The following is a 53,564-nucleotide window of genomic DNA, read 5'->3' as shown; positions in this document are numbered from 1 at the left end:
TCGGACGGAACGGCCGCGTCACCGGCGTCGAGGTGGAAGAAGTGGAGTGGCTGCCCGCGCCCGACGGCGGACGCCCCGTGATGAAACCCACCGGACGGAAGGAGGTCATCCAGGCCGACCTCGTGCTGCTCGCCATGGGCTTCCTGAAGCCGCAACTGCCCCAGCTGCCGCAGAACGCCGTCGTGGCGGGCGACGCTGCTACAGGCCCCAGCCTCGTGGTGAAGTGCATCGCCGCCGGCCGTCGCGCCGCCGCAGACATCGACCGGATGCTGAACGCAAAATGAGCCGCCGGCAGCGGGCAACACCGGTGAGGCACATCGCCGAAGCCCTGCGAAACCCAGCCTCACCGGTGAGGCACACCGCCGAAGCCCTGCGGAAACCAGCCTCACCGGTGAGGCTCGTCGCCGAAGCCCTGCGGAAACCTGCCACACCGGTGAGGCACGCCGCCGAAGCCCTGCGGAAACCCGCCACACCGGTGAGGCACACCGCCGAAGCCCTGCGGAAACCTGCCACACCGGTGAGGCCGACTGCCGAAGCCCTGCGGAGACTCGCCAACGATCGTTGGCAAACCTGAAAAACAATAAGTTACACCCGAAGCTCGCTCTCCTCATCCCCGGAAAGGAAATCGGAGCAGGAGCTTCCTTATAAACCATCAAGACATTATGTGTGGAATAGCCTGCATCTTCAACATCAAAGAGCAAACCCCTGAACTGAGGCAGAAAGCCCTCACCATGGCCAAACGCATCCGCCACCGCGGCCCCGACTGGAGCGGCATCTACTGTGGCGGCTCCGCCATCCTGGCCCACGAACGCCTGTCCATCGTCGACCCGCAAAGCGGCGGCCAGCCCCTCTACTCGCCCGACCGCCGGCAGGTGCTGGCCGTCAACGGCGAAATCTACAACCACCGCGACCTGCGCGCCGACTTCGCCGGCGAATACCAGTTCCAGACGGGCAGCGACTGCGAGGTCATCCTCGCCCTCTACCGTCGCTACGGCACGGACTTCATCGAACGCCTGAGCGGCATCTTCGCCTTCGCCCTCTACGACGAGGAGCGCGACGAGTTCCTCATCGCCCGCGACCCCATCGGCGTCATACCCCTTTATATAGGGCGCGACGCCGACGGCACCCTCTACTGCGCCAGCGAGCTGAAAGCCCTCGAAGGCCTGTGCGACGAGTACGAGCCCTTCCTGCCCGGCCACTACTACTGGAGCCGCGAGGGCAAGATGCGCCGCTGGTACCGCCGCGACTGGACGGACTACGACGCCGTGCGCGACCGCTACGCCTCGCTGCCCGCCGACGAAGCCTGGCAGGCACAGGTGGCCGACGTGCGCACCGCCCTCGAAGCCGCCGTGCGCCGCCAGCTGATGAGCGACGTGCCCTACGGCGTGCTGCTCTCCGGCGGGCTGGACTCGTCCGTCATCTCCGCCGTGGCCAAGCTTTACGCCGACCGCCGCATTGAGACCGACGGACAGCAGGCCGCCTGGTGGCCCCAGCTCCACTCCTTCGCCGTGGGCCTGAAGGGCGCGCCCGACCTGGAAAAAGCCCGCCTCGTTGCCGAGCACATCGGCACCGTCCACCACGAAATCCACTACACCATCCAGGAGGGGCTGGACGCCATCCGCGACGTCATCTACTACATCGAGACCTACGACGTCACCACCGTGCGCGCCTCCACGCCGATGTACCTGCTGGCACGCGTCATCAAGTCGATGGGCATCAAGATGGTGCTCAGCGGTGAAGGGGCGGACGAGGTGTTCGGCGGCTACCTCTACTTCCATAAAGCCCCCAATGCACAGGCTTTCCACGAAGAGACCGTCCGCAAGCTCTCCAAGCTCCACCTCTACGACTGCCTGCGCGCCAACAAGAGCCTTTCGGCCTGGGGCGTCGAAGGCCGCGTCCCCTTCCTCGACAAGGAATTCCTCGACGTCGCCATGCGCCTGAACCCGGCGGCCAAGATGTGTCCCGGACATACCATCGAAAAGAAAATCGTCCGCGAAGCCTTCGCCCCGCTGCTGCCCGAGGCCGTGGCGTGGCGCCAGAAGGAACAGTTCTCCGACGGCGTGGGCTACTCGTGGATCGACACGCTGAAGGCCGTGACCGCTGCCGCCGTCAGCGACGAACAAATGGCCCATGCCGCCGAGCGCTTCCCCATCAACCCGCCGCAGAACAAGGAAGAATACTACTACCGCAGCATCTTCGAAGAACACTTCCCCAGCGCGTCGGCCGCCCGGAGCGTGCCCAGCGTGCCCAGCGTGGCCTGCTCCACCGCCGAAGCCCTGGCCTGGGACGCCTCGTTCCGCAACCTGAACGACCCCAGCGGCCGCGCCGTGGCAGGCGTGCACGAACAAGCCTATTGAACAGGGCCGAAAGGGAGGTCTCCATCGCCGGAGCCTCCCTTTCTTTTGAAGCCATTTCTGACAAAACCGCCCTACTGCTTCCAAAACACGTTACAGATTGAAAGATTTACGGCCTCTGTAATTTCAAATCGTAAGTTATGCATACTATTTATACATAAAGCCATCCAAAACAATACAACATATTACATAAATTCATAATTTTGCATCAAACAAAAGCAAATAGAAAAGATAAACAGATTAAAGACAAACATAATGACACAAAAGATACGCTTTACGAAGATGCACGGAGCCGGCAACGACTACATCTATGTAGACGCCACCCGCAACCCGCTCCAGAACCCCGGCGAACTCTCCGTGGCATGGAGCCGCCCACACACGGGCATCGGCAGCGACGGGCTGGTGCTGATAGGCCGCTCGGACGTGGCCGACTTCAGCATGCGCATCTTCAACGCCGACGGCTCCGAGGCCCGCATGTGCGGCAACGCCTCCCGTTGCATCGGCAAGTACGTCTACGACGAGGGCCTGACGAACCGGACCACCGTCACCCTGGACACTCTCTCCGGCATCAAGACCCTCGTCCTCCATCCGGGCCCCGACGGACGCATCGCCACGGTGACCGTAGACATGGGCGCTCCCCGCGACCTGCGGACGGTAGACTTGGGCGACGGCTACGGTTTCCGCCACGGACAGTTCGTGTCGATGGGCAATCCGCACCTGGTGCTCTTCGTGCCCGACGTGGAGGCCGTCGACCTGGCAGCCATCGGCCCCCGCCTCGAACGGCATCCCCAGTTTCCCGGCGGCATCAACGTGGAGTTTGCCCAAATCCTCTCCGGCGGACGCATACGGATGCGCGTCTGGGAGCGCGGTTCGGGCATCACGCAGGCCTGCGGCACGGGAGCCTGCGCCACCGCCGTAGCCGCCTCGCTCGTCCGCCTGACGGAACGCACCGCGACCGTCGTCATGGACGGCGGCGAGGTGACCATCGAATGGCGCGAGTCCGACGGCCACGTCTACATGACCGGTGGCGCCGTAAAAGTCTTCGATGGCGAAATAGAACTGACCACCGAATAAGAAACAACAGACAACCCAAGAACAACCCAATAAAAGAACAACGATATGGCATTAGTAAACGAACATTTCCTGAAGCTGCCCGGCAGCTACCTCTTCTCCGACATCGCCAAGAAGGTGAACTCGTTCAAGATCACCCATCCCAAACAGGACGTCATCCGCCTGGGCATCGGCGACGTCACCCGCCCCTTGCCACCCGCCTGCATCGAAGCCATGCACAAGGCCGTGGACGAGATGGCAGACGCGAAGACCTTCCGCGGCTACGGCCCCGAACAGGGCTACGACTTCCTCATCGAAGCCATCCTGAAGAACGACTTCGCCCCACGCGGCGTCCACCTCTCGCCCGCCGAAATCTTCATCAACGACGGCGCCAAGAGCGACACGGGAAGCATCGGCGAACTGCTGCGCTGGGACAACAGCATGGCCATCACCGACCCCGTCTATCCGGTCTACGTGGACAGCAACATCATGTGCGGACGAGCTGGCGTGCTGGAGGAAGGCGGCACGTGGAGCAATGTCACCTACCTGCCCTGTACAGAAGAGAACGGCTTTGTGCCCGAACTGCCCAAGCACCGCGTAGACCTCATCTACCTGTGCTACCCTAACAACCCCACCGGCACCACCCTGACGCACGAACAGTTGAAGAAATGGGTGGACTACGCCCTGGCCAACGATACGCTCATCGTCTTCGACGCCGCCTACGAGGCCTATATCCACGAAGACAATGTGCCCCACTCCATCTACGAGATACGTGGTGCCAAAAAAGTGGCCATCGAAATCCGCAGCTTCTCGAAGACGGCAGGCTTCACCGGTGTCCGCTGCGGCTACACCGTGGTGCCCAAAGAACTGACCGCCGCCACGCTAGAAGGCGAACGCATCCCGCTGAACCAGCTGTGGAACCGCCGCCAGTGTACCAAATTCAACGGTACAAGCTACATCACCCAACGTGCCGCCGAAGCCATCTACACGCCCGAAGGCAAGCAGCAGGTGAAAGCCAACATCGACTATTATATGCAGAACGCCGCCACCATGCGGAAGAGCCTGGAGGCCGCCGGCCTGAAAGTGTACGGAGGTGTCAACGCCCCTTACCTCTGGCTAAAGACGCCGAATGGTATCGGTTCCTGGCGCTTCTTCGAACAAATGCTCTACGAAGCCAACGTGGTGGGCACGCCCGGCGTAGGCTTCGGCCCCAGTGGCGAAGGATTTCTCCGTCTGACCGCCTTTGGCACCCACGAAGACTGTGAAGAAGCCATGCGGCGTATCCGCAAATGGCTGGCATGAAAAAGAAGACAAGAAAATAAAAAGGGAAATAAGGTAAAAAAGGAAACAGGAAAGTGCACTGACTTGAGACAATAGCCGCCGGCCTGATCACCCGGCCCATCAGTTATCATCTTTAATAGGTATAAGCAAATGAAAACAAGGATCAATGCAAAAAGAGTGCTCATCATGGCACTTGTCACGACAAGTACGTCCACGGCCCTCACGGCACAGGATAAGATGGAAGCCTCGGCAGGCGCCGACATTGTCAGCAGCTACATCTGGCGAGGTACCGATTGTGGAGGAGTCAGCATCCAGCCCAACCTTTCGGTAGGCTATAAAGGATTATCACTGGCCGCCTGGGGATCCGTCGGCATCGACCGCAAAGACACCAAGGAACTGGACTTCACTCTGGGCTACTCGCACAAGGGATTCAGCGCTGCCGTCACTGACTATTGGTTCTTCCCCTCGGACGCAGACCTTCAGAAAGGCTACTTCAAGTACGGTGCCCACAACACACAGCATGTGTTCGAAGGGACCCTTGCCTATGACTTCGGCGTGATGGGAATAGCCTGGAACACCAACTTTGCCGGCAACGATTATTGCAACGCCGACGGCAAGCGTTCCTACTCCACTTACATCGCTCTGACAGCCCCCTTCAAATTGGGAGGTCTGGACTGGACAGCCGAAGTGGGACTCACTCCATGGGAAGGACTCTATGCCGACAAGTTCAACGTGACGAACCTCACACTGGCCGCAGCCAAGGAAATCCCGATTACATCGAAGTTTTCACTTCCGCTGTTTGCCCAGGTGACGTTCAACCCCTACACACAAGGTGCCTACTTCGTATTCGGACTGAGCTTATAAACACAAACAGGTAAAAAGATAAAGATAAGAAAGGTATGAAAAAGATTGAAGCAATTATCCGCAAAACCAAGTTCGAGGATGTGAAGGAAGCCCTCCTCGAAGCGGACATCGAATGGTTCTCCTACTATGACGTAAGAGGAATCGGCAAATCCAGACAGGCACGCATCTATCGCGGCGTGATGTACGACACCAGCTCCATCGAACGTATCCTCATCTCCATCGTAGTACGCGACAAGAATGTGGAAAAAACCGTAAAGGCCATCCAGAAAGCCGCCTGGACAGGCGAAATAGGCGACGGACGTATCTTCATCGTTCCCATCGAGGACGCCATACGCATCCGCACCGCCGAACGTGGCGACATCGCATTATTTAACGCAGAACAAGAAAAATAAAACTCACAGACGTATGAAAACTCTCATTATCCGCAGCCTTCCGAGACTGCGTACAGCCCTCCTTATATCCTTACTGTTGACGGGTACAACAGCTTTTGCCGAGGAAGCGAACGCAACCGCTACGGCAGACACGCTGGCCGAAATGGCCACTGGTATAGACACTGTCTGGATGCTGCTGGCCGCCATGCTTGTATTCTTCATGCAGCCGGGTTTCGCCCTGGTCGAAGCCGGCTTCACCCGCACCAAAAACACAGGTAACATCTTGATGAAAAACTTCGTCGATTTCATGTTAGGCTCCCTACTCTTCTGGTTCATCGGCTTTGGTCTGATGTTTGGAGCCGGAGGTTTCGTGGGTGTGCCTCACTTCTTCGATATCTCGTTCCTCGACACCCAGTTGCCACGCGAAGGTTTCCTGATCTTTCAGACTGTGTTCTGTGCCACATCGGCCACCATTGTGTCGGGTGCCATGGCCGAACGCACTAAATTCTCTATGTACGTGGTCTATACCATCGCCATCAGCGTACTGATCTATCCCATCTCAGGCCACTGGACCTGGGGAGGAGGCTGGCTGACAAACGGTGAAATCGATTCTTTCATGATGGACGTTTTCGGTACCACATTCCATGACTTTGCAGGTTCTACAGTGGTTCACTCTGTAGGAGGTTGGATAGCTCTCGTAGGCGCCGCTATCCTCGGACCACGCATCGGAAAGTATGGCAAGGACGGCAATTCCAAAGCTATCCCCGGCCACAACCTCACCATAGCTGCCCTAGGTGTTTTTATCCTGTGGTTCGGATGGTTCGGCTTTAACCCCGGTTCCCAACTGGCCGCCTCTACAACCGCTGATCAGATCGCGATCTCACACGTCTTCCTGACAACCAACCTGGCTGCCTGTGCCGGAGGTTTTGCCGCCCTCGTCACCAGCTGGATCAAATATCGCAAACCATCACTCTCACTCACACTGAACGGTATCTTGGCAGGTCTTGTAGGAGTTACAGCCGGTTGTGACTGTGTATCAGCAGGAGGTGCAGCTATCATCGGACTTATTTGTGGCGTACTGATGATTTATGCTGTAGAGTTTATCGACAAAGTCCTGAAGATTGACGACCCCGTCGGTGCCAGTTCCGTACACGGCGTCTGCGGATTTACGGGCACCGTACTGACCGGTCTGTTCTCCACCAGCGAAGGAGTCTTTTATGGAGCAGGCTGGGGTTTCTTCGGAGCCCAGCTGTTCGGAACTTTGGTCGTAGGAGCATGGGCAGCCTTGATGGGATACATCATCTTCACCGTACTCAACAAGATACACGGCCTACGCGTTCCGGCACGTGTCGAAGAAGAAGGACTCGACATCTACGAACACGGAGAATCGGCCTACAACTAAAGTCAACAAGCCCCACTGATCAACAAACACTGATAATCAATGAAAGTTGTCAGCGGAACTAACAAAAGATAAAACAATACTCATATTCAAACCAATAAAGAAAAAAGATTATGTCAAAACTGAGATTCAGAGTAGTGGAAACGGCCTTCAAGAAGAAGCCCGTTCCTGTAGAAATCCCTAAGGAACGTCCGTCGGAATACTTCGGCAAATATGTGTTCAACAAGGAAAAAATGTTCCGTTATTTACCCAGTAAAGTATATGCCAAACTGGTGGACGTCATCGACAATGGTGCGCCACTGGACCGTAGCATTGCTGACGAAGTGGCCGCAGGCATGAAGAAATGGGCCATCGAAATGGGAGCCACTCACTACACCCACTGGTTCCACCCACTGACCGAAGGTACGGCCGAGAAGCACGATGCCTTCGTAGAACACGACGGTAAGGGCGGCATGATGGAGGAATTCACCGGTAAGCTGCTCGTACAGCAGGAGCCTGACGCCTCCAGTTTCCCCAACGGCGGTATCCGCAATACCTTCGAGGCACGCGGCTACTCGGCTTGGGACCCCTCTTCACCCGCTTTCATCGTGGACGATACCCTGTGTATTCCTACCATCTTCATTGCTTACACAGGCGAATCTCTCGACTACAAGGCACCGCTTTTGAAAGCCCTGCGTGCCGTCAATAAAGCAGCTACCGACGTCTGCCATTACTTCGACCCCGAAGTAAAGAAAGTAAATGCCTATCTAGGTTGGGAACAAGAATACTTCCTCGTGGATGAAGGTCTCTACGCCGCCCGCCCCGACCTGCTGATGACCGGACGTACGCTGACTGGCCACGACTCAGCAAAGAACCAACAGTTGGAAGATCATTACTTCGGTGCCATTCCCCCGCGTGTGGCTGCCTTCATGAAGGAACTCGAAATTGAAGCCTTAAAGCTGGGTATTCCCGTCAAGACACGTCACAACGAAGTGGCTCCCAACCAATTTGAGTTGGCCCCCATTTACGAGGAATGTAATCTGGCCGTAGACCACAATATGCTCATCATGGCTTTGATGCGTAAGATTGCGCGCAACCATGGTTTCCGTGTCCTGCTTCACGAGAAACCCTTCAAGGGCGTTAACGGTAGCGGAAAGCACAACAACTGGTCATTGGGTACCGATACGGGTGTATTGCTCATGGCTCCAGGCAAGACAGCCGAAGAGAACCTGCGCTTCATTACCTTCATCGTGAACACACTGATGGCTGTCTACCGCCACAACGGCCTGCTGAAGGCCAGCATCTCCAGTGCCACTAATGCACACCGTCTGGGCGCCAACGAGGCACCGCCCGCAATCATTTCTTCTTTCCTCGGCAAACAACTTTCACAAGTACTGGCCCACATTGAAGAAAGCGACAAGGACGAACTCATCAGCCTGAGCGGCAAACAGGGGATGAAGCTGGATATTCCACAAATTCCCGAGCTGCTCATCGACAACACCGACCGCAACCGCACCAGTCCTTTCGCCTTTACTGGCAACCGCTTCGAGTTCCGTGCCGTCGGTTCGGAAGCCAACTGTGCCAGCGCCATGATAGCCCTCAACGCAGCCTTGGCCGAGCAGCTGACTGACTTCAAGCGCGACGTAGACGCCCTCATCGAGCAGGGTGAAGACAAAGTGTCGGCCATTCTCGACGTCATCCGCCGAGATCTCAAGATCTGCAAGCCCATCCATTTTGATGGCAATGGATACAGTGATGAATGGAAAGCCGAAGCCGCCCGCCGCGGACTGGACTGCGAAACGAGTGTGCCCGTCATTTTCGACAATTATCTGAAGGAAGACAGCATCGCCATGTTCGAAAAGACAGGCGTCATGACACGCAAGGAACTGGAAGCTCGCAATGAAGTAAAGTGGGAAATGTATACCAAGAAAATTCAGATTGAGGCACGTGTACTGGGCGACCTGGCCATGAACCACATCATCCCCGTTGCCACCCAGTACCAAACAGAACTGGTAGACAATGTCTACAAGATGAACGGACTCTTCCCTAAGGAGAAGGCAACCAAACTATCGGCTAAGAACCTGGAACTCATCGAAGAGATTGCCGATCGCACCGCCTTTATCAAAGAACACGTTGACGCCATGATTGAAGCACGCAAAGTAGCTAATAAACTAGATAACGAGCGTGCCAAAGCAGTGGCCTACCACGACTACATCGTACCAATGATGGAAGAGATACGCTACCACATCGACAAGCTCGAATTGATTGTCGACAACCAGATGTGGACATTACCCAAATACAGAGAGCTGCTGTTTATCCGATAAGAAAGAAAATAAATTTCTTTTATTGGTTGTTTTAAATAAGCAAGGGGAAGACGGCCGTGAGGCTACCTTCCCCTTTTCAGTTATTAAAATGTATTGCCAAAATAAGGTCAGTTCCAGTACTACAAACGTCAACTTCAGCATTACAAACGTCAACTTTAAGAAAACAAAAAAGAGGTCCGATAAAAATCAGACCTCTTTCTATGAGCGGAAAACGAGACTCGAACTCGCGACCCCAACCTTGGCAAGGTTGTGCTCTACCAACTGAGCTATTTCCGCAATTGCCTAACTTAAAATCTGTGTGCCCAGAACAGGACTCGAACCTGCATGCCTTTCGACACACGCACCTGAAACGTGCGCGTCTACCAATTCCGCCACCTGGGCATTTGTCTCGGCAATCTTTACTTTAGAGCGGAAAACGAGACTCGAACTCGCGACCCCAACCTTGGCAAGGTTGTGCTCTACCAACTGAGCTATTTCCGCAGTTTTCAAGATGCGTGAAGAGAAGGAGACTCGAACTCCCACGACATAATTGTCACTACCCCCTCAAAGTAGCGCGTCTACCAATTCCGCCATCTCTCCAGACATTTCAAACTATCAAAGAACGATTACAAAACCTGGTGCCCAGAACAGGACTCGAACCTGCATGCCTCTCGACACACGCACCTGAAACGTGCGCGTCTACCAATTCCGCCACCTGGGCATTGGTTTGTTGCAATCATTTCAATGGAGCGGAAAACGAGACTCGAACTCGCGACCCCAACCTTGGCAAGGTTGTGCTCTACCAACTGAGCTATTTCCGCGTTTGCGGTTGCAAAGGTAGGTATTTTCTGCAAACCTGCAAACATTCCAGCTACTTTTTTTGCCAAATAATTTCAAGCTGAAAGGCAGCTTTTTGATTATCAGCTCATTCTGTCACGATAATCTTCGTAAGAAAATTGTTTGAAAACCTTGGCCTCGCCCTTTTGGGTCCACATTCCGATGGCCGGATGGTGGATTCCGTTGAACATATTGGTCTTGACGGTGGTGTAATGGATCATGTCCTCAAATACAATCCGCTCGCCAATCTGCAGTTCGTGGTCGAAACTCCAGTCGCCCATATAGTCACCGCTCAGGCAGGAATTGCCGCCCAGACGATAAACATATGGCCCTTCCTTCCCCATCTGTGCACCGCGAACGGCAGGCTGGTAAGGCATCTCCAGACAGTCGGGCATGTGGCAAGTGAAGCTCACGTTCAGAATAGCGGTGCGGATGCCACGGTTCTCCACGATGTCCACCACCTCGGACGTCAATACGCCCGTCTGCCACGTGAAGGCTGAGCCAGGTTCAAGAATGATGCGCAGGTTGGGATAACGCTTCCTAAGGCCCTGTAGCAAGCCGATGAGGTGCTCCACGTCGTAGTCCTTGCGGGTCATCAAATGACCGCCGCCCAGATTGAGCCACTTCAGCTGGGGGAACCAGCGGGCAAACTTCTCTTCCAGGTGCACCAGCGTGCGCTCCAGCTCGTAGGACGACGATTCGCAATGGCAATGGCAGTGGAACCCCTCAATGCCCTGCGGCAGGCGGTCGGGCAGCTGCTCGGCCATCACGCCGAAGCGAGTGCCGGGAGCGCAGGGATTGTAGAGTTCGGTCTCCACCTCCGAATACTCGGGGTTCACGCGGATGCCGCACGAAATGCCGCTCCCCTCGGCCTCCACCATCGGATAGAAACGATGGAACTGCGACAAGGAGTTAAACGTGATATAGCTGCTGCAACGCATGATTTCAAGAAAGTCGGCTTCGGTATAGGCTGGCGAATAGGTATGCGCCTTGCTTCCGAACTCCTCGAGCGCCAGACGCGCCTCGTAGACGGAGCTGGCCGTGGAGTGTTCGATGTACTCGCGGAAGATAGGGAACGAACGCCACATGGCAAACGACTTGAAGGCGAGGATGATTTCCACACCCGCACGGTCGGCCACGCTCTTGATGAGCGTCAGGTTCTTGCGCAACAACTCTTCTTCCATAATGTAGCAGGGAGAAGGGAAAAGGGTAAAGTCTATCATGTATCTGTCTTTAATTAATATTCTTGTAAAACATTTCTATTATTGCTATTCAAACCATTCATTTATTCCGCCCGAAAGCGGCCCTCTGCCGTCAGAAACCAGGCAATGTTTTGCCTCAAAGAAAGCAATGTTTTCGGGTAAAGAAAACAATGTTTTCCTCCCAAAGAAGCAATGCTTTTCCACGGCTCATCCGATGACCTTGAAGCGAGCAAAGCGCAAGAGTAACTGTTTCTCGCCCGCATGTTCGAAGCGGATGGTGGCTTTGGCATTGTCGCCCGCGCCTTCCACCCGCAGCACCTCGCCGCGGCCGAAGCGTTCGTGCTCGATCAGTTGCCCTGCCTGCAGGCCTTCTCCACCCGACGGAGCCGGAGCGGCACCCGTCACGGCCTCCACCCGCTTCAGCTTGCGGGGCACGGTGGGCGCAATGAGCGGTTCGCGCGAGAATTTCCGTTCGCCTGCGGGCGATGAAGCCGATGTACCATACTGGGGACGTGCGGCGGAATGGAACAAGTCGTCCGACGAACGGCGGAAGCGTTCGGCTCCCTCATCCACCCGCCGACCCAACAGGGAGTTCTGCGGCAGGCTCAGGTAGCGGGCGTCGATGTCGTGCAGGAAGCGGCTGGGACTGCCGAACTCCGTCTTGCCGTAGCGCATGCGCGTCTTGGCATACGACAGGAAGCAGTGTTCCTCGGCTCGGGTGATGGCCACATAGAACAGGCGGCGCTCCTCCTCGAGGGCACGGGGCGAGTCACCTGCCATGGAGCTGGGAAAAAGGTTCTCCTCCAGCCCCACCACGAAGACGTTGCGGAATTCCAACCCCTTGGCCGAATGGACGGTCATCAGCGTTATCTTCTCGCCGTCGTCGTCCTTGTCCGAGTCCTGGTCGGTGAGCAGCGACACTTCGGAGAGGAAGTCGCCCAGGGCGATGCGTTCGTTGCCCTCCTCCAGCCGCTCAGCGCAGAAGTCCTTCAGGCCGTTCATCAGTTCCTCGATGTTCTCCTTCCGGCTGAGGTTTTCGGGCGAATTGTCCTGACAAACGTCGTTGATAATGCCTGCCTGCCGCACGATGTCCTCGCCCAGCTCGCTGGCATTCTTCCGCCCCAAGTCTTCCATAAAGGAAGCTATCAGGTCGCGGAAGCCCTGAAGCTTGCCCGCCGTGCCCTTGTTGAAGTTCAGGCCGTAGGTCAACGGCTCGCAGAGAACGGTCCACAGGCTGACGTTGTTCTCCGTGGCCGCGGCCACAATCTTGCCCACCGTCGTGTCGCCGATGCCACGGGCCGGATAGTTGATGATACGTTTGAAGGCTTCCTCGTCGTTGGGATTGGCCACGAGGCGGAAGTAGGCTATCACGTCCTTGATTTCCTTGCGCTGGTAGAAGGACAGGCCGCCATAAATGCGGTAGGGCATGTTGCGCTTGCGCATGGCCTCCTCGAAGATGCGGCTCTGGGCATTGGTGCGGTAGAGCACGGCAAAATCGGCATATCCATAGCCCGACTGGCGGCGCAGGGCGGCTATCTTGTTCACCACCATCTCGCCCTCCTCCACGTCGCTGTAGGCCTGGAGGACGCCGATGGGTTCGCCGAGGTCTTTCTCGGAAAACACATCCTTGTGTATCTGCCGCTGGTTCTTGCTGATCAGGCTGTTGGCGGCAGACACGATAGTTTGCGTGGAGCGGTAGTTCTGCTCCAGCTTGAAAACGCGTGTGCCGGGATAGGTCTTGGTGAAGTAGAGGATATTGTCGATGTCGGCTCCGCGGAAGGAATAGATGCTTTGCGCATCGTCGCCCACCACGCAGACATGCTGGTGGTTCTTGGCCAGCTGGAGCACGATGCTATGCTGGGCCACGTTCGTGTCCTGATACTCGTCCACAAGAATGTAGCGGAACTGCTCTTGGTAGCGGGCCAGCACGTCGGGATGGTCACGAAAGAGCAGAAAAGTATAGAACAGCAGGTCGTCGAAGTCCATCGCGTCGGCCTGGCGGCAACGCTCCCAGTAGCGGCGATAGACGTCGCGCAGAGCAGGTACCTTGGCCGCGCAGTCGTACTCATACGCTTCCTTGTTGCGGGCATAGTCGGCAGGCGACACGAGGTGGTTCTTCGCGTTGGAGATGCGCGACTGGATCAGCCCCGGCTTGTACACCTTTTCGTCGAGCTGCATCTCTTTGACAATGGAGCGTATCAGGCTCTTGCTGTCGGCCGTATCATAGATGGTGAACTGATGCGTGAAGCCCAGCACATCGGCCTCGGCGTGCAGGATGCGCAGGAAGAGGCTGTGGAACGTTCCCATCCACAACCAGCGTGCCCGTTCGGGGCCCACCTGCCGTCCGATGCGCGTTTTCATCTCGCGCGCCGCCTTGTTCGTAAAGGTCAGGGCCAGGATGTTCCACGGCTGGTAGCCGTTCTCCAGCAGCCAGGCTATCTTGTAAGTCAGCACGCGGGTCTTCCCCGAGCCCGCCCCCGCTATCACCAGTGAGGGACCGTCGTTGTAGAGCACAGCGGCCCGCTGACTCTCGTTCAGTTCGTTGATATAGTCGGACATCATCAGTCTGTTTTTTCCTTATTATATAATGCGATGCAAAGATAATGCAAAGATATGGAAAAGCCACGAACATTTCTCCTACCGAAGTGTTGTTATTACAAAGCATTCTCCGTATCTTTGTTATCAAGGACAAAAAATCAACCTTTTAAAATACTACGTATGACACTAATCACATTAATCACAGCACTTATGATGTTTAACATGCCCACACTTCCTTATGCCCACAACGCATTGGAACCTGTAATCAGTCAGGCCACCATCGACTTCCACTACGGGAAGCATCTGCAAACCTATGTGAACAACCTGAACAACCTCGTGCCGGGTACGGCTTTCGAAGGCAAAACGCTCGAAGAAATAGTGGCTACTGCCCCCGACGGCCCCGTGTTCAACAATGCCGGACAGGTACTGAACCACACGTTCTACTTCCTCCAGTTCGCCCCCTCTCCTGCCCGTCACGAACCCGAAGGTCCCCTAGCCGACGCCATCCGCCGCGACTTCGGCAGTTTCGACAACTTCAAGAAAGAATTTACAGCAGCCGCCACCAGCCTCTTCGGCTCTGGATGGGCCTGGCTCTCGGCCGACAAGGATGGTAAACTGCACATCACGAAGGAAGCCAACGGCAGTAATCCACTCCGTGCGGGCCTCACGCCCCTGCTCACCTTCGACGTATGGGAGCATGCCTACTATCTGGATTACCAGAATCGTCGTGCCGACCATCTACAAGCACTGTGGAGTATCATCGACTGGCCGACAGTAGAAGAACGATTTAAATAACAGCTGAAAGCTGTTACACTAAACAAAAAACATTGGCTGCCTCAATCTGTTTTGAGACAGCCAATACTTTTTTATCATCTTCCAAAGAATGTCTAGAAATAAAAAAGGAAGTCTAAAACCTGTAATTATTAGCGTTTTAATGACTTCCTTCTTTGTGATTCCGTTGCGATTCGAACGCAAGACCCACGCCTTAGAAGTATTTATCCAAAAAGATAGTTAATCCATTATGGTACAATATTATATACGTAATTTACATTTTTGGAAAGACAAGTTTTTGAGCTTTTTGCACATCTACTCCGAGAACATACCTCCCCTCCCAAGCAAAATCCAGTCCGCCGATATTCCATAGTCACGAACCAAGTAAACAATCCATTCAGGTTTAAGAACGCTGACTTCCGGCTGGGTTCTTACCGTAACCAGATTCCACCGATTTATATCATATCTATTAGTAAAGGTTTGCAGCCCTCTGATTTTCTTTTGAGCTTTGAGCATATCTATAGCTTCAAAGAAACGTTTTGTTACCGATACACCTTCTTTTGATATATTCATTGTTCTTATTGTAGAAAGTTAATATTAGAGCCTTTTCATGCAACCAAGTACATGATATATTGTCCTAATCATTTTTTTGGGTAGTTCCTGGACTCCGTATTCCGGCGACTTATTAGCAGGAACTAAAGTATAATTCTCTGGATTGGAAGAAGGCCCCAATCTTTTAATTGTTCTCATGCCATTTGTAGTGACGATAGCATACACCTCTCCAAGTGGAAGGAATGAAAAGTCATCTATTCTCTTTAATGCAATTATATCACCATGAGTAATCTCAGGCTCCATGGAATGACCTGTAACATTGCACCAACACGTTGCTTCATTGTACTTTTGAAAGTCTATGTTGTATTCAGGGTTAATCGTTTGATCATTTTCTACTATATCAAAACCTCCGATAAAATCCACATTATAATAAGGTACACCTGTTGTATAACTGATTTGTGGATTTATAGCTTTATCAACAAGCTCATTCAGGATCTGTTCCTTAAGACGATCCCTATTATTTTTCTGGACATCATGTTCAATAATGCCAGCAATACTATCTCCGTCCTTAAACATCGGGACATCAGCTCCAGACAGCCACCCTGTCGTTAAATGGTACTTATCCTCGATTATCCTCTTATATGAGTCTTTGAATGACGACACTCCATTTTCTATTCTTGAATATGTATTCTGTCCAACATCAAGAATATCAGCCATTTGCTTTTGGGTCATATTCAAATGAACCCTTAGCTCTCTCAGTCTATTCCCTTGACCATTATCCATACGAGTATAATTTGTATCCATTTTAAGGATATTTAATGGATATAATATCCATATTATCCTAAAAATGGATATATTTGCATAACCAAACTAATATAACAATACAAAGATAATGGAAAATGCAATAAAGACAAACACTTTGGTTGGGAATGGCAAAAAAATGACACTCAAGGGCTATTACAAAAGCCTCCCAGACCCCACCTATCCAAAGAAAGAGTTCGCTGCAGAATTAGCACGCCGCTGCAATGTTTCTCAGGCAACCGTGAAGAATTGGATTATGTACGGATTCAGGCCGTTCAATGAGAAGCATATTGAAATTATATCTGAAATGACAGGTATCAAGCCCGAAGATTTGTGGAACGACTAAAGATTTGTAGCAATGAATGATTTGGAGTTCTATATCTACGACAATGACCTCTGGTGCATATTCCCTGATGGGCGAAACGAAAAAATCACTGAAGGAAGTGAACTGGTGAAACCAATTCTTGACTCCATACGGGAGTTTTACCCTGAAGCGTATGCTGATTTAACAAAATGGTATCAGAAAAGTTCCGCAAGAGTACCTTATTTCCAGTTTCTTATGGTAAACCGGTTCTGTAAATGCAACTTCGGGAACCTTGATACTACGAAAAAGGACATAGACAGAAAGGGACTATTCAACTTCGAGCACGTACAATGCCCGTTGAGGGGAGAATGTACACACGAAAACATTGTATGTAACCCGAAATTCAACAGCCGGATCTCTGATGCTGAAATGAGAGTAATGAAACTTGTAAACGATGGTATGAGCAACGAAGAAATTGCAAGTGAGCTGTACTTATCGCCGCACACGGTCAAGAACCACATCAAGTCTGTCTATTTGAAACTTGGAATACATGAAAAATCCGAGTTTATACAATATGCACAACGTAACCATATTTTTGATAAATGACTATGGTAAACGAGGATGTACTTAAGATAGTTTTCAACAACATCACATTTGGCCAGCGTAAAGCTGCTTCCATAGTGGGTGGTCGGCCAAGACTTATGAGGCTAATCGAGAAAGGATTGATACGTGCAGAAAAGAAAAGTAATACACAAAGCGGTAAATGGTATTGTAATGGTTGGGACTGCATAAAGTACGCATCGTGCAAATACATTGTTGGCGATGCAAGTTGAATTTTCCGCAAGTTATACTTAGTTAACACACTGAAAATAAATGATTTACAGCAATGTCAACCAAAATAAATAAAGTATATTTACATATACAAAGAACCATAAAAGATAAACGTATGAAAAAGATGTATTTGATATGGGCGATGACGATATTGGCAACTCACCTGACAATCAGGTCGCTCGACTTTATGTTTTGGTTGTCGTTCACAGCATTCCTTACGACATCCATATTTGTCGCATATACTTGGGATAAAGAGTATAAAAATCGAACAATCAATAAGACGCCCAATGATGAATAAGGAACTTGAAGAATTGTATGCCGAACTTGAAAAGGTAAAATCATCCAACGATGAGTATCTACCTGAATACGGATATTCGACTAAAGATGAAATCGTACAGCTTATTGAAGAAGACATCAAGGATTTGGAAGAGGAAATGAATAATTCCGAATGCTTTTGCTCAGACGATGAAATTGAAATGGAACGGACATCGCTTTGCATGAGCCTTGGAATATCCAGATATTGTTAAACCCAAAAACATATTAGCAATGGAAGAAAGAAAGAACAATGAGCTTCAGAATGCTCAAGCAAATGAATTACAAATCATTCAGGCTAAAAGGGACGCGGAGTTTTCTCTTACTCCTGTAGGCCAGACCATCAAGCAGTTTGAGGTTATGCAAAGAATGGGCAACATGTACACCCAGAGCACGATTGTACCCGACACCTATAAAGGTAACATCGGCAACTGCGTAATCGCCCTCGACATGGCCATGCGTATTGGATGCAATCCGCTTATGGTGATGCAGAACCTGTACATCGTACATGGGAACCCGGCTTTCAGCAGCAAATTCCTGATTGCAACCATCAACACAAGCGGTCGCTTCTCCCCTCTCCGATACGAATTTAAGGGTGAGGAAGGGACACCTTCATATGGATGCAGATGTGTAGCTTATGAGTCCACAGACAAAGAGCACAAGGAGCCTCTTCACGGAGACTGGATTACAATGGAAATGGCAGACAGAGAGGGGTGGACAAAGAAGAATGGCTCAAAATGGCAATCCATGCCAAGTCAGATGCTACGTTATCGTGCAGCCGCCTTCTGGCAACGCGTATATTGCCCCGAGATTTCAATGGGCCTTATCACAAAAGAAGAGGCAGATGACATTCAGGATGCCGATTACGAATACATCACACCATCTGGCAAACTCCAGAAAATTTCAGAAATGGCTGCCGGTGTAGAAGAATTAAATCCTACAACTGGCAAAGAAGAGATTGATGAAAAACAGGATCAGAAAGAACGCAAATCTTTGTTGTGATGGAAGAACAGCATTCACTTGAATGGTATAGAAAAAGACTTGGCAACTTCACAGGTTCCCGTGTTGGGGACCTGATGAAGTCAAGCCGCAAGGCAGGTGAAATGTTTGGCGATACCGCCAAATCATACATCTATCAAGTGGCGGCAGAAAGGAATATGAACCCATCCGTTGTGGAAGACGACGAGTTATTCCAGATGTATCTCCATCAGGTAGATATTGGTAGCAAGGCAATGCGCTGGGGAAATGAGCAGGAAGGAAATGCAAGGTCGCTTTACGAAAAGATAACCGGAAGACGAATTGTAGAAACTGGTTCATGTGCACACCCTTCCATCCCGCATTTTGCAAGCAGTCCGGACGGATACTACTACAACGAGGACACGCGTGAAAAAGGATGTATTGAAATCAAATCGCCCTCTCAGTACGTGTTCATGATGTTCTGCGGAGAAATAACCGGGAACGATTCTCTAAAAAGGGTACGTCCTGAATATTACTACCAATGTATGGCCCACATGATGTGCCTTGAAGCAGACTGGTGCGACTTTGTAGCGTTTAATCCGTTTCAGAAGTATCCTATTCATATCGTACGCATATTACCCGAACCGGACGTGTTTGCAGAAATGGAGAAACGAATCAGAGTTGCCAATGATATTGTGGAACAATTAATAGACTGAACTATGGAAGATGGCAATGAAAACTTACTGACAAGAGTATTCACCGTAACCACAACAAGGGAAAAGATTATCGCCCTCAGTGATTACCTGAACGATAACGACATTGATTTTGACAAGGTGGACATGGAAGCTGCTGACTTGTGCAAGACAGACTTGAACACCATTTCTGCTATGCTAGAATACGGTGTCAAACTGATTGAAAAGACAGCATCCAAGCCTTGTGAGGCTGACAAGGCCAGACAATTCAAGAACATGATCAAGAAACTTAAAAAGAAAATGCAGCAATGAAAAAATGGTTAGTGTCAGGATTCTGCAATCCTATAGAAGTCAATGTAATCCAACAAGCAGGAATTACTTATTATAATGATATAGACGATAAAACATTTTATCAGACTGATGAAAACGATCATTTCTTCGACACAAAAGAAGAAGCGGAAGCCTATAGAAACGAATTAATCAGGCCGTTCACCGGCGAAAATCTCAAGCGGTACATCGAATACCGCATCGACAACGGCGACTACTCACTCCTGCCTTCCTACGTGGAAGAACAAATGAAAGACACATGCAAATATTTCACATACGACGAAAGACAGGCCATCAGAGAAGCCCTCAGAGGAAACATTTGCATAGAAGCCACATCGTTCCGCCAGTCGCAAGTAAAAAGACTGCGTTATGGTGAAGAGAGCATCAAAGTAGTCCTTGACGACGGCACGGAATTGATGGCCCGGTCGGAAGTGGAAAAGTTCATCGTCACCTCCATCTTCGGGGGAAACACGAGCGGCAAAGTTTTTACATCCTTTTAAAAAGAAAATACAGCAATGAGCAACCTACAAGGCAGCATAGACCTGCTGAAACTACAGCGCACTGGCATCGCCACCATCCGCGGCGTGAAATGCCTCTGCATCCCCATCCGAGAGAACGACATCTACGTCAGCGTGGACGAGAACCTGAAAGCGAAATCCGCCTACCTCGGCCTCTCCATATTCGAGCGGCGCGAAGTGGGCAAGTACGGCGACACCCACAACGTCATGCAGTCCTTCTCCAAGGAGTTCCGCGAAGCCGCTGGCAAGGACGAGCTCGACCGCCGACCCTATCTGGGCAACATGAAGCCGCTGGTCGTCGAGAGCCGCAACGCCTCGGCGTCCGTCAGCGCACCCGAAGCCGTCGCCGAGGAGGACGACATGCCCTTCTGACGGCCTCCCGCCAAAGTCCGACCCTTGCCGCATCAAAGTCCGCACAAGGCATGGCAAAAGTCCGCACGTGGCAAAATAAAAAAACATCAACCTATAAAGACAAGAAAGATTATGGAACAAAACTGGTTTGAATGCTCCATCCGCTACGAAAAGACGATGGAGAACGGAATGCTGAAGAAAGTGACCGAAAAATACCTGGTCGACGCCCTCAGCTTCACCGAAGCCGAAGCGCGTATCATCGAAGAGATTACTCCTTTCATTAGCGGTGAGTTCACTGTAGCCAACATCAAGCGCGCCAACTATAGCGAACTTTTCCCCTGCGATGAAGAAGTTGCCGACCGCTGGTTCAAATGCAAGCTCGCCTTCATCACGCTGGACGAGAAGACCGGCGTGGAAAAGAAGACACCAACGCAAGTGTTGGTACAGGCCGCCGACCTGCGCGACGCCGTGAAGAAGCTAGACGAAGGCATGAAGGGCACCATGGCCGACTACGAGATAGCCGCCGTGGCCGAAACGCCCGTCGTGGACGTATATCCCTACGCAGCCGATGAAGAAGGAGGGCATGAAGAACGCCGTGAACCGACAGCTACCGAGCTTCTTGCAGCCTGCCGCGACGGTGAAAAAACTGAAGTCGTCGTCAGAGGGCAGAATGTCATCGTAGACAAGACTGGGAAAAACACGGTCGTCATAACCTATTCATATGACAACAACGAAAAACAATCACCTAACTAATTCAGCATATGGAATACGAATACATCCCTGATTGGGCAATATTGAAATAAGAATATGACCTTTGAAGAAATGCTCGCCCTCGACAAGAATTGGCATGGCCGGAAGAAATCCGACAACAAGGAACATCGTCTGCAGTCGGCCTGCGTCCGCTGGTTCAGACACCAGTACCCGAAATTGAGCAAGGTTCTGTTTGCTATCCCGAATGCCGCAAGAAGAAGCGCCAGAAACGGAGCATATATGAAAGAAGAAGGAATGTTGAGCGGAGTAGCCGACATAATCCTACTGAAAAGAAATCGATTTTATGGTGCTCTTGCTATTGAAATGAAAACCGATGACGGCACACAGCGACCTTCTCAAAAGGAGTGGCAACGTGAATGCGAATCGGCTGGAAACAAATATGTGATATGCCGTTCGTTCGAGGATTTCAAACGAGAAATTGAGAACTACATAAAAGATATGTGATGTTGCAAAAGAAACCGATTAAACTAAAGATTGTGACCTCATGGAAAAAGAGATAAAAGAAATCAGCGACTACCTGAACATCACTTGCTCCAATAACCCGCAAGAGATACAGGAGCGTATATCCGTCATCATGGTATATATGATGCGATCAGGTGAAATGCTGGCCGATGCCAAGAAAATGCTCCGCAAGAAGAAGTCTGACGAGATACAGAATACCATTCTTCGTATCGCACGTGAGAACTGCCTGTCTGCGAAAGTTCAGAATGCCCTATTGGACAGCATTGCGGAAGAAGAGGCTTATTTGGTTGACCGACTCGACCGCCTGAATGCGTCATGCGTACACCAGCTTGATGCGCTGCGGACATTACTGAGTTATGAAAAGGAGTCACTACGCCTGAATAAGACCGGCTATTGATAAATAATGTTTTCCCTAGAAAAATTAATTTGATTTATGTTTGAGTTTCAAACACTTTTTGCTTACCTTTACGGTACTTAAAAATATATATCATCTTAGTGGTGTTTGATGATTAATAAGATATTAAACAGGCTTTCATGGAGTATATATCCTAAACACCACATCAAGGGTATAGAAACGTGGAAGCCGTTTCTATTTTTAATATGATATAAATGGCAAGACCTAATAAGACAGGGTTGAGTTACTTCCCAATGGACATTGATTTATTCCAAGACATACGAATAAGGAAACTAATCAAGTATCAGAGTGGCAAAGCCGTAACAGTATATGCTCTCCTGCTATGTCTTATCTACCAGCGTGGGTACTACATGAGGTGGGACGAAGAGTTGCCTTTCATTATATCGGAACAAACCGGGTTTGAAGAGGCGTATATACTGGAGGTCATAAGAAGCTGCATGACACTGGGGTTATTATCCAAAGAGCTGTATGACAATGAACGAATCATTACGTCAAAAGGGATCCAGAAACGATACCAGTCTATATGCAAATTACTTAAAAGGAGGTCTGATATTACTGAATACTCACTTATTGACGGAGAAAAAGAGCCTATTATTTCGGAAGAAACAAGAGTTATATCGGAAGAAACTAAGGTTATTTCGGAAGAAACGGCTTTAAATTCGGTGAAAATGCCACAAAAGGAAAAGGAAAATAAAAAGAAAGAAATATCTACTGACGTAGATACAAAGAAAGGCAAGCTTTCTTTGCCCAAGACCGAAATAATAGATTTTGCGGCTTTATGTGATTATTACAACAAGCTGTTTATCGGAAAGATTCCGGTAGTGGTTAAGTTGACGGAGAAAAGGAAATCATCTGTTCGTGCAAGGGCTACAGAGCATGGAAAGGAAGCAATAATGCAGGTATTCCAAAAGGTATTGCACTCCCCCTTCTTATTGGGGGATAATGACAGGGGATGGAAATGTGATTTTGACTGGATTTTCAATCCAAACAATTTTGTGAAGATATTGGAGGGAAACTACGATGGAGAAAGCAATGGAAGCAATAGGAACGCTTATACAAGCAAGCAAGAGGCTAACGCCTACGCTCTTAACCTGCTACAACAGCATAAGCGAGAGCTCGAAGAAGGTATGGCTGACGAAATGGAAAAGCCGTTCTGACATTGAGAGGCTGTTTTCACCTGTCCACTGGGGATATACACTCCAGAACGTTGGCAAAGCCTATATGGCCGACTGCCCAACGCTGATGCAGTACGATGAACTATACGGAATTGGTTCTTCCTGTTATTGGATAGAATTGCAGGTGTTTGGGTTATATGGGGCTTCAAGTAGCAGAGAAAGCGGAATTGCCGACGGTATTCGGATATTCAGCCAGTCGTTTGCTCAGGAAGTCCGCCAGTACAAGCTGTCTGAACTGATGCTGTTCTTTGCCCGATACAAGGCAGGACGATACGACAACAGCTACTCCAGTTTCGATACCAAGCGCATAGGAAACGCATTCTTCAAAGAGTTCCTCCCCCAAAGAAATGCAGAGCTTGACATGGCTATCCGGAAACATGAACAGGAAGAAAGCCTCCGCCGCCGCGAACTTCCCGAAGGGTATGTAATTCCCGAAGGATATAATCCCTACACGTGGTACCTTGAACGAAAAAGACGAGGAGAAATACCACCTGTAAATCAGCCAGTTAAACAAAGTTTATGAATGAAACAAAGAAGATATAATATATTGTATTTCAATATATTACAAGTATTTTTACATAAACATTAAAACATTGAAGCAATGAAAGTAAACGTATTCAAAACCCAGTGTCCGATAGGGACAAAAGTGCAGAACATTACTACAGAAGAAATCGGAATTGTGCATAAAATATCCATTGACCGTACTCAGGCTTTGGTAGCATTTCCAAGTGAAAAAGGTTGGTTTTCATATTATGAATTGGAGATTAAGAAATGAAATACAAGAATGCTATTCAATCACTTCAATGCCGACCTTATCCAAGCGTTTGGGGTAAACTGACAATGTTTGCTACAGCAGACAGGAACAACTTTGAGGATGATGGGACAATACCCTATCCAAGAGTAATCTGTTTGCCTAAAGGGTTGGACGGACACGAATACCTATTGAGTTTCCAAAGAAATCATATCAAAAAGGATTTGTTTCATTTGACAGATTTCCAAGATATCGACATTGAAGATGAAATATGGAATAGCCATATTGAAATTTCCGAAACTACAGGTTACTGGAGCAGAAATTGGCGTACTGAAAGGAACAATTACATTCATGTCAATCACATAAATACAATGATGGACAGATGTAGAAAGTATCGAAACAATAATCTACCGTTTACCAGCAAGAATGTATTAAATATCGTAAACGAGTTAATCGGGACTGAATTTACACAAGCTGTGATAATTCCTCCAAATTTTAAATGATAAACAACAACTTAGGCTATTATGATACCCAAGAAAACATTGATAGAAGCCGCGGAGAAAGACGGCTCTATGGCCCGTTTGAACCAACTGCTATCCGCCTCACAAATTCTATTGTGTGAAGCAAACAATCTGGTAGAAGAAGCCTCCGATCTGATGAAGGAACGAGGCCTAATGCTGGGAACAATCAAGCAACTACATACACGCTTTGTGCAATCTGCAGATGCTTATTTCAAGGAATTTTCCTCATTGGTGATAGAAGAACAATCCAAGATGGACATGTTCAACGATATGGACAGCTTTGATACCTACTTCAGAAAGTGGGCAAAGATACCAAAGGGATGGGAACCATTAAAGCAAGAAATATGATGGAAAGACTAAAGGTTTATTACGGCTGGGCAAAAATAGGGAATGTCCGTAAAAAACGTGCTTTGTCTGTCATGTTCGAGAACGAAAAACAGGGCTGCAGAAGCGACAGAGGACAAAGGGTTCTGAGAACAATCCAAGATACCATAATTGAACGATATCAGACGAAAGAAGAAGAGAATGAAGGTCGGAAACAGAACCGGATATTCACGGAATACAGCCTGTTCCTTGACGAGAAACCTATCAATGGTAGCCTTGACAAATGCTTACTGATTAACAGTGAATCAGACAGAAATCATGTTTCTAAGGCCATGCGTGATAAGATTTCCGAAGCACTAAGAAAGGCTTTCCTTTTGGCCAATCCCGGTTATAAAGAACCGAATAGTCAACTATCCTTACACCTTGAATGACTTTACCTAAAGTTTAGGTAAAGTGGAAATAAGCAAGAAAACATTATGGGAAAACAAGAAAGTGTTAGCGATTGGTTTCAGATGGCCAAGGATCTTGCCAAGGCCGAAAAGGAACTGAAAAAGATTCGGTGAAAAGCCATTGTCCAAATTTGTCATAAAAGGGTATGAAATAGAGGCATACTCCCGTAAAGATGCTGTTGTTAAACTTAAACATAAAGGATTGATATGATACGCGAAGTGACTATGTACCAAGCTGTGTGCGACGGGTGTAGAAAAGTAAATTCATCATGTAAAACTAAAGAAAAAGCTGAGTATATAGCATCCGTATGGAAGCGATGGAAAGAAATCGACGGCAAACTCTACTGCCCCGACTGCTACGAGTACGATAAAGAAACGAACGAGTATAAACCGAAAGTTAAGGAGGACTGATTATGGAACACAAGATAGGAGAAATATTCGAGTACAACGGTGAGTGGTATCAGTGTATTATAGGGCATTGCAATCAATGTAGCTTTGATGAAGCAGGAAGTTGCAAATTTATTGGAAATCCATATTGCGCATATAGAAACGATAAGAAATTAGCGTGTTTCAAGAAACTTGAAAAGGTCGGAGAGCCTTTCACTTGCAATATTCATGGAGATGAAAGATTAGTATGGATGCAAGAATATAAGCTGTATGATGTAAATTTCTGTAAAGAAAATGCTTTACTGATGTATGTAAGTGATTATAAGCACAAGCGAATAGCAATAGAAATAAAACAAACCAAAGAAAATATGGAAGAATATAGAATGCATGATGCAAAAGAAGATATTCCCGAATTTGACAAAGTTGTTGACGAGTGTCTATTTGGCGAGGATAAACTAAACTTAAAGCCGTTTGACCTTGAAGCTGCCAAAGCAGGCAAAACTGTCTGCACAAGAGACGGAAGAAAGGCAAGGATTATTTGCTTTGATAGAGATTGGGATATGCACATTGTAGCTCTTGTGTCAGACCCTCTTGGGGAATCAGTACATTATTATTTGTCGAATGGAAAAGTTGATTTTGATAAACAGAATGATGAGGACCTTATGATGCTCCCCGAAAAGAAAGAGGGATGGATTAATGTTAATAAAGATGCAGGTCTTTTCAAATCAAAAGAAGAAGCGGAAAGAGATTGTACAAAAGATTATGCAACTGTAAGGGTTGAATTTGAAATATAAGGAGGAATAGCCATGATAACCTTTGAAGAATTTGCGGAAGCATACGCAGCAGCAGTTCCAAAGATACTTGCCAAGATGAAGTATCTTGAACGTATCGGACGTGACCCGTTTGACGAAAACAAACCGTTGCCTAAGTGGTGGCATAAGGTAAATAATATGAAAGAGAGAAGAAAGCAAAACAGAAGCAACAAAATACCTTTTTGATTATGATAGAAGAAAGTTATGTTTCGTTCGACACGGCGAAATTGCTGAAAGAGGCAGGGTTTGACGTGCCGTGCTTTAACCAATACACAGAGCGTGGCACAATATGGCATTGTGATTGCCCGGAAAATTTCAACAAAAGTCAGTGTGCAACTTCGTGCCCAACGCAGGCTTTGGCGGCGAGGTGGCTACGCGAGGCGCATGGTATTCATGTGTGTATTGATGTGAATGCGTCCGGTTGGTATTACGACTTATGTAAATCTGATAATGGCACTCATATATTATGGTCATCCTATCAAGGCCCAAATGACGGAGGGGAATGGGATAGCTACGAAGGAGCACTCGAAGCAGGACTGAAAATTTGTTTGGAACTGATTAAAAAGCAAGGATTATGAAGAAGATTATGTTCTCAGATTTTTATGGCTTAACGAAAGCCGTATTGGAAGGAAGAAAGACGCAGACGAGAAGAATAGCCCATATCTCTCGATATGAATTTGATGTAGTAAATTACGAATACCCATCTGCCCCATTAGGCTTAAGAAGGTCGATATTAGACATAAGCAAATATAAAATCAATGAAATAATAGCTATTGCTCAAAGCTATAGAGAGCTTGGATATACAAAATTGGATATAGATAACGAATGTATAACAAAAGCTGGATTGGATAATAAAATGTTTGTAAAGGCAGAATTGATGCCTCACCAAATACGAATTACCAACGTACGTGTTGAAAAGCTACAAGACATTTCGGATGATTGTTGTTTTAAAGAGGGAATACAGACATTCTATTATAAAGATTGTAAATTCCCTCCCGACGGATATACATTTGACGGTGGGAAATCGCACTTCAATTCACCCCGTGAAGCCTTTGCTCACCTCATAAATAAGGTGAGCAGAAAAGACGTGTGGAGCAAAAATCCGTATGTATTCGTTTATGATTTTGAACTTATAAAATGAAAGATATGGAATTTAAATCACAAATAGCGACGACCCGCGAGCAGGCGGAGCAGCTGCTTACGTTAGGATTGAAGCCTGAAACGGCAGATATGAGTATACCGATAAAAGACAATCCGAACTTGTATTGTTCCGCAAGACCGTACAATGATTGGAACGGTTATTGGAAACATAATAGATTCGTTATTCCTGCATGGAGCCTTAGCCGGTTACTGGAGCTGATACCTAAGTCAATAGAACAAGTAAACAGACCCAATGCTGATTTAGATATAAACAGCGATGGTCAGTGCTGGTTTGTCACTTATGTGGAGTTTGGATATGACGTGAAACATCAAGAAATGAAACGAGATTTATTTGATTCTGTTATTTCTATGATTTCATGGCTCATTGCCAACGGACACTTTTACATAGAATACCTAAAAGGAGATATAAAATGAGCTTACTTATTAAAGAAACGCAGTTACAGCGTATAATCAGGAAGACCGGTCGCAAGCCGGTACAATGCAAATGTCAGTTGTGTAAGCTGCAATGCCATACGCCTTGTTTAGGCACACCTCAAGATATCTTGAAGCTTATCGAATCCGGATATAAAGACAGGCTTGCTGCAACTGAATGGTATGCAGGAGTCATTATGGGTGTCATTAATATGCCCGTACCGATGATACAGGCCAAACAGGAAGGCGACTGGTGTACGTTCTACAAAGACGGTCTATGTGAATTACATGATGCTGGACTGAAGCCTACAGAAGGCAGATTATCACACCATAGCATTCGACTTGATAACTTCAAACCAAGTAAAAGCATTGCGTGGAATGTGGCCAAGGAATGGTTGAACGAAGAAAATGTTGAGTGCATTGAGAAAATATGTGAGGCTATGGCAGAAGATAAAAGATATTGTTAATGGATGAAATGATTTATAGATTATGGATGCAAAAGAACGAAAATCAAAAGAGTATTCCATCCTGTTGCTTGAAAGTGCAAGACAGCATCATGGCGTAGATTATGCCCCTCACGAAAAGGTATTCAATAAGTCGGATATTCAGGCGGCTTATGAAGTGGGATGGGATGCTGCATTAAGGAGCCAGTGGGTCGTTCCGAGAGACAGGATGCCACAGATATGGCAAAACGTTTTAGTAATGATTGAATATGAAGGAACAATTCAAATATACCGTTATAGATATTTGGGAGGAGACTTCGTATATGGCGATAGTCCGATATTGGCATGGATGCCAATTCCATCGTTTGATGATATTTTGGATGCAAACAAGGATGTTTTGAAACGGTTAAAAGATAAGTAACTATGAGTAGTGTTAATTTGAATGAGTTGCGAGACAAAGCCTACCAGTGCGCAGTAACACACGGATGGCATGAAGAAAACCTGAGTGATGAACATTTTCTTTGTCTGGTTATATCCGAACTGATGGAAGCTGTGGAAGCGGACCGGAAAGGAAGCCACGCTGACTTTGAAGCATTCAATAAATACTATAACCGCATTGACTTTAAGGAAAACTTCGAGCGTCAAATCAAAGGAACTGTCGAGGAAGAACTTGCCGACGCCTGCATCCGATTGCTGGATCTGGCAGGACTTCGTAATTGCGAATTATTATACATGGATAACTTATATATAGAGGAAATATCATTCACGGAATTTTCTTACATGTTTTGCTCATTTATCACCAACCCAGATAAAAGCCATAAGGATTGGTTGAAACTACATATAAGTTGTTCTTTGGGAAGGATCTTTTCTTGGTGTAGAGCAAAAAACATAGATATTGCATGGCATATCGAGCAGAAGATGAAATACAATGAACTCCGGCCTTTTATGCACGGAGGGAAGGCATATTAAAATGTTCTTACTTGCTCAGTTAAACAAAGTTTAAACCACTGATTATTAGATGGTTATATTTGTATAACAAACTAATAATCAGTATCTTTACTATACTAAAAGAACACAATAAGAAAATTGAGCAATGAAAAAGAAAGCAATTGAATTTAGTCTGAAAGCAGAAAAACAGGAATTTCCTGTTGCTAAAATCCGTTCCTCGAAAGATTCGGCAGATTTTGCACGCCAGTTCTATTACGATGACATTTCCATCTACGAAAGTTCGTTTATTCTCCTTATGAACCAAGCAAACACCGCCATCGGATATGCCAAAATTTCCCAAGGCGGTGTTTGTTCTACCATAGTGGATGTAAGATTGATTGCAAAGTATGCAGTGGAATCATTGGCCGCTTCCGTGATACTGGTGCACAATCATCCATCCGGTCATCTTAAATTCTCTAATGAGGACAGCCGGATAGCACAACAAGTCAGAAACGGATTGGAGATTCTTGGTATTAAGCTTCTCGACAGTATTGTTATCTGCGAGAATGGATATGCTTCCATGGTTGACGAAGGATTATTATAAACTTAAAATATAGTAGCAATGACGAACAAAGACAAAATCTTAGAAAAGCTTCGCAAGCTGATGAACCTGAAAGAGTCTGCGCTTGCTCTTGGTAATGAAGGAGAGGCATGCGCAGCAGCAGCCGGCATTACCCGCCTGTTGATAGCCTACAACTTGTCAGAAACAGATATTCCCACGCAGGAACGAATTGACAACCCTGTTGTGGCCGAAGAAATACCATTCAAGCCAGAAGTAAGCAGTGGCAGATGGTATGCTGATTTAATTGGAACCGTGTGCGAATACAACATGTGCCGCCTGCTTATAATATCGACAAGAAAAGACAATGGACGTATGAGCAGAGATAAGTTCCAGATTGTAGGGCGTAAGAAGAATGTTGAAGTAGTTCTGTATCTCGTTTCCTTCCTCGCCAACAGGTTCTACCAGATTGGCAAGAAAGAATACCCTTCATATAGGCATGACTGCCTGTTCAAGTTCGGACGTAGGCCACAAAGTATCGCCATGTACCTCCGTTCCTATCTCTGTGGATGCGTATTTGGACTGAATGAAAAATTCAGATCCGAAAAACAGCAACTGCAACATGAATGCGACATCACTGCGCTTGCTTTGAGCACCCGGGCTGAGATTGACGATTTCCTGAAAGATGAGAAAATCGGAAAGTCTCGTGCAAGCAGTCAAAATGTAGATAATGTGTCTGCCGTCCGCGGATATGAGACTGGAAAAAATGTGGAGATAAACAAAGGAATTTATGCCGAAAGTGTAAGTGAAGATAGGAGGTTAATGTAATGAAAGCAAAAGTTTGTAAAGACGGATTTGTATGGCTGGTTATCAGCAAGGAAGCAGCTTACCAATTATTCTCATCGGATATAGAAGTATTCAGACTATATGATGATGATAGCGAAGGGGCGTGTGATGATGCCAATGACATAAGGTTTCATAATGGAGAGTTCGGTATTGAAGTGGGGTTTATAAAAGACCTACTTCCCAAATGCCCTGTGTGTGATAATGCTATGATACCAAGCAGATACGAAGGTTCTGATTGGGAATGCTTGGAATGTGATAATGAATATTTAGCAAGTGAGATATGAAAGCAAGAAAGGATTCAAGGTCATACAGCCACTCGTGGTGAAATGATGTGCGCCCTCAGTGAATACGGTTGTGCTGGGATCTGTGACAGTTGCGGTTCTTGCAACAGTCATGACGGTTTCTATATTGCTGTTCTTAATTGCTGGTACTGCTCCGATTGCTTCCATGAGTGGTATACCAGAGCCAAACGCTATCCTGAAGATGAAGAAATAGAAAATAGGAACTTTGAGCTATACAAGCAAGTTCTTGAAATTTAATTGTATCCAAGTCTGAAAATAAAGAGTGTAACCCTTTGATATTCAATATATTATATGTATATTTACATATACAAAGTTACACACTTGAATATCAGAATATGAGAACGAAAACAGAGAAAGCAGTAAAGTTATTTCAATCCGGGTGCCTGAAAGAAGCACTTGCTATCTTTCGGACATTCCGGATTGGTTTTACTAAAGAGGAACGCAGGACCTTGCAAATCGCAAGCGAAAGCCTTACTGGGAACAGCGGTTTCTACCAGCAAATCGGAATTGATACTGATTCCATGATAATGAAGTCAAAAGAAATAATTATAGAAAAGTATTTTAGTAATGAACATCAGTAAAGAGACAATCAAGAAAATCGAAGACCTTGGATATTACGTTTGGGGAAGAACCGGACTACGGTGTACCGACGATGGCCTTTCTTATAAAGACGCTGAATATCTTGTTGTTGTAATCAATGATGACATACGGGAATTTAAGACGCCAAAAGTCAAGGAGGTCACTTTAGAATGGGTGCTTGATAGGTTAAATAAAGAATCGGCATATAAGAATTTGCGTGAATACCTCGTGAAAGTTTTTGGTTATTCAATTGGTATTTATCCTGCTTCTTATGGGGTTGGAATAGATAACATGTTTGGCCGATACAAAACAGATGCAGAAAAGGTATCAGAGAAATTAAAAGAGCTTGGGCTGAAGTTTAGGAACGAGTTCTCTGATGCAGCATGGATATATCGGTTTGTAATCAGTAGGGATAAAGATAATATGATAATTCTGCCATAATTTTAAGAAAAAATCAACATCTGGAATACCCAATAAGTTTATCCACGTACAAATAAATCCGTTTATATCTCGTTTGTCATACTTTACTGCACGTATGCCTTCAAGCACTGGAGACAGCAGACTAACTTCGCACCGTAAAAATCAAAACGAAGTATTAACTAAAACAGGAAGGAGAAAACCATGAGTGTAAATTATTCCCTTGCTCTGATGAGCAGCGAGCCGGGTAACCCGGACGGCGAGAAGAAGTATTACGCAAAGATGCAGGCAAGCGGTGAGGTAACGATGGACGAGATGGCAGAAGACATCGCCTATGCGACAACGTTGACCGACGGTGATGTACTCAATGCCTTACGGGCGTTGATTAAGCAGATGAATAAGCATCTGGCATCTGGCAAAATTGTCAGGTTGGAAAAATTCGGCAGTTTCCAACTACAGCTTCAGAGTGAAGGTGCTTTGACCGAGAAAGAATTTACCTCGGCCAACATTATAGGTGCCAGAATTCAGTTTCGTCCTGGTAAACCTGTAAAGGCTGCTACACGTGCCGGCGATGGTGGGCTTACATTTAAACGAGTACCGAAAAAAGGTGAAACTTTGCCTGCTGATGAAAGTACAGGTGATGGAGATGATGAAGAAGGTGGCAGTCCGCTATAAAAACTACCTATAGGTAATTCACCATCTACCTGTAGGAAACCATTTAACTACCCGTAAGTAGTGTACCGACTACCTACGGGTAATTTATTATCTGTCCACCAGAGCAAGCCATTGTAGTCAGCCTTATTTGGGCCTTATAAGAACAATTACCTTAAATCGTTCCGTATCTCTGCTCAAATCGTTTTCTATCCCAACCGGATTGGCAATCCTGTTCTCTGGGTCATACACAAAACAAATCAAAGTTCCAAGATCGGGATGTGCGGCATATCTTTCCTTGTCTATCATCAGTTGCTCGCCTACTTCTTTCGCTCCCAATCCTTTCCGGGTTTTCTTCACTTCGATAACAATCTTCTCGGATTTAAGCAGAAAATCCATGCGTGACGCACTTCCGGCATAGCTCGGCGTACATTCCTCCGCCCGGACATCATCGAAATGCAGCCTCAACAAAGCATGAAGCAGGTCCTGCACATCATATTCATCGTCCACGTCCAGCGCAGGCCTGTCTTCGTGCCTTTTCCTCAACTGGCGTACGACCAAATGAAAACGGTCGCAGATGTTCCTTATGACCGAAACGGCATCCTCCCGGCAACTAGTTCTGTCATCTTCCCGCAACTCAACTTCGGTTATCATGCCACGAAGCATGGTATCTTTTGCATCCAGCCCTTGCAAATAGCGTGCATGATAGTCTGTCGGGGTGCTATCATTTCCAAAAATAGGGTCAAAAAAGAACTGCGGGAATAGGCTGTCGTTTGCTTCCTTGTAATTGGTTGACCATTCGCCGAAGACGGATTTTATCACGGCCAATGTCTGCGTTTTCCAGTCCCTATATTTTTTATCGCCTTCACGCACTTTTTTCAACGCCGGTATTTCATCCAACTGCTTCTTCAGCACCTCTATCGCTCTTGATTTTTTCATAGGACATATTTCATTGTTTCTGTGTTTTAAGAAGCGATTTGATTTTTTCAAGCCGCTTCTTGTACTTTTCCTCCTTGAAAACGGATACGGCAAGCTTGCATACCCGAAGCTCATTCCTATAATCCTTTTGTTTCCTGTACAGGACGAGCAGCCTGTCGTAAGCATGACGGGCCGGATAAGAACCCGGTTTTACGTTCTCCTCGTACGCACTGATTGCAAAGGGAATGTTTCCCTGTTTCTCATATTCAATGCCCAGATTGTTGTATTCCGTGCATCTTGGCAGCAGTACATTGAACTTAAGGTTATACGCCTCATATTTCTTTTTCCACAGAGCGAGGTTCCTGTCAGGTACGGTTATAAACGTCCCTCCCCTATCCCGCGCGTCCCACACTTTGAACATGGTAGATGACGGAATAAAAGCCCTCATTTTCTCGGCCTCTTCGATTGTCAGTATTGCCATTGTATTTGTTATTTCAGATAATGATACTTCCGTTAAGAACACGGAAAAACACGGCTTATGTACCCCTCACCCAATTTGCAGGTTTGCTACATTTTCTCCATCATCATCGGTACATCTTTCCTGGGATAATACCTGTAAAGCATATTCACTTTAAATCAATGATGAGGTACAAAAAAGCCCCAATCTCTCGGAGCGGGGCTAAAATACTACTAATTTTGAATATCTGTCAATTTCCCATTTTCAAAATATAGATAATTCCCATCACCATATACCCATTGTTCGTGTGTTCCATAACTTCCTGTTGTTGTATTTATATCATTAGGCTCCCCCCAAGATTCTTTCGCCGCCTGTTTAGACATTCCAATACGTACTTTCTCTGCTATTATCAGATTAGCATTTTCAATTCCAAATTTTTTAGTCAAATAATGATATCTATCATTATCTATCATTCCCCAAACTTTCCCATTATTCAAAACAGACGCCTTAATCTCTATGTTACTTTTATCACCAAGTATCAGATATAAATTATTATATTCGCCTAAATTGACGGCGACATCCTTACATTTAAATACACTTCCTGATTTAAGTTTTATTTTCCCGTTGTTAGTCTGTTCAAATTCGTTATCTTTTGAAACTCTAAACGATTTACCGACATTTAATTGTTTAAGTTTCTCATAATATCCCAAAATTAATAGATTATCAATACCGCTTGCTATCGAAGAGTCCAAATTGTGCAGATAACAATAGAGGCTATCACTCGCATTTATGTCATTTAGTAGCAAGCAATACTCCATACCCATTATATCATGTTTTTGACTATATATATCAGAAATTATATAGTACTTCCCTGCTACAGCTTCATATGGAGTAAACTTCTCCTCATATCCCTTACTGCTTCTTGTGCTTTGTTTATAAAGCGTCTTTTTATAGGCATCGCTATGAAACCCCTTTTGATTATAAAACAAAAAATGGAATCCATTTTCTTTACTAAAAGCATTACCCATCACAAAAAGAGTTTGCCCCTTAAGTGATAAAATATTCTTCTCACTTATATTTGACAAACTATCATATTTAAGTTCCATTTCAGGTTTACTATCCTGTATTCGATTACCTATTGTGATTTGTGCATGAATAAATATAGGCATCATTACCAATAGTATAAATAAAAATTTCTTTATCATAATCCTAAAATAAAGATTAAACTTCCGTAGTTAATTTTATATCTTGTCACAATGTGAATAGGTAGTGTACCACTCCATCTTAGGGCTTTTTACAAGTTTCTTATAGAATGGGTTTGACTATTTCAACCTTCAGTCCGAGCGCATCAATGATACGGAAGAACAGGCCTACTCCGGGTTCGATTATTCCTTTTTCTATTCTTGATATATAAGTTTTGTTGGTTCCCACTTTCTCCGCCAATTCGGCCTGCGTCATTTTTTCCTGCTTCCGCGCATCGCAAATCATCTGGCCTACACAGTAAGTGTATGCCTCACGGTGAAACTCGTTCCTTTCCGGCGTACCGATCTTCCCGTATTTTTCATCCAGTATGGCATCGAAGCTGCCAATGTCATTTCTTTCCTGCATAATATTCCTTTTTTATTTCCAATGCTTTGTTTATCTCACTATCAGGCGTTTTCTGAGTTTTCTTCTGGAAACCGTTGAACAACATAACTATGTTTCCATCGTCAAAGATGAAGAATGCCCGATAAATACACCCGTTGTATGATGCTCTGATTTCATAAAGACCTTCACGTATGAACTTCACAAACTTCTCACTTACCCGTTCTTGTATTTTTAGCATACCCAAAATGTAATCAATCTTCTTTTGCGCTCCACTATCTAAAGAACGATAGAACGAAATGAAATAGTCTTTATAAAACAATATCTTCCTTTCTGCTTCCATTCTGCAAATATAGCAAAAGTTTACATATATAGCAACACAATCAAGCCTTTTCTTTGATTTTCGCCACTATATTTTCCAGTTCGGCTATCGTGGTTGCTTTGTAAAAATCCCCTTTGTGCTGGATTATGTTGGTAATGCCATCGCTCCGGAACAGGCCGGTTTTATTGTTTTCTGTTCTTTTTTGATGTTAAATTCTTAATATCTTTATCAAGCTCTTTTATGCTGTTCAAATGTTCCAGTTTTTTCTGGGCATCTTTATATTTGACATATTCCTCAGTGCCTTTCTTGGCAGCAAGTTCATGGGAAACACTTCCGGCACACTCTAATATTGTCTTTTCATTCATTGTCAATATTAACCGTAATTTTTCTATCCAATCTTTCATATACATTGGTTTATGCTGTGTGGCTTGAGATTCCGCATAAGCAAGATATTGTTCCACTATAAGTTTCAGCACTTTTATCTCCTCCTCACTAAGGTAATTCTTTCCTGTAAGCGCATCCACTTTGGTCACTTTGCCTGGCTTGCTCGTGGACGTAAGTCCCATCATAGGCAATGTTGCATTTGCACGGTAATAAACCAATTCCGCAGCCGTCTTTCCACTAACAGCCCAAAGCAACTTGTTCTGCACTTCTTTATAAAAAGCCAATGTCATTTCATCGGATGGGTCATAGTCTATACTTGTGGCATAAATATCCTTAACTTGTTGGTAAAACACTTTTTCAGACAACCGTATTTCACGTATGCGCTCCAGCAATTCTTTGAAATAGTTCATTGAAGAACCTGTGGTGAAACGCTCGTCGTTCAAAGTAAACCCCTTTATGATATATTCCCGTAGCCGTTGTGTCGCCCATTGTCGGAATTGTGTGCCTTGTTTGGATTTCACACGGTAGCCGACTGAAATAATCACATCAAGATTATAGAAATTGGTCGGTTTGGTGGAAAAATCGGAATTTCCGATTTTTCTTATGGTGTCCGTCTCGGAAAGTTCCCCTTCTGCATAAATATTTAGTATGTGCTCATTAATTGTAGAGCGTGATTTTCCAAATAAAGTGCTCATTTGGTCGATTGTCAGCCATACGGTCTCATCCTCAAACAGAACATCAACCTTAATGTTTCCGTCTTCGGACTTATATATTACGATTTCACTCTTTCCCATTTTTTAATTCTAATAGTTTCTCCAAATCATCAAATGAGTGGACATCATAAAGGGTTCCATGGGTCTCGAACCGGAAGGAACGGGGATAAATTTTTATATGTCTTTACTTTGATAAGATAATGCAACTGAATCTTTAATATGGCGAGTTATTGTATCTTCTATAAACACGTCTACAAAATACATATCATCCTGCTCAGACTTATTCAATTCTCCCCTAATCTGCTTATTCCTTATGTTCCATAAATAGACAATATAATCTTTATCTATTTCAATACTATCTTTATTTATAGTATTTTCTATTTGAGGAGTTCCGTATTTTGCAGAGAAAACCTCTTTTGTACCGTTCAATAAATCCAACGCATCATTTAATCCATCAACGTAGCTATGGAAATTAACCAAAAAGAGTTTGTTTTTGTATGTCATAATATTGGCATCTTCAAATTCCTCGTGTCCAATATTTTTATATTTCAAGTCTATTACCCATTTGGACGTATCTTTTTCCGATACATATCCAAGTTCTAATATAGATTTTATATCCATACCAAAATACATATCTTTATATGCTTTCAATGCTTGCTCTTCCGTATATTTTTCTTTTGGCGTTTCAATTTCTTGCTTTAGATTGTTTTTATTGGAACAGGCAACAGAAAAAGACAATACCAAAAATAACATGGGGATAATTTTTCTCATAACTTTTTTATTTAGTTAAACATCCATTTCTATCAATTTTCTTAAATCCTCAAAAGAGTGAACCTCATAAATAGTTCCTTTCACTTTCACGTATCCGGACACTTCGGAGGTAGAAGGAATGTTTGTAGCTGCAAATAAATCCCTAAATTCAACATCAAGAACTTTTGCAACTTCTATTAGTGTAGATATAGAAGCTCCTTTTCCTCCATTTATTATGTTGCTTACATATTGTGGGGCTTTACCCATTTTTTCAGCAAGTTCTTTAGAGGTCATATTCTTATCTGAAAGAATATCCTTAATCCTTAGCTTGAATATTTCGTTGTCAGTACCCATAATTTTTTTATTTAATGCAAATGTAGTATTGATTCGTGTAATAAAGAAAATAGGTTTATTAAAATATATTAAATAAACTCTTTTTCTTTTCTTTTTCTTGTTTGATAAAGAAAATAGGTTTATATTTGCATCATCAAACAAGAAGTAATAACAACTAAATATAAAGAACTATGGCAACAAAGTACAATAAATCGGAAATCATGAGAAGTGCTCACAGATTTTATAAGAGCAATGCGAGAATGGGAAGAACATTCGGTGAATGTCTTAGAATGGCATGGGAATGGGCCAAGGATGAAATCAAGTTCAAGGAAGAGCGCGAAGCCAAAATCAGACTACTCCTTGCATCACAGAAGCCCGTTCGGCGAACAACATCCAACGAAACCAATATCACGTGGAACGATTGCTACAACGTGAACAGCAGAGGATATATGGGAGCGCAATATTGCGGAGATTAATCGGGCAAACAACCGTAAGAAAGCCATTTACCCGTCAGAAGCAGGCAGGATATAAATAAACCGAATATAAACAATGTGTGCGGTACTCGCACTACCGCACACCATAAACAACCAAATATTATGAATAATCCAGTAGTTTACGACTACAAAGGTAGTCAAATTTCGTTTATCAGCGGCGAAAATGTGATGGTAAATGCTACGCAGATGGCAAAACCGTTTGGGAATGAGAAAAGACCTCAGTTTTGGCTGAGCAATCAGTATGCAAAAGATTACATTAATGAATTAAGCAAAGCAAGAAATATTGCTTTGGCTGATTTAGTGATAGTTACTAAAGGTGGTAACAACCCAGGCACATGGATGCACGAAGACGTAGCCTTGGAGTTCGCCCGTTGGCTAAGCCCAGCTTTTGCAATATGGTGCAACGACCGCATCAAGGAGCTTTTGCGCACCAGCGTAGCCACCGTAAGCAACGACGACGAGGCGATAGCCTACGCCATGCAAGTGCTGAGCAACCGCCTTGAACAGGCAAGGCAGGAGAAAGCCATGCTGGAGCAGCAGAACAACTACCTATCCAACGAAATCAGGCAGCAGGCTCCGAAAGTGAAGTATGTGGACGACGTACTCCAGTCGGCCCACACCTACACCTCCACGCAGATGGCCAAGGAACTGGACATGAAGACCGCGGAGCAGCTGCACAAGAAGCTGAAGGAAAAGGGAGTCATGTTCTACCAGTCCGGCCAGTGGATGCTGACGGCCACACATTGCGGCAAGGGATATACCCGTCCACGGACAACGGCATTCACCCGTTCCGACGGGTCGCAGGGAACCAACACCATCACCACGTGGACGGAAACCGGAAGGCTGTTCCTGCACCAATTGTTTGAAACCTTGCAGGAGGTACGGCCATGAACAGAGACAAGCATCGGCCATGCCATTCGCCCAAGACGATGGTGACCGTATTTGCGCTGGTTGCGGGCATTGTCCTGCTGCTGGGCACCGAGAGTGAATATTGCATAAGTAACATCATAGGCTTGGCGATAGCGTATGCCGCCTGCCGCAAATTGAATTTGTTTTATGAATGAAAAAGTAATCGGACACAGAACCGCCGACGCCATGAGCGTGGCAGAAATCAGTGAAAAGACCAGGGAAATCCTGATGGTATATGCTGCCTTTCTCGACGCGGAACAGGCATTCTACAACTGGCGCAACAAATACGGATATTCGAGGGACGACGCTACCAACGACGCGTTTGCGAACGGCAGCATTGCGTGCGAAAAGCTCATACTTGAATCCGTATCGGACAGCATCTCGTCCCAGATGGACAGTCTGAACTTCAAGGATATCTGAGAATATGCGGAAAATTGAGATAACGGACGAAGCCGCCCGCATCATCGGGGACATCCGTGAGAATACGGAAGAATGGAAGGCGCTCCTGTGCGATGCCTTTGCAGAAGCCGCCCTCCGCATGGGCGAGTGCGGGACATACAGCGAAAGGTCGGCAAGCCCGCTGCTGGCACTTGGCCAATACAGCCGCCTGCTTGACGCGCTGGCGGAAGAGAGCGAAAAACAACTCTAAAAATTATAAATCATGAGCAAAGAAGCAAAAAAGTACATCGCGCGCCACAAGGTGACCGTGGGCGGAAAATGGATGGTACCGCTGATGCGGGCCAACGAAGCGGCGGAAATCGCATTTGAAGAAGGAAGGCTGTCAACCGCGTCGGATAAAAAGGAGGAGAACACCTGCGAAAAACGAAAAGAGGCGGAATGAACAATCGAAAGCCGGAGTATGTATATTGACTTGCATACTCCGGCTTCATTTCCCTCATGGAGGGTCCAAGTGCTCCACTATAATTCTCACCTGCTTCGGTGTAAGAATTTTCTGCCCGTTGTAATATCCGGCTTCCATCATGCGGGCCAGCAGCTTGCCATTATTGTTAATCCACTTCTTCAATTGCGAACTTGCCGCCCTGGGCGTGCTGTTCGGGAAATATAGCATCCCCAGTTCCTGGAGTCCGTAAGCCTTTATTCTGAAAGCCTCCCCTTCCTGTGTTCCATACTTTTCCATACCATACAATTGTTTGTCTTCGTAAACCAACATCGTTGATGTTTCATGCACAAAGTTACAAAATTATAGTAGTGGAACATCTAAAAATGATTGTTTTTCAAACATTTTTCTTACCTTTGTAGTTCAAGAAAGATATCATAAGACAAAAACAGGTGGAATATGACAAAGAAAGAAAAACAAAAGCAGTTTTTAAGCCATTTCCGTGACAGCCACGGGATTGTCTCGTTTGCCTGCCAGCAAGTCGGCATCACAAGGTCCTGTTATTACAAGTGGAGGGAGAACGACCCGAAGTTCAGGGAAAAGGCAGACGAAATTGAGGAAGAAACCATAGACCACGTAGAGTCCAAACTATACAACGCCATAGACAAGGGAGATCTGACCGCCATAATCTTCTACCTGAAAACGAAGGGCAAGAAGCGAGGTTATGTAGAGAAGGCCGAACAAAGCATATCCGTCAAGGAAGTACGGACGGAGATGTCCCGTGAAGAAATCATCGACGAACTGGAACGGCTGGAAAGACTGCGTGACGAACAATGAGGCTGACCGACGCACAGGTAAAAAGGAAGTTGGAACTGGAACGTCTGCTGCTGAAGAAAGACGCTCCCGGTATGTTCTATAAATTCATTCCGTATATCAACCCGTCTTACGTCAGCCAGTGGTTCCACAAAGCCATTGCCGACCATTGCCAGATGATACTCGACGGCAGGATAAAGAATCTGATGGTATTCATGCCTCCCCAGCACGGAAAGGCATTAGATATAAAAACGCCGATACTGACCGCAAACCGTGGATGGGTTGAGCATGGTTTATTATGCGTTGGGGATTATGTATTTGCACCGAACGGAGAAAAGGTCAGAATAGAGGCTGTCACGTGCCATTATCCGTGTAAATGCAGCAAAGTAAGGTTTGCGGACGGTAATCCAATCATTGCAGCTAATCAGCATGAATGGGGATGCTATATTCCTAATTCAAGCCATGATTCTGTGTATTATCCGCAAATCGAGACACAAGAGATAGCGATTAAGATAAAAGACAGAAGCCCTTATCTCAAAGCTGCAAGTCCTCTTGTATGCGAGAACAAGAAATTGCCGACGCCTCCTTATTTGCTCGGATTGTGGCTCGGGGACGGAGCGTCGAGACATAAGCAGATATGCAAGTCAGTGGATGACTGCAAATTCTTTTTGTCTCAATATAGCGGGAAGATAGTAAGTGTCAAAGGAAATGTCGCTTATATAACATTTGACGAGCTGAATAATACGAAGTTAAGACAAATTGGCGTTTTAGGGAACAAGCATATACCTCCTGAATATCTGTATGCTGATATAAGGCAACGCATATCATTATTGCAGGGGCTCATGGATACTGACGGATATTGCGACAAGCGAGGCAACTGTGAGATTATTCAAACAAATGAAGCACTTGCCAATGACATCTGTGAGCTTGTAAGAGGATTGGGATATAAACCGAGAATGCATCAAGGGAATGCAACGCTCGAAGGGCATATCGTTTCAAAGAAATATCGCATTTGCTTCAATCCTGATAAAGACGATGCAGTCTTTTTGCTCCCACGTAAGGCTGAACGATTGCAGAATAAACAAACCAAAGACAGGTCTGATAAGAAGAAACATTTTATCAAATCTATAGTTCCATATGGCGAATGTATTGTAAACTGCATACAGGTAGAGGGCGGATATTATCTTGCGGGGAAAGAATTAAGACCGACCCACAACAGCGAGATAATATCCCGGAGTTTCCCCGCATACGCGCTGGGCTATAACCCCAACCTGAAGATAGTGGGAACGTCATATAGCGCCAACCTTGCCGAACAATTCTCACGATCCATACAGCGCGTCATCGACAGCCCGGAGTACCAGAGCATCTTCCCCGACACCTACCTGAACGGCTCCAATGTCCGGACAGACGTAAGAGGATATCTGCGCAATGTGGACATATTCGAGACGGTGGGTCACAAGGGGTTTTACAAGGCTGTAGGCGTAGGAGGCTCGCTCACAGGTACACCGGTTGACATCGCAATCATAGACGACCCTATAAAGGATGCCATGACGGCCTATTCCCCCGTCAGCCGCGAACGGGTATGGGACTGGTACACTTCGGTGTTGCTTACCCGTCTGCATAATGCGAGCAACCAGTTGTTCATTATGACCCGCTGGCATGAAGACGACCTTGCCGGGCGCATTCTGAAAAAAGAGCCGGACAAATGGACTGTACTTTCCATACCTGCCATCCGGGAAAGTCTTGACGACGGCAACGATTTCGATCCCCGCAAAGTAGGTGAAGCCTTGTGGCCCGGCCGTCATTCACTGGAACGGCTTCTTGACGCACGAAACCGCTCACCGCGATTCTTCTCAGCGCTCTACCAGCAGCACCCCACCATCGAGGGAGGAAACATCATCAAGGAACAATGGTTCAGGCATATTTCTTTATTCGAGTTCAACAAGAAACGTCAAGGCGAACCCGTCACATTCTTTGTGGATACCGCATATACCGAAAAAACGTCGAACGACCCGACGGGTATTCTCGGCTCCTGCATGATTGACAACAACATCTACATTGTCTGCGCCAAGAAGGTGAACATGAAGTTCCCCGAACTGTGCCGCTTCCTGCCCTCATACGTGCGTGACAATGGGTACGGCAGGGGAAGCAGCGTGCGCATCGAGCCAAAAGCGAACGGACTTTCGGTAATCGACCAGTTATATGAAAGCACCAATCTCAACGTTACTTCCACCCCTTCCCCGAAAGACAGCAAGGAAACCAGGCTCAACGCCTCGTCACCGTATGTGGAAAGCGGGCGGGTGTGGCTTGTGGACGGCGACTGGAACGACCTGTTCGTGGACGAAGTATGCGGTTTTCCGGCAAAGCCCCACGATGAGTTTGTGGATCTGCTATGCTATTCCATAGATTATCACCATGCAGAAGGAAAAGTGATGAGCGAAGAAGAAATTCTAAGGGATTTTCTGTGATATTATCCATTCAGGTTACAAGATTTGCACAATATCTGAAAATTAAAAATTGATGATAAAAACGGATTCAGAATTTATCACGAATTATGAATGACAATTAAATTTCATAATAAACAACCTTAAAAATCCATTTTACGCTGATTAATATTATTGTACTAAAAAAATTTTAGTATCTTTGCATTGAGAAAGAGCTATCTTATGATTAATTCAAACCCAAATCCTAAAATGAGCCGTGACGAAATAGTTTCATTTCGTCGGTCGGTAATGAATCGGATGCTTGGAAAACTGAGTGCCGATGAAAGTCGCGCTTTGTCTCAAAGGAAGATACAAATCGAAAGAACCGCCAAACGTATCATAACCAACAATGGAGGAAAAAACCCCATCCTCGGATATTAATATTATTATTGAAAAGTTGTCTGACGATGATTACAGGCAATTGTCTTCATTTTCTTGCGGAACTGAAAAGTTAGATAGCTTTTTCCACAACGAACTTGAACAATGTGTCAAGTACAAATATTTGTCTGCATATTGTGCCAAACTTTCCACCACCAATGAAATAATAGCATTATTTACGCTTGCTAACGACTCCGTAGTCATCGGACAATTGGACGATAAGGATGATTTCATTAATGAAATGAAAGAGATTTTAAACGATGAGTATGCAGAGACCTTTGAAAATCAGACATCGTTTCCAGCCGTAAATATAGGACATTTAGGAGTTCGCGAAGACTACCAAAGCAAAGGTGTAGGCCGCCAAATCGTTGAATTTGTAATTTATACCTTTTCCAAGTATGACATTTCTGGATGCCAATTTATCACCGTGGATTCACTAAATAATCCACGTACAAATAAATTCTATCTAAATAATGGCTTTTCCAATCAAACAAACGGAGACATAATGTCTGATACTAGACGTATGTATCAGCCATTGTTTTGATTTGATATACTGTTATAAATTATATCCCATTTTGCAGAGACAAAGCAAAGACCACACAAGTGTTATACAGATATCACTTAAGATTCTACTATCCTAAATCAACTACTTAAGATTTTTATCAGAAATACTCTGTAATTGTAAAATCCCGTTATTCTTAATTATCTTATATACAGTACCATCCAATTGAACTGTTTTATCTTCTCCGAGCTTCGATACACAATGAAGAAGAAATTTATTTTCATCCAACCAATATCTTTCAGCAATTTCTTTTGACCCAGACTTCAAATTAATGTATGAAATATACTCTTCAATAGAATCGAACTGAAATAATCTCATATTCAAATATACGACATAAGGATTCGCCTTATCATCGCAACTACACACAAACCTACAATTATCTTCATCTCCTTGACTTACATTATTAGGGAAATAAATAATTCCATAAGTTGCCACTTCTTGTGGATATAAATACTCAACCATAAATTCGCCACCACCAGATTTCTCAAAGTCAAATTCATTCTTAGAGCGATATCCTTTCATAATATAACTTTTCCTTTTGCCATCAAATCTGATCAGAATATTATTTGCATTCAATTTTCCTCCATTATACAATTGCAACGTAAGTGCATATCCTGCATCCTTGTTAGAATATATCACATCTATATCATAAGTCTCATTATTCTTTAGCTCATATCCACCTAAACGTAAAACTAAGTCATCATGATATTTAATTTTATCATCATTCAACTTTTCTAATTTCAAGGCTTCAACTTGCATCTTTTCATTCCGGTATTGCACATAAGAAATTATAGTTGCAATTATTGCTACAATTAATCCAATTGTTTGAATCGTAAATATTTTCCTTAATATATTTTTTAACCATGCATATTTAGTATGATCAGATAATTCATTATTAATATCAGGCAATTCTTGACTATCTTTACGTCGCTTATTCTTTTCCATAATAATGCTATTAAAATATTACATCAAATTTAAAGCATGTGATCTCAAAAAAGTAATATGTTATTGCAACCTTAAATTTTCAACCAAAAATAAACATAAAAAGAGATATTTTAATCAATTTCGACCACCAAATATCTTATCAACTACAATTATCCAACAAATATGATTGAAAAACAAACATTTATTGTTAACTTTGCACAATAACCAATCACCGTATGAAGGAGTACGGAGCACGCTTATGGACGAAATAACCGCAATACTCGACCCGTCAAGAAACGTAACGGACATCATCAATGACCTCAAGGAGAAGAGCATTGACATACCCGAATGGGACAAGTTGATAAACGACTATGAACCTACCAAGCATAAGATTGTTCAAGACCATTGCAACCGAAAGGACAAGGAACGTTCTGACGGGGTTATCGAAATAGCCTCCCGCATTTACGTTGGACTTGAAAAGCTTCTTACCAAACGAATTACTGAGTTCATGTACGCCATCCCGGTGAAACGCATCTACCACAACACTGAAGGAAATGAGATCAGACAGCAAATCGCCAAGGCTATCGAGGCTATCTACAAATACGCACGCATTGACTCCGAAAACATCAAACGTGGCGTGGCTTACTTTGCATCCTGCGAGATATTCACTATCTGGTATGTCGTTCAGAAAAAGAATACTTTGTATGGTTTTGAAAGCGATTACAAGCTGAAGTGCAAGACATATTCCCCTATGGATGGAGTATTGCTCTATCCGCTGATTGATGAACTTGGCGATATGCTGGCCATGTCCTTCCAATACAAGAAGAAGGTGAAGGATGTGGAAATAATCTACTTTGAAACCTACACTGCCAATCAACACTACCTGTGGAAACAGGCAGGAAACGGCTGGGAACTTGTCATGTCCGAACCTGTCAGCCTGCTCAAGATACCCGGTGCGTACGCTTGTAGGCCGGAGCCTATCTACCACGGACTTTCGCACATCCGGGAGGAAATAGAATATACATTGTCCCGAAACAGCGATGTGATAGCCTACAATTCATCGCCCATACTGAAGGTAGTTGGAGATTTGACTGGAAGTGAAAACAAGGGAGAAAGCCGAAGGGTTTATCAGCTTAAGAACGGAGGGGATATTGCTTACGTCTCATGGAGCCAAGCTATCGAGGCGTTGAAATATCATGTGGACACATTGCTTAAGTTGTTCTTCATGCAGTCGCAGATGCCTGATGTTTCATTTGAGAACATGAAATCACTTGGAAGCATCGGTTATGACGCAAGGCAAATGCTACTGACCGACGCGCATCTGAAAGTAGGTGACGAAAGCGGCCCGTGGATTGAGTTCTTTGAGCGTGAATGCAGTGTCATCAAGCAGTTCCTGAAAATGATGAATACTTCTTGGGCAAAAGAAGTAGATAATGTCGAGGTTGAACACGTCATCACGCCATTCATACAGAATGACGAAACGGCCATGATTACCCGATTGCAGAAAGGGAATGGAGGAAAGGCCATTTTCAGCCAGCTTGAATCCATTAAAATGGCCGGTTACTCCAATGATGCTGAAAAGACTTTGAAGCAGATCCAGAAAGAGGACGAAATGGCTTTGCAGGCAAGAATGACAAACGCGCTCACTGAAACAGCTCTTTGATATGGCCAAAAAGAATGTAGTAAGTCAAACAAATTACCGATGCCGTGACTGCCGTCACGCATACGATTACCACGAAAAGAACCTGAAAGGTGAATACTTCATGTGTAAATGCCCCTTTCAGAAACGGAGCATGTTCCTGAACAGGGATGTATGTGACAGATTTGAGAAGAAACGATGACAAAGCCCAAAACTCCCAACCAAAAGAACAAGTACGGCGAACTGAGCAAACGGTTGGCCGGATATGTCTCGCTCATCCAGTCTGTTTACGAGACACTGAATCTGGAAGCGGCAAAGCTGGTTGAGAACCTTGGCATTGATGATGCCGTTGAAGAGCCTTTCAGTTTCTCGCATTACCCAGAGACACAAAAGAAGATGGCCGAAATACAGAAACGGTTTGTCGAGGATATAGGTGCCGTCATTTACCGTGGAACCGGTGACGAATGGAAGAACAGCAACGAGGTGCAGGATCTGTTGGCAAACAACGTACTGAAAGCATACGAAGCGGTGGTTGACAAGGAAAAGTACAAAGTCCTGTATCAAACAAATTCTGATGCACTGGAAGCTTTCCAAAACCGGAAGGATAAAGGGTTTAACGTTTCAGACAAATTGTGGAGCCAGTCTTCCGTTTACAAGAAAGAGCTGGAGGATGCCATATCCTGCGCCATAGAGAAAGGAATGAGTGCCGTCACGCTGAGTAAACGTATATCAAAATATCTGCAAGACTTCCCGCAACTACAAAAGGACTATAAAGAGAAGTTCGGTATTGCAAGCAAGGCGATGGACTGCGAGTACCGTTCTATCCGTCTGGCCGCATCTGAAATCAACATGGCTTACCGGGCCGCCGAAAACAAGCGTTGGGAACAGATGGATTTTGTGGTTGGCTATGAAATCAAATTGAGCGGAAATCATACCTTGAACGGAAAGCCGTTCACCGACATTTGCGACACGCTGGCAGGGAAATACCCGAAAGATTTTGTGTGGACAGGCTGGCACCCGCTTTGCCGTTGCTATAAAATACCCATCCTCAAAACAGAAGAAGAGTTCTGGAGCTGGGACGGAAGAAGCGAAGCGTCAACGGATAGTGTAAACAGCGTAAGGGATGTTCCTGACCAATTTAAGAAATGGGTTCTCGAGAATTCAGTCAGGATAGAAAAAGCAAACGCCAATGGAACTTTGCCCTATTTCCTGAAAGACAACAAAGAAATATTCCAAAACATATCGACTGAAAAATCCGTATCTGAAGTGATGCAACGTGCATCCGATGTTGGAAATGAAGTGCAGTCGCTTGCCGAGGGAATAGCTTCCCGATATAGTGGTTATGTTACACCTGTCAATTATAAAAGCAAGTCGTCCATAACGAGAAAGGTCAATACCGAACATGTGACTCCATACGATATAAAAGATGCTGTCAGGACTACCATTATTGCTCCGAAATCCGAAATCGAAAGTATCCTAAAAGAACTGAACAACCTACCATCTTTTATCAGACTGAAACGGCAAAAGCCTGAATCTTTTATGGGATATAGTGGGAACATTGTCAATATCCGTACCTCTAATGAATTGACCGCTGAGATACAGGTAAACACAGACCGGATGATTTATGCAAAAGAACTGCCGGAAGAAGCCAAACGCATACTTGGAGAGAACAGATGGAACGAAATCCACAAGGAAACAGGACTTGAAGGCGGGCTCGGGCACAAATATTATGAGGAATGGAGAATGATGGACAAATCCAACCCAAAAGCCATAGAAATAGCCAAAAAATCGGCTGAATATTATAGTCATTTCCAATAAAAATCACTATCTTTACATACAATTATGAACCAAAGAATTCTATTTGAAAAGTTGAATAATGGTGATATGGTCTATATCAAAGATGACTTTGAAGAAGCCTGTATCAGGCTGTCCGCTTCCGACGGCCACACTACTACTTTCCTCAAACATCGTGGACGAAAAGAAGTGGAAGTCAGCCAATCGTATGAAGCTGTAGGAAATATCATACTTGGAGGAGAAGAAATTGGAAAGGAAGAATATGACAAATACTAATGAACTGCTTGACATTGCCCTCACCATTGCAACCAAGGCACATGAAGGGCAGACCGACAAGGCTGGCGCACCCTACATTTTCCACCCGATACGTGTGGCAAACCGCTGTCTGACAGATGAAGAAAAAATTGTTGCCTTGTTGCACGATGTAATCGAAGACAGTGAAACCTCTGCATCCGATTTGCTTGCCAAAGGATTTCCACGTACCATTGTTGACGCCGTACTATCTGTGACACGCAACGAAGACGAGAGCTACGATGAATTTATAAAACGGTCACGCCTTAATCCTATAGGGCGACAAGTCAAAATCCACGACCTTGAAGATAATCTCGACATAACAAGGCTTGCGCAGGTTACAGAAAACGATATAGTCAGATTGAACAAATACATTTCGGCATACCGATACCTTCGTGAATAAATGATACAACCATAGCGTCCATTATTTTTTCAATAAAAATATTTGTTTTTCAAACACTTTTGTTTATCTTTGTCCCAGCATGTGAAGCTACATGTTACAGGACTTGTCGTAAAGACTTTCATTGCTACAAAAGTGTGTCCTATGATAGCCTGCTTGCATGTACTGCTCGCAGGCTATTTTCATAAAACCAAAATTAGTAACAATGAACAGAAAGCAGCAAGTTTTTGTAAGGTTGAAACTTAAAGCGAAGGCGTTAGGGTTCAACAAGAAGGAGCTTCAGGGTATTGCCGCCAAGATTGCCGATAACCTGAAATCCGAAGAAGATGCCTCCGAAGAGGATGTAAACGCAGAGATTGATGAACAGATTGAAGCGGTTCTCCCCTACCTCACTTTCGGCCAGTCGCAAGCCAACCGTTTGCTTGACGAATGGAAGAAAAATCACCCTGATCCAGATGACGATGCCGATGATGACGACGATGACGACACATCGGGACAAAAACAGCAACGTCAGACTGGTTCAAAAAAGAATCCACAGAACAAAGGAAAGAATGACGACGATGCTCCAGAATGGGCAAAAGACATGGTGAAAACCATTGAAACGCTTACAGGAAAGATTACCGCACTGGAAGGAGAAAAGAAAATCTCCGAGCAGAAAGCCAAGCTGGAAGCCGTATTGAAGGACACAGGAGCATTCGGAACCCGCACGTTGAAAAGCTTCTCAAAGATGAAGTTTGAAAACGACGACGAGTTTGACGAATTCATTTCCGAAGTTGAAGCGGATTTGAAAGCTTACAACCAAGAACGTGCCAATGCAGGACTTTCCACACTTGGGAATCCGCCGGGCGCAGGAGGTGTAAAGCAAAAAGAAGAGCCGTTAAGCGACGCTGAAATCGACGCTTTGGCCGATTTGTAAAACTTAAAAAAAAGTAAGAAAATGGGAGCAGTAGATGTAGGTACCATTGAATCCTTCGGTTTCGGTAACGACCCGATTGTAATCCGCAAATACATCGCTGGTGTAAAAGGCGGAAAAGTTTTGGACGTAAGCAGCTTTAAAGGAGAATACATCAGAGCCGGTCATGTCATTATCCGCGACACGGCAAGTGACACTTACAAGCCGATGCCGCTGAACTCTGGAGGGGACGCATACGACAGCCTTCCCGGCAGTCACGAGTATGTAGGCGTATGTGTGGCCACCAAATCTGTAAAAGAACCGTTCGTGTCCATCATGCACACAGGTGTAGTGAACGACAAGGCAAGCCCCTATCCGCTGGATAGCATCAAGGCAGCGTTGAAGGCCGCTGTACCAACACTTGTGTTTGAACACGACTAAAAAAGGAGGTAACGTATGAATGAATCATTGTTTGCAAAATATGTCGCCAAGTTTTTCCCGAAACTCCAGCGACTGATTGAGAAAGTTAACGGTAAGCGCAACAAGAACCTTACCTATCTCCATAAGGGAGAAAATGCCATGTTGAGACAGGAGTATTCTCCTGACAACAAATGGGAAAGCACGTCGGTAAATACCACTTATGTGGCAGCCGACTTTGTAGCTGTTGACTCTGAACTTCCCGTTAAGAGCCGTGACAGCATCGCTTCGGCCAACGGCAAGTTGCCGAAAATCGGCATGTCGAAAATCCTGAAGGAGTCTGACATCAACAACATCAATGTGATGGAAGCGCAGGGCGGTAACGCTCAGAAGATTGTGAAAAAGTTATCTGACGACGCTGTTGCCTGCTCAGTAGGTATTGACGAAAGAAACGAGTACAACTTCCTGTTTGCACTTTCCAACGGCTATGTGGCCATCAAGGACGAAGACACTCCGAACGCATTGCTCCGACTGAACTTCAACTATCTCGCCGCAAACACGTTCGGTGCAACCACCAAAGGACTTCCTTCGTTGGAGGACATCAAGCGTGTCATCAACAAGGCAGATGCAGACGGAAATTCCATCATCCAAATTTGTATTGCCAAATCGACTTACAACAAGTTGCGCCAGACGAAGGAGGCCAAGGAACTTGTGGCTAACTATAACGGGCAGTCCTTCACCAAGGACACTATCCTTCCCACGCCTACCGCCACGAAGTTCAACGAAGCATTTGCCGACGACAACAACGGCATTTCGTTCAAGGTAATTGACCGCTCCGTCATCTTCGAAAAAGACGGAAAGAAGGTTTCCATGAAGCCTTGGAATGCCAACCGCCTTGTCTTCATCTGCAACGAAGTGGTAGGTACACTGGTGTATGGCCGCTTGGCTGAAAAGACGAACCCTGTGAAGAATGTGGACTATCAGGAAGTGGATGGGTTCAAGCTCATTTCCAAGTACTCCTTGACTAACCCGTTACGGGAGATTACAGGAGGCCAAGCATTCGTGGCTCCCATCATCGAGGATGTTGACCAAATCTATGTGCTCGATATCTCAGAAGCTCAGGAAGTGGACACGTCCGCAGAAGAGAGTGACGCTTCCGATGAGAAGATAACCATCTGGGGAAAGACTTACACCAAAGCAAACTTTGTAGCCGAACTGAATAAGATTGCCGGCTCCAGTTTTGATGCCAATACATCTGACGAGGATCTGATTGCAGCCGTAAACAAGTTGAGCGAGGCCAAAGAAAACAAACTGAAAGAGGCCGTTGAGTCTTATGTAGCTGAATAAGGTATGAAAACAATCCTCGAAGCACTCCGTGACGAAATACACTATCCCCTACCAACCGGGTATCTGGAAAACAAACTCATTGTGCGTGGCCTGAACAAGGACGACGAATTTGACCCTGAAACAGCCCGTGGAAAGGATTTTCGTGGATGCGTTGCGGATTGCTTGGTTGGATTGGTTACTTCGCCCAACATTTCGGAGGGCGGAGTATCAATCAGCCAGTCAGACAAGACTTCCATTCTAAAGATTGCAAATTCCATCTACACCTCCATTGGGGAAGATGAAGTGACTGATGAAAAGGAGCCTACCGTAACCATCGTAAACTATTAGCCATGATTGTATCATTCAGACCTCACACGTTATCCTACCAAATAACCACAGAAGGACGTGAAGACGAAAACGGTGATTTCCACCCCGGCGAGACATCGTTTGCAGGTGAAATACCTTGCAGGTGCGAGCCGAACGGAGGAAAGGCTGAGGTCAGAGTTTTTGATGACGGAACAACTTCTGTCTATCGGTACATCATCTACATGGACAGGGATTGCAAGGATTTTAAAAAAGATGAACAGGTTCGTGTTTCTCGAAAAGACGGAAGCATCCTCGTAGAAGCCAAGGTACTTGGTTTTCAAAGAGACCAACTGAACGCAAGGATATGGGTATAAAACTGGTTACATCTGAATCGGCCATCCATGACGCCATCCTCAAAGAGATGGATAGGGTAAATAGATTAACGCTACGTGCCCTATCATATCTTGGCGAGAAATGCGTCATCGAAGCACGCGACAGGTCGCCAGAAGAAAGCTGGATAGACCGTACAGGAAATCTGAGAAGCTCCATCGGCTATGTCATTGCTTCCGGAGGGGAAATAATCAAGTATTCAGATTTCACCGTTGTAAAGAACGGTTCCGAAGGGCCTGAAACAGGAAAGACGCTTGCTGAAGAAATCGCCAGAAAATACCGTAGCGGAT

74 protein-coding genes and 6 tRNA genes (2 of these 80 running past the window's edge) are annotated in these 53,564 nt (G+C 45.8%); 60 read left to right on the top strand and 20 right to left on the bottom strand.

Going from position 1 to position 53,564, the window contains the following annotated elements:
• The 8 genes from HF894_RS03010 to HF894_RS02975 form a co-directional block, all read left to right on the top strand.
• A protein-coding gene (locus HF894_RS03010) for a glutamate synthase subunit beta (RefSeq protein WP_204971053.1) crosses the window boundary here: on the top strand, positions 1–284 show its final stretch. 1,060 nt of this gene lie to the left of the window's left edge; the window shows 284 of its 1,344 coding nt (coding positions 1,061–1,344); the start codon falls outside the window, past its left edge; it ends in the stop codon at positions 282–284.
• Between the two features lie 378 nt (positions 285–662).
• Complete coding sequence (gene asnB / locus HF894_RS03005) at positions 663–2,357, top strand: asparagine synthase B (RefSeq protein WP_204971052.1); 1,695 nt, start codon at positions 663–665, stop codon at positions 2,355–2,357.
• A gap of 252 nt (positions 2,358–2,609) precedes the next feature.
• Positions 2,610–3,428 (top strand): diaminopimelate epimerase, encoded by an 819-nt coding sequence (gene dapF, locus HF894_RS03000; RefSeq protein WP_204971051.1) that lies wholly within the window; start codon positions 2,610–2,612, stop codon positions 3,426–3,428.
• Positions 3,429–3,473: 45 nt separating this feature from the next.
• Positions 3,474–4,706: an LL-diaminopimelate aminotransferase gene (locus tag HF894_RS02995; RefSeq protein ID WP_075317042.1), complete on the top strand. Its 1,233-nt coding sequence runs from the start codon at positions 3,474–3,476 to the stop codon at positions 4,704–4,706.
• A 129-nt stretch (positions 4,707–4,835) separates the two neighbouring features.
• The gene (locus tag HF894_RS02990; protein ID WP_075317043.1) at positions 4,836–5,549 is read left to right on the top strand and encodes a TorF family putative porin; all 714 of its coding nucleotides are present in this window, start codon (positions 4,836–4,838) and stop codon (positions 5,547–5,549) included.
• Positions 5,550–5,584: 35 nt separating this feature from the next.
• Positions 5,585–5,941, top strand: a complete 357-nt coding sequence (locus HF894_RS02985; RefSeq protein WP_204971050.1) for a P-II family nitrogen regulator — start codon at positions 5,585–5,587, stop codon at positions 5,939–5,941.
• Positions 5,942–5,954: 13 nt separating this feature from the next.
• Complete coding sequence (locus HF894_RS02980; protein ID WP_021848272.1) at positions 5,955–7,322, top strand: ammonium transporter; 1,368 nt, start codon at positions 5,955–5,957, stop codon at positions 7,320–7,322.
• 110 nt (positions 7,323–7,432) lie between these two features.
• Positions 7,433–9,622 (top strand): glutamine synthetase III family protein, encoded by a 2,190-nt coding sequence (locus HF894_RS02975; RefSeq protein WP_021848273.1) that lies wholly within the window; start codon positions 7,433–7,435, stop codon positions 9,620–9,622.
• 203 nt (positions 9,623–9,825) lie between these two features.
• Here the strand turns inward: HF894_RS02975 and HF894_RS02970 are convergent.
• From HF894_RS02970 to HF894_RS02935, 8 genes are all read right to left on the bottom strand, one after another.
• Positions 9,826–9,898, bottom strand: a tRNA-Gly gene (locus HF894_RS02970).
• 23 nt (positions 9,899–9,921) lie between these two features.
• Positions 9,922–10,003, bottom strand: a tRNA-Leu gene (locus tag HF894_RS02965).
• Positions 10,004–10,029: 26 nt separating this feature from the next.
• Positions 10,030–10,102, bottom strand: a tRNA-Gly gene (locus HF894_RS02960).
• 15 nt (positions 10,103–10,117) lie between these two features.
• Positions 10,118–10,201 (bottom strand) — tRNA-Leu (locus HF894_RS02955).
• Positions 10,202–10,237: 36 nt separating this feature from the next.
• Positions 10,238–10,322 (bottom strand) — tRNA-Leu (locus HF894_RS02950).
• A 24-nt stretch (positions 10,323–10,346) separates the two neighbouring features.
• A tRNA-Gly gene (locus HF894_RS02945) sits at positions 10,347–10,422 on the bottom strand.
• A gap of 99 nt (positions 10,423–10,521) precedes the next feature.
• On the bottom strand, positions 10,522–11,661 hold the full coding sequence (gene nspC, locus HF894_RS02940) for a carboxynorspermidine decarboxylase (RefSeq protein ID WP_204971049.1): 1,140 nt from the start codon (positions 11,659–11,661) through the stop codon (positions 10,522–10,524).
• A 186-nt stretch (positions 11,662–11,847) separates the two neighbouring features.
• Positions 11,848–14,199: an ATP-dependent helicase gene (locus tag HF894_RS02935; RefSeq protein WP_204971127.1), complete on the bottom strand. Its 2,352-nt coding sequence runs from the start codon at positions 14,197–14,199 to the stop codon at positions 11,848–11,850.
• Between the two features lie 159 nt (positions 14,200–14,358).
• Between HF894_RS02935 and HF894_RS02930 the strand changes: the two genes are divergently transcribed.
• A complete protein-coding gene (locus tag HF894_RS02930; RefSeq protein ID WP_075317046.1) occupies positions 14,359–14,973 on the top strand; it encodes a superoxide dismutase in 615 nt (204 codons plus the stop codon).
• A gap of 291 nt (positions 14,974–15,264) precedes the next feature.
• Here HF894_RS02930 and HF894_RS02925 read toward each other — a convergent pair whose 3' ends face one another.
• The gene (locus tag HF894_RS02925; RefSeq protein ID WP_204971048.1) at positions 15,265–15,522 is read right to left on the bottom strand and encodes a hypothetical protein; all 258 of its coding nucleotides are present in this window, start codon (positions 15,520–15,522) and stop codon (positions 15,265–15,267) included.
• A 24-nt stretch (positions 15,523–15,546) separates the two neighbouring features.
• On the bottom strand, positions 15,547–16,305 hold the full coding sequence (locus HF894_RS02920) for a LexA family transcriptional regulator (protein WP_204971047.1): 759 nt from the start codon (positions 16,303–16,305) through the stop codon (positions 15,547–15,549).
• An 88-nt stretch (positions 16,306–16,393) separates the two neighbouring features.
• On the opposite strand from HF894_RS02920, the gene HF894_RS02915 reads away from it, so the two are divergent.
• From HF894_RS02915 to HF894_RS02760, 32 genes are all read left to right on the top strand, one after another.
• Complete coding sequence (locus HF894_RS02915; protein WP_204971046.1) at positions 16,394–16,648, top strand: helix-turn-helix domain-containing protein; 255 nt, start codon at positions 16,394–16,396, stop codon at positions 16,646–16,648.
• 12 nt (positions 16,649–16,660) lie between these two features.
• The gene (locus HF894_RS02910) at positions 16,661–17,212 is read left to right on the top strand and encodes a response regulator transcription factor (RefSeq protein ID WP_204971045.1); all 552 of its coding nucleotides are present in this window, start codon (positions 16,661–16,663) and stop codon (positions 17,210–17,212) included.
• A gap of 512 nt (positions 17,213–17,724) precedes the next feature.
• Entirely contained in the window at positions 17,725–17,964 is a 240-nt protein-coding gene (locus HF894_RS02905) for a hypothetical protein (protein WP_246593113.1), read from the top strand.
• 19 nt (positions 17,965–17,983) lie between these two features.
• Entirely contained in the window at positions 17,984–18,751 is a 768-nt protein-coding gene (locus tag HF894_RS02900) for a recombinase RecT (protein ID WP_204971044.1), read from the top strand.
• Positions 18,751–19,422, top strand: a complete 672-nt coding sequence (locus tag HF894_RS02895; protein WP_204971043.1) for a lambda exonuclease family protein — start codon at positions 18,751–18,753, stop codon at positions 19,420–19,422. Before HF894_RS02900 ends, HF894_RS02895 begins: the two co-directional genes overlap by 1 nt.
• 3 nt (positions 19,423–19,425) lie before the next feature.
• Positions 19,426–19,710, top strand: coding sequence for a hypothetical protein (locus HF894_RS02890; RefSeq protein ID WP_204971042.1), 285 nt, complete (start codon positions 19,426–19,428; stop codon positions 19,708–19,710).
• A complete protein-coding gene (locus HF894_RS02885; protein WP_204971041.1) occupies positions 19,707–20,225 on the top strand; it encodes a hypothetical protein in 519 nt (172 codons plus the stop codon). Before HF894_RS02890 ends, HF894_RS02885 begins: the two co-directional genes overlap by 4 nt.
• 15 nt (positions 20,226–20,240) lie before the next feature.
• On the top strand, positions 20,241–20,615 hold the full coding sequence (locus HF894_RS02880; protein WP_204971040.1) for a hypothetical protein: 375 nt from the start codon (positions 20,241–20,243) through the stop codon (positions 20,613–20,615).
• Positions 20,616–20,726: 111 nt separating this feature from the next.
• Positions 20,727–21,347, top strand: coding sequence for a DUF4494 domain-containing protein (locus HF894_RS02875; RefSeq protein ID WP_204971039.1), 621 nt, complete (start codon positions 20,727–20,729; stop codon positions 21,345–21,347).
• 54 nt (positions 21,348–21,401) lie between these two features.
• Positions 21,402–21,809: a VRR-NUC domain-containing protein gene (locus HF894_RS02870; RefSeq protein ID WP_204971038.1), complete on the top strand. Its 408-nt coding sequence runs from the start codon at positions 21,402–21,404 to the stop codon at positions 21,807–21,809.
• A gap of 40 nt (positions 21,810–21,849) precedes the next feature.
• On the top strand, positions 21,850–22,224 hold the full coding sequence (locus HF894_RS02865) for a hypothetical protein (RefSeq protein ID WP_204971037.1): 375 nt from the start codon (positions 21,850–21,852) through the stop codon (positions 22,222–22,224).
• A gap of 212 nt (positions 22,225–22,436) precedes the next feature.
• On the top strand, positions 22,437–23,399 hold the full coding sequence (locus HF894_RS15105) for a DUF4373 domain-containing protein (protein ID WP_246593112.1): 963 nt from the start codon (positions 22,437–22,439) through the stop codon (positions 23,397–23,399).
• A 64-nt stretch (positions 23,400–23,463) separates the two neighbouring features.
• Complete coding sequence (locus HF894_RS02855; RefSeq protein ID WP_246593111.1) at positions 23,464–23,940, top strand: DUF6633 family protein; 477 nt, start codon at positions 23,464–23,466, stop codon at positions 23,938–23,940.
• A gap of 78 nt (positions 23,941–24,018) precedes the next feature.
• Positions 24,019–24,192 carry a hypothetical protein gene (locus tag HF894_RS02850; RefSeq protein WP_204971035.1) on the top strand — a complete coding sequence of 58 codons (174 nt, stop codon included), beginning with the start codon at positions 24,019–24,021 and terminating at the stop codon, positions 24,190–24,192.
• A complete protein-coding gene (locus HF894_RS02845) occupies positions 24,189–24,671 on the top strand; it encodes a hypothetical protein (RefSeq protein WP_204971034.1) in 483 nt (160 codons plus the stop codon). The genes HF894_RS02850 and HF894_RS02845 overlap by 4 nt, the downstream gene beginning before the upstream one ends.
• Before the next feature lie 21 nt (positions 24,672–24,692).
• Positions 24,693–25,037, top strand: coding sequence for a hypothetical protein (locus tag HF894_RS02840; protein ID WP_204971033.1), 345 nt, complete (start codon positions 24,693–24,695; stop codon positions 25,035–25,037).
• A complete protein-coding gene (locus HF894_RS02835) occupies positions 25,010–25,444 on the top strand; it encodes a hypothetical protein (protein ID WP_204971032.1) in 435 nt (144 codons plus the stop codon). Before HF894_RS02840 ends, HF894_RS02835 begins: the two co-directional genes overlap by 28 nt.
• Before the next feature lie 225 nt (positions 25,445–25,669).
• A complete protein-coding gene (locus tag HF894_RS02830; protein ID WP_204971031.1) occupies positions 25,670–25,873 on the top strand; it encodes a hypothetical protein in 204 nt (67 codons plus the stop codon).
• 2 nt (positions 25,874–25,875) lie between these two features.
• Positions 25,876–26,643 (top strand): hypothetical protein, encoded by a 768-nt coding sequence (locus HF894_RS02825; protein ID WP_204971030.1) that lies wholly within the window; start codon positions 25,876–25,878, stop codon positions 26,641–26,643.
• A 12-nt stretch (positions 26,644–26,655) separates the two neighbouring features.
• Positions 26,656–26,847: a hypothetical protein gene (locus HF894_RS02820; protein WP_204971029.1), complete on the top strand. Its 192-nt coding sequence runs from the start codon at positions 26,656–26,658 to the stop codon at positions 26,845–26,847.
• 2 nt (positions 26,848–26,849) lie between these two features.
• A complete protein-coding gene (locus HF894_RS02815; RefSeq protein WP_246593110.1) occupies positions 26,850–27,239 on the top strand; it encodes a hypothetical protein in 390 nt (129 codons plus the stop codon).
• On the top strand, positions 27,236–27,802 hold the full coding sequence (locus HF894_RS02810) for a hypothetical protein (RefSeq protein WP_204971028.1): 567 nt from the start codon (positions 27,236–27,238) through the stop codon (positions 27,800–27,802). Before HF894_RS02815 ends, HF894_RS02810 begins: the two co-directional genes overlap by 4 nt.
• 5 nt (positions 27,803–27,807) lie before the next feature.
• The gene (locus HF894_RS02805; RefSeq protein WP_204971027.1) at positions 27,808–28,236 is read left to right on the top strand and encodes a hypothetical protein; all 429 of its coding nucleotides are present in this window, start codon (positions 27,808–27,810) and stop codon (positions 28,234–28,236) included.
• Positions 28,233–28,700 (top strand): hypothetical protein, encoded by a 468-nt coding sequence (locus tag HF894_RS02800; RefSeq protein WP_204971026.1) that lies wholly within the window; start codon positions 28,233–28,235, stop codon positions 28,698–28,700. The genes HF894_RS02805 and HF894_RS02800 overlap by 4 nt, the downstream gene beginning before the upstream one ends.
• A 22-nt stretch (positions 28,701–28,722) precedes the next feature.
• A complete protein-coding gene (locus tag HF894_RS02795; protein WP_204971025.1) occupies positions 28,723–29,097 on the top strand; it encodes a hypothetical protein in 375 nt (124 codons plus the stop codon).
• Between the two features lie 2 nt (positions 29,098–29,099).
• Complete coding sequence (locus tag HF894_RS02790; protein WP_204971024.1) at positions 29,100–29,645, top strand: nucleoside triphosphate pyrophosphohydrolase family protein; 546 nt, start codon at positions 29,100–29,102, stop codon at positions 29,643–29,645.
• A 124-nt stretch (positions 29,646–29,769) separates the two neighbouring features.
• Positions 29,770–30,207 carry a JAB domain-containing protein gene (locus HF894_RS02785; RefSeq protein WP_204971023.1) on the top strand — a complete coding sequence of 146 codons (438 nt, stop codon included), beginning with the start codon at positions 29,770–29,772 and terminating at the stop codon, positions 30,205–30,207.
• A gap of 18 nt (positions 30,208–30,225) precedes the next feature.
• Positions 30,226–30,990 (top strand): DUF7168 domain-containing protein, encoded by a 765-nt coding sequence (locus tag HF894_RS02780; RefSeq protein WP_204971022.1) that lies wholly within the window; start codon positions 30,226–30,228, stop codon positions 30,988–30,990.
• Positions 30,990–31,292 (top strand): hypothetical protein, encoded by a 303-nt coding sequence (locus tag HF894_RS02775; protein WP_204971021.1) that lies wholly within the window; start codon positions 30,990–30,992, stop codon positions 31,290–31,292. Before HF894_RS02780 ends, HF894_RS02775 begins: the two co-directional genes overlap by 1 nt.
• Positions 31,293–31,645: 353 nt before the next feature.
• Complete coding sequence (locus tag HF894_RS02770; RefSeq protein ID WP_204971020.1) at positions 31,646–31,891, top strand: hypothetical protein; 246 nt, start codon at positions 31,646–31,648, stop codon at positions 31,889–31,891.
• Complete coding sequence (locus tag HF894_RS02765) at positions 31,878–32,330, top strand: hypothetical protein (protein ID WP_204971019.1); 453 nt, start codon at positions 31,878–31,880, stop codon at positions 32,328–32,330. The genes HF894_RS02770 and HF894_RS02765 overlap by 14 nt, the downstream gene beginning before the upstream one ends.
• A gap of 180 nt (positions 32,331–32,510) precedes the next feature.
• The gene (locus HF894_RS02760; protein ID WP_204971018.1) at positions 32,511–32,981 is read left to right on the top strand and encodes an HU family DNA-binding protein; all 471 of its coding nucleotides are present in this window, start codon (positions 32,511–32,513) and stop codon (positions 32,979–32,981) included.
• A gap of 123 nt (positions 32,982–33,104) precedes the next feature.
• On the opposite strand, the gene HF894_RS02755 is transcribed toward HF894_RS02760, so the two are convergent.
• From HF894_RS02755 to HF894_RS02720, 8 genes are all read right to left on the bottom strand, one after another.
• A complete protein-coding gene (locus tag HF894_RS02755) occupies positions 33,105–33,896 on the bottom strand; it encodes a PD-(D/E)XK nuclease domain-containing protein (RefSeq protein WP_204971017.1) in 792 nt (263 codons plus the stop codon).
• A gap of 10 nt (positions 33,897–33,906) precedes the next feature.
• Positions 33,907–34,356 carry a hypothetical protein gene (locus HF894_RS02750; protein ID WP_204971016.1) on the bottom strand — a complete coding sequence of 150 codons (450 nt, stop codon included), beginning with the start codon at positions 34,354–34,356 and terminating at the stop codon, positions 33,907–33,909.
• Positions 34,357–34,565: 209 nt separating this feature from the next.
• Positions 34,566–35,537, bottom strand: coding sequence for a hypothetical protein (locus HF894_RS02745; RefSeq protein WP_204971015.1), 972 nt, complete (start codon positions 35,535–35,537; stop codon positions 34,566–34,568).
• Positions 35,538–35,637: 100 nt separating this feature from the next.
• Positions 35,638–35,940 (bottom strand): helix-turn-helix domain-containing protein, encoded by a 303-nt coding sequence (locus HF894_RS02740; protein ID WP_204971014.1) that lies wholly within the window; start codon positions 35,938–35,940, stop codon positions 35,638–35,640.
• Positions 35,924–36,259, bottom strand: a complete 336-nt coding sequence (locus tag HF894_RS02735; protein WP_204971013.1) for a type II toxin-antitoxin system RelE/ParE family toxin — start codon at positions 36,257–36,259, stop codon at positions 35,924–35,926. Before HF894_RS02735 ends, HF894_RS02740 begins: the two co-directional genes overlap by 17 nt.
• Before the next feature lie 161 nt (positions 36,260–36,420).
• A complete protein-coding gene (rhuM, locus tag HF894_RS02730) occupies positions 36,421–37,416 on the bottom strand; it encodes a RhuM family protein (protein ID WP_204971012.1) in 996 nt (331 codons plus the stop codon).
• Positions 37,417–37,509: 93 nt separating this feature from the next.
• On the bottom strand, positions 37,510–38,106 hold the full coding sequence (locus tag HF894_RS02725; protein WP_204971011.1) for a hypothetical protein: 597 nt from the start codon (positions 38,104–38,106) through the stop codon (positions 37,510–37,512).
• A gap of 15 nt (positions 38,107–38,121) precedes the next feature.
• Positions 38,122–38,439 (bottom strand): helix-turn-helix domain-containing protein, encoded by a 318-nt coding sequence (locus HF894_RS02720; protein WP_204971010.1) that lies wholly within the window; start codon positions 38,437–38,439, stop codon positions 38,122–38,124.
• 239 nt (positions 38,440–38,678) lie between these two features.
• On the opposite strand from HF894_RS02720, the gene HF894_RS02715 reads away from it, so the two are divergent.
• The 6 genes from HF894_RS02715 (at position 38,679) to HF894_RS02690 (ending at position 40,662) form a co-directional block, all read left to right on the top strand.
• Positions 38,679–38,894 carry a hypothetical protein gene (locus HF894_RS02715; RefSeq protein WP_204971009.1) on the top strand — a complete coding sequence of 72 codons (216 nt, stop codon included), beginning with the start codon at positions 38,679–38,681 and terminating at the stop codon, positions 38,892–38,894.
• A gap of 120 nt (positions 38,895–39,014) precedes the next feature.
• Complete coding sequence (locus HF894_RS02710) at positions 39,015–39,803, top strand: phage antirepressor KilAC domain-containing protein (protein WP_204971008.1); 789 nt, start codon at positions 39,015–39,017, stop codon at positions 39,801–39,803.
• Positions 39,800–39,976 (top strand): hypothetical protein, encoded by a 177-nt coding sequence (locus tag HF894_RS02705; RefSeq protein ID WP_204971131.1) that lies wholly within the window; start codon positions 39,800–39,802, stop codon positions 39,974–39,976. The genes HF894_RS02710 and HF894_RS02705 overlap by 4 nt, the downstream gene beginning before the upstream one ends.
• Positions 39,969–40,241 (top strand): hypothetical protein, encoded by a 273-nt coding sequence (locus HF894_RS02700; RefSeq protein ID WP_204971007.1) that lies wholly within the window; start codon positions 39,969–39,971, stop codon positions 40,239–40,241. Before HF894_RS02705 ends, HF894_RS02700 begins: the two co-directional genes overlap by 8 nt.
• A gap of 4 nt (positions 40,242–40,245) precedes the next feature.
• Positions 40,246–40,470, top strand: coding sequence for a hypothetical protein (locus HF894_RS02695; protein ID WP_204971006.1), 225 nt, complete (start codon positions 40,246–40,248; stop codon positions 40,468–40,470).
• A gap of 12 nt (positions 40,471–40,482) precedes the next feature.
• On the top strand, positions 40,483–40,662 hold the full coding sequence (locus HF894_RS02690) for a hypothetical protein (RefSeq protein WP_204971005.1): 180 nt from the start codon (positions 40,483–40,485) through the stop codon (positions 40,660–40,662).
• 54 nt (positions 40,663–40,716) lie between these two features.
• On the opposite strand, the gene HF894_RS02685 is transcribed toward HF894_RS02690, so the two are convergent.
• A complete protein-coding gene (locus tag HF894_RS02685; RefSeq protein WP_204971004.1) occupies positions 40,717–40,959 on the bottom strand; it encodes a DUF4248 domain-containing protein in 243 nt (80 codons plus the stop codon).
• 159 nt (positions 40,960–41,118) lie between these two features.
• Here HF894_RS02685 and HF894_RS02680 point away from each other — a divergent pair, with 159 nt between their 5' ends.
• From HF894_RS02680 to HF894_RS02670, 3 genes are all read left to right on the top strand, one after another.
• Complete coding sequence (locus HF894_RS02680; RefSeq protein WP_204971003.1) at positions 41,119–41,496, top strand: phBC6A51 family helix-turn-helix protein; 378 nt, start codon at positions 41,119–41,121, stop codon at positions 41,494–41,496.
• Positions 41,493–43,940 carry a terminase large subunit domain-containing protein gene (locus tag HF894_RS15100; RefSeq protein ID WP_246593109.1) on the top strand — a complete coding sequence of 816 codons (2,448 nt, stop codon included), beginning with the start codon at positions 41,493–41,495 and terminating at the stop codon, positions 43,938–43,940. Before HF894_RS02680 ends, HF894_RS15100 begins: the two co-directional genes overlap by 4 nt.
• Before the next feature lie 364 nt (positions 43,941–44,304).
• Positions 44,305–44,877 (top strand): GNAT family N-acetyltransferase, encoded by a 573-nt coding sequence (locus tag HF894_RS02670; protein WP_204971002.1) that lies wholly within the window; start codon positions 44,305–44,307, stop codon positions 44,875–44,877.
• A gap of 102 nt (positions 44,878–44,979) precedes the next feature.
• Here the strand turns inward: HF894_RS02670 and HF894_RS02665 are convergent, their stop codons facing one another.
• On the bottom strand, positions 44,980–45,840 hold the full coding sequence (locus HF894_RS02665) for a hypothetical protein (protein WP_204971001.1): 861 nt from the start codon (positions 45,838–45,840) through the stop codon (positions 44,980–44,982).
• Between the two features lie 238 nt (positions 45,841–46,078).
• On the opposite strand from HF894_RS02665, the gene HF894_RS02660 reads away from it, so the two are divergent.
• From HF894_RS02660 to HF894_RS02615, 10 genes are all read left to right on the top strand, one after another.
• A complete protein-coding gene (locus HF894_RS02660) occupies positions 46,079–47,482 on the top strand; it encodes a phage portal protein (RefSeq protein ID WP_204971000.1) in 1,404 nt (467 codons plus the stop codon).
• 174 nt (positions 47,483–47,656) lie between these two features.
• Positions 47,657–49,276 carry a hypothetical protein gene (locus tag HF894_RS02655; protein ID WP_204970999.1) on the top strand — a complete coding sequence of 540 codons (1,620 nt, stop codon included), beginning with the start codon at positions 47,657–47,659 and terminating at the stop codon, positions 49,274–49,276.
• A gap of 24 nt (positions 49,277–49,300) precedes the next feature.
• Entirely contained in the window at positions 49,301–49,528 is a 228-nt protein-coding gene (locus HF894_RS02650) for a hypothetical protein (RefSeq protein WP_204970998.1), read from the top strand.
• Positions 49,515–49,946, top strand: a complete 432-nt coding sequence (locus HF894_RS02645; protein ID WP_204970997.1) for an HD domain-containing protein — start codon at positions 49,515–49,517, stop codon at positions 49,944–49,946. The genes HF894_RS02650 and HF894_RS02645 overlap by 14 nt, the downstream gene beginning before the upstream one ends.
• Before the next feature lie 202 nt (positions 49,947–50,148).
• Complete coding sequence (locus HF894_RS02640) at positions 50,149–50,859, top strand: hypothetical protein (protein ID WP_204970996.1); 711 nt, start codon at positions 50,149–50,151, stop codon at positions 50,857–50,859.
• A gap of 21 nt (positions 50,860–50,880) precedes the next feature.
• The gene (locus HF894_RS02635; protein WP_204970995.1) at positions 50,881–51,276 is read left to right on the top strand and encodes a hypothetical protein; all 396 of its coding nucleotides are present in this window, start codon (positions 50,881–50,883) and stop codon (positions 51,274–51,276) included.
• A 15-nt stretch (positions 51,277–51,291) separates the two neighbouring features.
• Positions 51,292–52,599: a major capsid protein gene (locus HF894_RS02630; RefSeq protein WP_204970994.1), complete on the top strand. Its 1,308-nt coding sequence runs from the start codon at positions 51,292–51,294 to the stop codon at positions 52,597–52,599.
• A gap of 3 nt (positions 52,600–52,602) precedes the next feature.
• Positions 52,603–52,926: a DUF6706 family protein gene (locus tag HF894_RS02625; RefSeq protein ID WP_204970993.1), complete on the top strand. Its 324-nt coding sequence runs from the start codon at positions 52,603–52,605 to the stop codon at positions 52,924–52,926.
• Positions 52,927–52,928: 2 nt separating this feature from the next.
• Positions 52,929–53,258 (top strand): hypothetical protein, encoded by a 330-nt coding sequence (locus tag HF894_RS02620; protein WP_204970992.1) that lies wholly within the window; start codon positions 52,929–52,931, stop codon positions 53,256–53,258.
• Positions 53,249–53,564, top strand: partial view of a hypothetical protein gene (locus HF894_RS02615; protein WP_204970991.1) — the 5' portion only. It continues 146 nt past the right edge of the window; only the first 316 of its 462 coding nucleotides appear in the window; it begins with the start codon at positions 53,249–53,251; its stop codon lies beyond the right edge, outside the window. Before HF894_RS02620 ends, HF894_RS02615 begins: the two co-directional genes overlap by 10 nt.

Source organism: Caecibacteroides pullorum, from assembly GCF_019239235.1.
Lineage (GTDB): Bacteria > Bacteroidota > Bacteroidia > Bacteroidales > Bacteroidaceae > Bacteroides > Bacteroides pullorum.
This window is presented reverse-complemented; position numbering and strand designations above follow the sequence as displayed.

Excerpts from the sequence above, each read along its gene's own strand:
- HF894_RS02840 (WP_204971033.1), top strand. The coding sequence starts at position 24,693 with ATGATACCCAAGAAAACATTGATAGAAGCCGCGGAGAAAGACGGCTCT.
- HF894_RS02830 (WP_204971031.1), top strand. The coding sequence starts at position 25,670 with ATGATACGCGAAGTGACTATGTACCAAGCTGTGTGCGACGGGTGTAGA.
- HF894_RS02695 (WP_204971006.1), top strand. The coding sequence starts at position 40,246 with ATGCGGAAAATTGAGATAACGGACGAAGCCGCCCGCATCATCGGGGAC.
- HF894_RS02850 (WP_204971035.1), top strand. The coding sequence starts at position 24,019 with ATGAAAGTAAACGTATTCAAAACCCAGTGTCCGATAGGGACAAAAGTG.
- HF894_RS02625 (WP_204970993.1), top strand. The coding sequence starts at position 52,603 with ATGAAAACAATCCTCGAAGCACTCCGTGACGAAATACACTATCCCCTA.
- rhuM (WP_204971012.1), bottom strand. The coding sequence starts at position 37,416 with ATGGGAAAGAGTGAAATCGTAATATATAAGTCCGAAGACGGAAACATT.
- HF894_RS02870 (WP_204971038.1), top strand. The coding sequence starts at position 21,402 with ATGACCTTTGAAGAAATGCTCGCCCTCGACAAGAATTGGCATGGCCGG.
- HF894_RS02685 (WP_204971004.1), bottom strand. The coding sequence starts at position 40,959 with ATGGAAAAGTATGGAACACAGGAAGGGGAGGCTTTCAGAATAAAGGCT.
- asnB (WP_204971052.1), top strand. The coding sequence starts at position 663 with ATGTGTGGAATAGCCTGCATCTTCAACATCAAAGAGCAAACCCCTGAA.
- HF894_RS02820 (WP_204971029.1), top strand. The coding sequence starts at position 26,656 with ATGATAACCTTTGAAGAATTTGCGGAAGCATACGCAGCAGCAGTTCCA.
- HF894_RS02790 (WP_204971024.1), top strand. The coding sequence starts at position 29,100 with ATGAGTAGTGTTAATTTGAATGAGTTGCGAGACAAAGCCTACCAGTGC.
- HF894_RS02660 (WP_204971000.1), top strand. The coding sequence starts at position 46,079 with ATGGACGAAATAACCGCAATACTCGACCCGTCAAGAAACGTAACGGAC.
- HF894_RS02640 (WP_204970996.1), top strand. The coding sequence starts at position 50,149 with ATGAACAGAAAGCAGCAAGTTTTTGTAAGGTTGAAACTTAAAGCGAAG.
- HF894_RS15100 (WP_246593109.1), top strand. The coding sequence starts at position 41,493 with ATGAGGCTGACCGACGCACAGGTAAAAAGGAAGTTGGAACTGGAACGT.
- HF894_RS02780 (WP_204971022.1), top strand. The coding sequence starts at position 30,226 with ATGACGAACAAAGACAAAATCTTAGAAAAGCTTCGCAAGCTGATGAAC.
- HF894_RS02890 (WP_204971042.1), top strand. The coding sequence starts at position 19,426 with ATGGAAGATGGCAATGAAAACTTACTGACAAGAGTATTCACCGTAACC.
- HF894_RS02620 (WP_204970992.1), top strand. The coding sequence starts at position 52,929 with ATGATTGTATCATTCAGACCTCACACGTTATCCTACCAAATAACCACA.
- HF894_RS02810 (WP_204971028.1), top strand. The coding sequence starts at position 27,236 with ATGAAGAAGATTATGTTCTCAGATTTTTATGGCTTAACGAAAGCCGTA.
- HF894_RS02725 (WP_204971011.1), bottom strand. The coding sequence starts at position 38,106 with ATGAGAAAAATTATCCCCATGTTATTTTTGGTATTGTCTTTTTCTGTT.
- HF894_RS02885 (WP_204971041.1), top strand. The coding sequence starts at position 19,707 with ATGAAAAAATGGTTAGTGTCAGGATTCTGCAATCCTATAGAAGTCAAT.
- HF894_RS02935 (WP_204971127.1), bottom strand. The coding sequence starts at position 14,199 with ATGTCCGACTATATCAACGAACTGAACGAGAGTCAGCGGGCCGCTGTG.
- HF894_RS02910 (WP_204971045.1), top strand. The coding sequence starts at position 16,661 with ATGAATGATTTGGAGTTCTATATCTACGACAATGACCTCTGGTGCATA.
- dapF (WP_204971051.1), top strand. The coding sequence starts at position 2,610 with ATGACACAAAAGATACGCTTTACGAAGATGCACGGAGCCGGCAACGAC.
- HF894_RS02915 (WP_204971046.1), top strand. The coding sequence starts at position 16,394 with ATGGAAAATGCAATAAAGACAAACACTTTGGTTGGGAATGGCAAAAAA.
- HF894_RS02755 (WP_204971017.1), bottom strand. The coding sequence starts at position 33,896 with ATGAAAAAATCAAGAGCGATAGAGGTGCTGAAGAAGCAGTTGGATGAA.
- HF894_RS02710 (WP_204971008.1), top strand. The coding sequence starts at position 39,015 with ATGAATAATCCAGTAGTTTACGACTACAAAGGTAGTCAAATTTCGTTT.
- HF894_RS02905 (WP_246593113.1), top strand. The coding sequence starts at position 17,725 with ATGATGAATAAGGAACTTGAAGAATTGTATGCCGAACTTGAAAAGGTA.
- HF894_RS02855 (WP_246593111.1), top strand. The coding sequence starts at position 23,464 with ATGGCCGACTGCCCAACGCTGATGCAGTACGATGAACTATACGGAATT.
- HF894_RS02975 (WP_021848273.1), top strand. The coding sequence starts at position 7,433 with ATGTCAAAACTGAGATTCAGAGTAGTGGAAACGGCCTTCAAGAAGAAG.
- HF894_RS02805 (WP_204971027.1), top strand. The coding sequence starts at position 27,808 with ATGGAATTTAAATCACAAATAGCGACGACCCGCGAGCAGGCGGAGCAG.
- HF894_RS02800 (WP_204971026.1), top strand. The coding sequence starts at position 28,233 with ATGAGCTTACTTATTAAAGAAACGCAGTTACAGCGTATAATCAGGAAG.
- HF894_RS02680 (WP_204971003.1), top strand. The coding sequence starts at position 41,119 with ATGACAAAGAAAGAAAAACAAAAGCAGTTTTTAAGCCATTTCCGTGAC.
- HF894_RS02825 (WP_204971030.1), top strand. The coding sequence starts at position 25,876 with ATGGAACACAAGATAGGAGAAATATTCGAGTACAACGGTGAGTGGTAT.
- HF894_RS02715 (WP_204971009.1), top strand. The coding sequence starts at position 38,679 with ATGGGAAGAACATTCGGTGAATGTCTTAGAATGGCATGGGAATGGGCC.
- HF894_RS02775 (WP_204971021.1), top strand. The coding sequence starts at position 30,990 with ATGAAAGCAAAAGTTTGTAAAGACGGATTTGTATGGCTGGTTATCAGC.
- HF894_RS02835 (WP_204971032.1), top strand. The coding sequence starts at position 25,010 with ATGGGAACCATTAAAGCAAGAAATATGATGGAAAGACTAAAGGTTTAT.
- HF894_RS02785 (WP_204971023.1), top strand. The coding sequence starts at position 29,770 with ATGAAAAAGAAAGCAATTGAATTTAGTCTGAAAGCAGAAAAACAGGAA.
- HF894_RS02880 (WP_204971040.1), top strand. The coding sequence starts at position 20,241 with ATGAGCAACCTACAAGGCAGCATAGACCTGCTGAAACTACAGCGCACT.
- HF894_RS15105 (WP_246593112.1), top strand. The coding sequence starts at position 22,437 with ATGGCAAGACCTAATAAGACAGGGTTGAGTTACTTCCCAATGGACATT.
- HF894_RS02650 (WP_204970998.1), top strand. The coding sequence starts at position 49,301 with ATGAACCAAAGAATTCTATTTGAAAAGTTGAATAATGGTGATATGGTC.
- HF894_RS02670 (WP_204971002.1), top strand. The coding sequence starts at position 44,305 with ATGGAGGAAAAAACCCCATCCTCGGATATTAATATTATTATTGAAAAG.
- HF894_RS02645 (WP_204970997.1), top strand. The coding sequence starts at position 49,515 with ATGACAAATACTAATGAACTGCTTGACATTGCCCTCACCATTGCAACC.
- HF894_RS02845 (WP_204971034.1), top strand. The coding sequence starts at position 24,189 with ATGAAATACAAGAATGCTATTCAATCACTTCAATGCCGACCTTATCCA.
- HF894_RS02705 (WP_204971131.1), top strand. The coding sequence starts at position 39,800 with ATGAACAGAGACAAGCATCGGCCATGCCATTCGCCCAAGACGATGGTG.
- HF894_RS02985 (WP_204971050.1), top strand. The coding sequence starts at position 5,585 with ATGAAAAAGATTGAAGCAATTATCCGCAAAACCAAGTTCGAGGATGTG.
- HF894_RS02745 (WP_204971015.1), bottom strand. The coding sequence starts at position 35,537 with ATGATAAAGAAATTTTTATTTATACTATTGGTAATGATGCCTATATTT.
- HF894_RS02720 (WP_204971010.1), bottom strand. The coding sequence starts at position 38,439 with ATGGGTACTGACAACGAAATATTCAAGCTAAGGATTAAGGATATTCTT.
- nspC (WP_204971049.1), bottom strand. The coding sequence starts at position 11,661 with ATGATAGACTTTACCCTTTTCCCTTCTCCCTGCTACATTATGGAAGAA.
- HF894_RS02795 (WP_204971025.1), top strand. The coding sequence starts at position 28,723 with ATGGATGCAAAAGAACGAAAATCAAAAGAGTATTCCATCCTGTTGCTT.
- HF894_RS02765 (WP_204971019.1), top strand. The coding sequence starts at position 31,878 with ATGAACATCAGTAAAGAGACAATCAAGAAAATCGAAGACCTTGGATAT.
- HF894_RS02930 (WP_075317046.1), top strand. The coding sequence starts at position 14,359 with ATGACACTAATCACATTAATCACAGCACTTATGATGTTTAACATGCCC.
- HF894_RS02895 (WP_204971043.1), top strand. The coding sequence starts at position 18,751 with ATGGAAGAACAGCATTCACTTGAATGGTATAGAAAAAGACTTGGCAAC.
- HF894_RS02980 (WP_021848272.1), top strand. The coding sequence starts at position 5,955 with ATGAAAACTCTCATTATCCGCAGCCTTCCGAGACTGCGTACAGCCCTC.
- HF894_RS02635 (WP_204970995.1), top strand. The coding sequence starts at position 50,881 with ATGGGAGCAGTAGATGTAGGTACCATTGAATCCTTCGGTTTCGGTAAC.
- HF894_RS02760 (WP_204971018.1), top strand. The coding sequence starts at position 32,511 with ATGAGTGTAAATTATTCCCTTGCTCTGATGAGCAGCGAGCCGGGTAAC.
- HF894_RS02900 (WP_204971044.1), top strand. The coding sequence starts at position 17,984 with ATGGAAGAAAGAAAGAACAATGAGCTTCAGAATGCTCAAGCAAATGAA.
- HF894_RS02655 (WP_204970999.1), top strand. The coding sequence starts at position 47,657 with ATGACAAAGCCCAAAACTCCCAACCAAAAGAACAAGTACGGCGAACTG.
- HF894_RS02875 (WP_204971039.1), top strand. The coding sequence starts at position 20,727 with ATGGAACAAAACTGGTTTGAATGCTCCATCCGCTACGAAAAGACGATG.
- HF894_RS02690 (WP_204971005.1), top strand. The coding sequence starts at position 40,483 with ATGAGCAAAGAAGCAAAAAAGTACATCGCGCGCCACAAGGTGACCGTG.
- HF894_RS02700 (WP_204971007.1), top strand. The coding sequence starts at position 39,969 with ATGAATGAAAAAGTAATCGGACACAGAACCGCCGACGCCATGAGCGTG.
- HF894_RS02920 (WP_204971047.1), bottom strand. The coding sequence starts at position 16,305 with ATGGATACAAATTATACTCGTATGGATAATGGTCAAGGGAATAGACTG.
- HF894_RS02665 (WP_204971001.1), bottom strand. The coding sequence starts at position 45,840 with ATGGAAAAGAATAAGCGACGTAAAGATAGTCAAGAATTGCCTGATATT.
- HF894_RS02770 (WP_204971020.1), top strand. The coding sequence starts at position 31,646 with ATGAGAACGAAAACAGAGAAAGCAGTAAAGTTATTTCAATCCGGGTGC.
- HF894_RS02815 (WP_246593110.1), top strand. The coding sequence starts at position 26,850 with ATGATAGAAGAAAGTTATGTTTCGTTCGACACGGCGAAATTGCTGAAA.
- HF894_RS02740 (WP_204971014.1), bottom strand. The coding sequence starts at position 35,940 with ATGCAGGAAAGAAATGACATTGGCAGCTTCGATGCCATACTGGATGAA.
- HF894_RS02990 (WP_075317043.1), top strand. The coding sequence starts at position 4,836 with ATGAAAACAAGGATCAATGCAAAAAGAGTGCTCATCATGGCACTTGTC.
- HF894_RS02865 (WP_204971037.1), top strand. The coding sequence starts at position 21,850 with ATGGAAAAAGAGATAAAAGAAATCAGCGACTACCTGAACATCACTTGC.
- HF894_RS02735 (WP_204971013.1), bottom strand. The coding sequence starts at position 36,259 with ATGGAAGCAGAAAGGAAGATATTGTTTTATAAAGACTATTTCATTTCG.
- HF894_RS02925 (WP_204971048.1), bottom strand. The coding sequence starts at position 15,522 with ATGAATATATCAAAAGAAGGTGTATCGGTAACAAAACGTTTCTTTGAA.
- HF894_RS02995 (WP_075317042.1), top strand. The coding sequence starts at position 3,474 with ATGGCATTAGTAAACGAACATTTCCTGAAGCTGCCCGGCAGCTACCTC.
- HF894_RS02630 (WP_204970994.1), top strand. The coding sequence starts at position 51,292 with ATGAATGAATCATTGTTTGCAAAATATGTCGCCAAGTTTTTCCCGAAA.
- HF894_RS02750 (WP_204971016.1), bottom strand. The coding sequence starts at position 34,356 with ATGGCAATACTGACAATCGAAGAGGCCGAGAAAATGAGGGCTTTTATT.